Origin of the sequence: Sphingomonas sp. Leaf10 (assembly GCF_001421245.1) — a bacterium.
In the GTDB taxonomy this organism is placed as follows: domain Bacteria; phylum Pseudomonadota; class Alphaproteobacteria; order Sphingomonadales; family Sphingomonadaceae; genus Sphingomonas.
Map to the genome: position 1 here is coordinate 66,532 of NZ_LMKE01000009.1, position 54,665 is coordinate 121,196.

The 54,665-nt window shown below is 65.0% G+C and carries 64 protein-coding genes and 1 tRNA gene (1 of these 65 running past the window's edge); 15 read left to right on the top strand and 50 right to left on the bottom strand.

Going from position 1 to position 54,665, the window contains the following annotated elements; all coding sequences use genetic code 11:
* Nucleotides 1-371: 371 nt before the first annotated feature.
* The 3 genes from ASE59_RS08825 to uvrB form a co-directional block, all read right to left on the bottom strand.
* Entirely contained in the window at nt 372-899 is a 528-nt protein-coding gene (locus tag ASE59_RS08825) for a hypothetical protein (RefSeq protein ID WP_056455206.1), read from the bottom strand.
* Complete coding sequence (locus ASE59_RS08830; protein ID WP_056455208.1) at nt 899-1,417, bottom strand: hypothetical protein; 519 nt, start codon at nt 1,415-1,417, stop codon at nt 899-901. Before ASE59_RS08830 ends, ASE59_RS08825 begins: the two co-directional genes overlap by 1 nt.
* Nucleotides 1,418-1,726: 309 nt before the next feature.
* A complete protein-coding gene (gene uvrB / locus ASE59_RS08835; RefSeq protein ID WP_056455210.1) occupies nt 1,727-3,928 on the bottom strand; it encodes an excinuclease ABC subunit UvrB in 2,202 nt (733 codons plus the stop codon).
* Between uvrB and ASE59_RS19625 the strand changes: the two genes are divergently transcribed.
* Complete coding sequence (locus tag ASE59_RS19625; RefSeq protein ID WP_156359972.1) at nt 3,918-4,145, top strand: hypothetical protein; 228 nt, start codon at nt 3,918-3,920, stop codon at nt 4,143-4,145. The genes uvrB and ASE59_RS19625 overlap by 11 nt on opposite strands.
* A 188-nt stretch (nt 4,146-4,333) precedes the next feature.
* Here the strand turns inward: ASE59_RS19625 and ASE59_RS08840 are convergent, their stop codons facing one another.
* The 42 genes from ASE59_RS08840 to ASE59_RS20050 form a co-directional block, all read right to left on the bottom strand.
* On the bottom strand, nt 4,334-5,263 hold the full coding sequence (locus tag ASE59_RS08840) for an SOS response-associated peptidase (RefSeq protein WP_056455213.1): 930 nt from the start codon (nt 5,261-5,263) through the stop codon (nt 4,334-4,336).
* Nucleotides 5,264-5,346: 83 nt separating this feature from the next.
* Nucleotides 5,347-6,423 (bottom strand): hypothetical protein, encoded by a 1,077-nt coding sequence (locus ASE59_RS08845; RefSeq protein ID WP_056455215.1) that lies wholly within the window; start codon nt 6,421-6,423, stop codon nt 5,347-5,349.
* Between the two features lie 230 nt (nt 6,424-6,653).
* A complete protein-coding gene (locus ASE59_RS08850; protein WP_056455217.1) occupies nt 6,654-7,718 on the bottom strand; it encodes an acyltransferase family protein in 1,065 nt (354 codons plus the stop codon).
* A gap of 78 nt (nt 7,719-7,796) precedes the next feature.
* Nucleotides 7,797-10,733, bottom strand: a complete 2,937-nt coding sequence (locus ASE59_RS08855; RefSeq protein WP_056455219.1) for a putative Ig domain-containing protein — start codon at nt 10,731-10,733, stop codon at nt 7,797-7,799.
* Nucleotides 10,734-10,857: 124 nt separating this feature from the next.
* Complete coding sequence (locus tag ASE59_RS08860) at nt 10,858-11,298, bottom strand: hypothetical protein (protein ID WP_156359973.1); 441 nt, start codon at nt 11,296-11,298, stop codon at nt 10,858-10,860.
* Nucleotides 11,298-11,495, bottom strand: coding sequence for a hypothetical protein (locus ASE59_RS08865; protein WP_156359974.1), 198 nt, complete (start codon nt 11,493-11,495; stop codon nt 11,298-11,300). The genes ASE59_RS08860 and ASE59_RS08865 overlap by 1 nt, the downstream gene beginning before the upstream one ends.
* Complete coding sequence (locus ASE59_RS08870; protein WP_056455225.1) at nt 11,492-11,977, bottom strand: hypothetical protein; 486 nt, start codon at nt 11,975-11,977, stop codon at nt 11,492-11,494. Before ASE59_RS08870 ends, ASE59_RS08865 begins: the two co-directional genes overlap by 4 nt.
* A 40-nt stretch (nt 11,978-12,017) precedes the next feature.
* A complete protein-coding gene (locus tag ASE59_RS08875) occupies nt 12,018-12,425 on the bottom strand; it encodes a hypothetical protein (RefSeq protein WP_056455227.1) in 408 nt (135 codons plus the stop codon).
* A complete protein-coding gene (locus ASE59_RS08880; RefSeq protein ID WP_235515702.1) occupies nt 12,422-12,967 on the bottom strand; it encodes a hypothetical protein in 546 nt (181 codons plus the stop codon). The genes ASE59_RS08875 and ASE59_RS08880 overlap by 4 nt, the downstream gene beginning before the upstream one ends.
* 88 nt (nt 12,968-13,055) lie before the next feature.
* Nucleotides 13,056-14,369 (bottom strand): SGNH/GDSL hydrolase family protein, encoded by a 1,314-nt coding sequence (locus tag ASE59_RS08885; protein ID WP_056455229.1) that lies wholly within the window; start codon nt 14,367-14,369, stop codon nt 13,056-13,058.
* A complete protein-coding gene (locus ASE59_RS08890; RefSeq protein ID WP_056455231.1) occupies nt 14,366-14,788 on the bottom strand; it encodes a hypothetical protein in 423 nt (140 codons plus the stop codon). Before ASE59_RS08890 ends, ASE59_RS08885 begins: the two co-directional genes overlap by 4 nt.
* Nucleotides 14,789-14,816: 28 nt before the next feature.
* Nucleotides 14,817-15,599, bottom strand: a complete 783-nt coding sequence (locus tag ASE59_RS20225) for a hypothetical protein (RefSeq protein ID WP_056455233.1) — start codon at nt 15,597-15,599, stop codon at nt 14,817-14,819.
* Nucleotides 15,596-17,881: a phage tail protein gene (locus ASE59_RS08900; RefSeq protein WP_200913202.1), complete on the bottom strand. Its 2,286-nt coding sequence runs from the start codon at nt 17,879-17,881 to the stop codon at nt 15,596-15,598. The genes ASE59_RS20225 and ASE59_RS08900 overlap by 4 nt, the downstream gene beginning before the upstream one ends.
* A complete protein-coding gene (locus tag ASE59_RS08905) occupies nt 17,878-18,288 on the bottom strand; it encodes a DUF6950 family protein (RefSeq protein WP_056455328.1) in 411 nt (136 codons plus the stop codon). Before ASE59_RS08905 ends, ASE59_RS08900 begins: the two co-directional genes overlap by 4 nt.
* Complete coding sequence (locus tag ASE59_RS08910; RefSeq protein WP_056455235.1) at nt 18,285-18,842, bottom strand: hypothetical protein; 558 nt, start codon at nt 18,840-18,842, stop codon at nt 18,285-18,287. Before ASE59_RS08910 ends, ASE59_RS08905 begins: the two co-directional genes overlap by 4 nt.
* Entirely contained in the window at nt 18,842-19,018 is a 177-nt protein-coding gene (locus ASE59_RS19630; RefSeq protein ID WP_156359975.1) for a hypothetical protein, read from the bottom strand. Before ASE59_RS19630 ends, ASE59_RS08910 begins: the two co-directional genes overlap by 1 nt.
* A complete protein-coding gene (locus ASE59_RS08915; protein ID WP_056455237.1) occupies nt 19,015-19,602 on the bottom strand; it encodes a hypothetical protein in 588 nt (195 codons plus the stop codon). The genes ASE59_RS19630 and ASE59_RS08915 overlap by 4 nt, the downstream gene beginning before the upstream one ends.
* On the bottom strand, nt 19,602-22,871 hold the full coding sequence (locus ASE59_RS08920; RefSeq protein ID WP_056455239.1) for a phage tail tape measure protein: 3,270 nt from the start codon (nt 22,869-22,871) through the stop codon (nt 19,602-19,604). The genes ASE59_RS08915 and ASE59_RS08920 overlap by 1 nt, the downstream gene beginning before the upstream one ends.
* A complete protein-coding gene (locus tag ASE59_RS19635; protein WP_156359976.1) occupies nt 22,872-23,114 on the bottom strand; it encodes a hypothetical protein in 243 nt (80 codons plus the stop codon). It abuts the gene before it with no gap.
* Nucleotides 23,115-23,429: 315 nt separating this feature from the next.
* Nucleotides 23,430-23,666, bottom strand: a complete 237-nt coding sequence (locus ASE59_RS08925) for a hypothetical protein (RefSeq protein ID WP_056455241.1) — start codon at nt 23,664-23,666, stop codon at nt 23,430-23,432.
* A gap of 74 nt (nt 23,667-23,740) precedes the next feature.
* Nucleotides 23,741-24,154 carry a hypothetical protein gene (locus ASE59_RS08930; RefSeq protein WP_056455243.1) on the bottom strand — a complete coding sequence of 138 codons (414 nt, stop codon included), beginning with the start codon at nt 24,152-24,154 and terminating at the stop codon, nt 23,741-23,743.
* Nucleotides 24,154-24,675 carry a phage tail tube protein gene (locus ASE59_RS08935; protein WP_056455245.1) on the bottom strand — a complete coding sequence of 174 codons (522 nt, stop codon included), beginning with the start codon at nt 24,673-24,675 and terminating at the stop codon, nt 24,154-24,156. The genes ASE59_RS08930 and ASE59_RS08935 overlap by 1 nt, the downstream gene beginning before the upstream one ends.
* Nucleotides 24,668-25,084, bottom strand: coding sequence for a tail completion protein gp17 (gp17, locus tag ASE59_RS08940; RefSeq protein ID WP_056455247.1), 417 nt, complete (start codon nt 25,082-25,084; stop codon nt 24,668-24,670). Before gp17 ends, ASE59_RS08935 begins: the two co-directional genes overlap by 8 nt.
* On the bottom strand, nt 25,081-25,497 hold the full coding sequence (locus tag ASE59_RS08945) for an HK97-gp10 family putative phage morphogenesis protein (RefSeq protein WP_056455249.1): 417 nt from the start codon (nt 25,495-25,497) through the stop codon (nt 25,081-25,083). The genes gp17 and ASE59_RS08945 overlap by 4 nt, the downstream gene beginning before the upstream one ends.
* A complete protein-coding gene (locus tag ASE59_RS08950) occupies nt 25,497-25,853 on the bottom strand; it encodes a head-tail adaptor protein (protein ID WP_056455251.1) in 357 nt (118 codons plus the stop codon). The genes ASE59_RS08945 and ASE59_RS08950 overlap by 1 nt, the downstream gene beginning before the upstream one ends.
* On the bottom strand, nt 25,850-26,137 hold the full coding sequence (locus tag ASE59_RS08955) for a head-tail connector protein (protein WP_056455253.1): 288 nt from the start codon (nt 26,135-26,137) through the stop codon (nt 25,850-25,852). The genes ASE59_RS08950 and ASE59_RS08955 overlap by 4 nt, the downstream gene beginning before the upstream one ends.
* 82 nt (nt 26,138-26,219) lie before the next feature.
* Nucleotides 26,220-26,750, bottom strand: a complete 531-nt coding sequence (locus tag ASE59_RS08960) for a hypothetical protein (RefSeq protein ID WP_056455255.1) — start codon at nt 26,748-26,750, stop codon at nt 26,220-26,222.
* A 58-nt stretch (nt 26,751-26,808) separates the two neighbouring features.
* Complete coding sequence (locus ASE59_RS08965) at nt 26,809-28,107, bottom strand: phage major capsid protein (RefSeq protein ID WP_056455257.1); 1,299 nt, start codon at nt 28,105-28,107, stop codon at nt 26,809-26,811.
* Nucleotides 28,108-28,134: 27 nt separating this feature from the next.
* Complete coding sequence (locus tag ASE59_RS08970; protein ID WP_056455259.1) at nt 28,135-28,761, bottom strand: HK97 family phage prohead protease; 627 nt, start codon at nt 28,759-28,761, stop codon at nt 28,135-28,137.
* Nucleotides 28,758-30,041: a phage portal protein gene (locus ASE59_RS08975; RefSeq protein ID WP_056455330.1), complete on the bottom strand. Its 1,284-nt coding sequence runs from the start codon at nt 30,039-30,041 to the stop codon at nt 28,758-28,760. The genes ASE59_RS08970 and ASE59_RS08975 overlap by 4 nt, the downstream gene beginning before the upstream one ends.
* Nucleotides 30,038-31,729, bottom strand: coding sequence for a terminase large subunit (locus tag ASE59_RS08980; protein ID WP_235515703.1), 1,692 nt, complete (start codon nt 31,727-31,729; stop codon nt 30,038-30,040). Before ASE59_RS08980 ends, ASE59_RS08975 begins: the two co-directional genes overlap by 4 nt.
* A gap of 73 nt (nt 31,730-31,802) precedes the next feature.
* On the bottom strand, nt 31,803-32,294 hold the full coding sequence (locus tag ASE59_RS08985; protein WP_056455262.1) for a hypothetical protein: 492 nt from the start codon (nt 32,292-32,294) through the stop codon (nt 31,803-31,805).
* A 79-nt stretch (nt 32,295-32,373) separates the two neighbouring features.
* Nucleotides 32,374-32,727, bottom strand: a complete 354-nt coding sequence (locus ASE59_RS08990; protein ID WP_056455265.1) for an HNH endonuclease — start codon at nt 32,725-32,727, stop codon at nt 32,374-32,376.
* A gap of 165 nt (nt 32,728-32,892) precedes the next feature.
* Nucleotides 32,893-33,420: a hypothetical protein gene (locus ASE59_RS08995; protein ID WP_235515704.1), complete on the bottom strand. Its 528-nt coding sequence runs from the start codon at nt 33,418-33,420 to the stop codon at nt 32,893-32,895.
* A gap of 183 nt (nt 33,421-33,603) precedes the next feature.
* Entirely contained in the window at nt 33,604-36,390 is a 2,787-nt protein-coding gene (locus ASE59_RS09000; RefSeq protein ID WP_156359977.1) for a phage/plasmid primase, P4 family, read from the bottom strand.
* 40 nt (nt 36,391-36,430) lie between these two features.
* Nucleotides 36,431-36,940 (bottom strand): hypothetical protein, encoded by a 510-nt coding sequence (locus ASE59_RS09005; protein ID WP_162235285.1) that lies wholly within the window; start codon nt 36,938-36,940, stop codon nt 36,431-36,433.
* An 80-nt stretch (nt 36,941-37,020) separates the two neighbouring features.
* Nucleotides 37,021-38,160, bottom strand: coding sequence for a DNA polymerase III subunit beta (dnaN, locus tag ASE59_RS09010; RefSeq protein WP_056455271.1), 1,140 nt, complete (start codon nt 38,158-38,160; stop codon nt 37,021-37,023).
* Nucleotides 38,157-38,693, bottom strand: coding sequence for a hypothetical protein (locus tag ASE59_RS09015; protein WP_056455273.1), 537 nt, complete (start codon nt 38,691-38,693; stop codon nt 38,157-38,159). Before ASE59_RS09015 ends, dnaN begins: the two co-directional genes overlap by 4 nt.
* A complete protein-coding gene (locus tag ASE59_RS09020; protein WP_056455275.1) occupies nt 38,690-38,980 on the bottom strand; it encodes a hypothetical protein in 291 nt (96 codons plus the stop codon). Before ASE59_RS09020 ends, ASE59_RS09015 begins: the two co-directional genes overlap by 4 nt.
* Nucleotides 38,977-39,450, bottom strand: a complete 474-nt coding sequence (locus ASE59_RS09025) for a hypothetical protein (RefSeq protein ID WP_156359978.1) — start codon at nt 39,448-39,450, stop codon at nt 38,977-38,979. The genes ASE59_RS09020 and ASE59_RS09025 overlap by 4 nt, the downstream gene beginning before the upstream one ends.
* Nucleotides 39,447-39,641 (bottom strand): hypothetical protein, encoded by a 195-nt coding sequence (locus tag ASE59_RS19640; protein WP_056455279.1) that lies wholly within the window; start codon nt 39,639-39,641, stop codon nt 39,447-39,449. The genes ASE59_RS09025 and ASE59_RS19640 overlap by 4 nt, the downstream gene beginning before the upstream one ends.
* Nucleotides 39,638-39,859: a hypothetical protein gene (locus ASE59_RS20050; protein ID WP_056455281.1), complete on the bottom strand. Its 222-nt coding sequence runs from the start codon at nt 39,857-39,859 to the stop codon at nt 39,638-39,640. The genes ASE59_RS19640 and ASE59_RS20050 overlap by 4 nt, the downstream gene beginning before the upstream one ends.
* 15 nt (nt 39,860-39,874) lie before the next feature.
* Between ASE59_RS20050 and ASE59_RS09040 the strand changes: the two genes are divergently transcribed.
* The 9 genes from ASE59_RS09040 to ASE59_RS20230 all read left to right on the top strand — a co-directional run bounded on the left by ASE59_RS09040 (nt 39,875) and on the right by ASE59_RS20230 (nt 47,503).
* Nucleotides 39,875-40,534: a LexA family protein gene (locus tag ASE59_RS09040; protein ID WP_162235286.1), complete on the top strand. Its 660-nt coding sequence runs from the start codon at nt 39,875-39,877 to the stop codon at nt 40,532-40,534.
* Nucleotides 40,535-40,888: 354 nt separating this feature from the next.
* On the top strand, nt 40,889-41,167 hold the full coding sequence (locus ASE59_RS09050; protein ID WP_056455287.1) for a hypothetical protein: 279 nt from the start codon (nt 40,889-40,891) through the stop codon (nt 41,165-41,167).
* Nucleotides 41,164-41,304, top strand: a complete 141-nt coding sequence (locus ASE59_RS19645; RefSeq protein ID WP_156359980.1) for a hypothetical protein — start codon at nt 41,164-41,166, stop codon at nt 41,302-41,304. Before ASE59_RS09050 ends, ASE59_RS19645 begins: the two co-directional genes overlap by 4 nt.
* Nucleotides 41,301-42,083 carry a 3'-5' exonuclease gene (locus tag ASE59_RS09055; RefSeq protein ID WP_056455288.1) on the top strand — a complete coding sequence of 261 codons (783 nt, stop codon included), beginning with the start codon at nt 41,301-41,303 and terminating at the stop codon, nt 42,081-42,083. Before ASE59_RS19645 ends, ASE59_RS09055 begins: the two co-directional genes overlap by 4 nt.
* 112 nt (nt 42,084-42,195) lie before the next feature.
* Nucleotides 42,196-42,810 carry a hypothetical protein gene (locus tag ASE59_RS09060; protein ID WP_056455290.1) on the top strand — a complete coding sequence of 205 codons (615 nt, stop codon included), beginning with the start codon at nt 42,196-42,198 and terminating at the stop codon, nt 42,808-42,810.
* A complete protein-coding gene (locus tag ASE59_RS09065; RefSeq protein WP_056455292.1) occupies nt 42,807-44,582 on the top strand; it encodes a DNA cytosine methyltransferase in 1,776 nt (591 codons plus the stop codon). Before ASE59_RS09060 ends, ASE59_RS09065 begins: the two co-directional genes overlap by 4 nt.
* Nucleotides 44,579-45,610 (top strand): hypothetical protein, encoded by a 1,032-nt coding sequence (locus tag ASE59_RS09070; RefSeq protein ID WP_056455294.1) that lies wholly within the window; start codon nt 44,579-44,581, stop codon nt 45,608-45,610. The genes ASE59_RS09065 and ASE59_RS09070 overlap by 4 nt, the downstream gene beginning before the upstream one ends.
* A 5-nt stretch (nt 45,611-45,615) precedes the next feature.
* Nucleotides 45,616-46,074, top strand: a complete 459-nt coding sequence (locus tag ASE59_RS09075) for a hypothetical protein (RefSeq protein WP_056455296.1) — start codon at nt 45,616-45,618, stop codon at nt 46,072-46,074.
* 148 nt (nt 46,075-46,222) lie between these two features.
* Nucleotides 46,223-47,503 carry a hypothetical protein gene (locus ASE59_RS20230; protein ID WP_200913204.1) on the top strand — a complete coding sequence of 427 codons (1,281 nt, stop codon included), beginning with the start codon at nt 46,223-46,225 and terminating at the stop codon, nt 47,501-47,503.
* A 26-nt stretch (nt 47,504-47,529) separates the two neighbouring features.
* Here ASE59_RS20230 and ASE59_RS09085 read toward each other — a convergent pair.
* A tRNA-Val gene (locus tag ASE59_RS09085) sits at nt 47,530-47,604 on the bottom strand.
* Between the two features lie 75 nt (nt 47,605-47,679).
* Nucleotides 47,680-48,057: a cell cycle two-component system response regulator CpdR gene (gene cpdR, locus ASE59_RS09090; protein WP_056455298.1), complete on the bottom strand. Its 378-nt coding sequence runs from the start codon at nt 48,055-48,057 to the stop codon at nt 47,680-47,682.
* 77 nt (nt 48,058-48,134) lie between these two features.
* Between cpdR and ASE59_RS09095 the strand changes: the two genes are divergently transcribed.
* Nucleotides 48,135-49,022, top strand: coding sequence for an N-formylglutamate amidohydrolase (locus ASE59_RS09095; RefSeq protein WP_321163219.1), 888 nt, complete (start codon nt 48,135-48,137; stop codon nt 49,020-49,022).
* 185 nt (nt 49,023-49,207) lie between these two features.
* Here the strand turns inward: ASE59_RS09095 and ASE59_RS09100 are convergent, their stop codons facing one another.
* From ASE59_RS09100 to ASE59_RS09110, 3 genes are all read right to left on the bottom strand, one after another.
* Nucleotides 49,208-49,741, bottom strand: coding sequence for a cytochrome b (locus ASE59_RS09100; RefSeq protein WP_056455302.1), 534 nt, complete (start codon nt 49,739-49,741; stop codon nt 49,208-49,210).
* On the bottom strand, nt 49,741-50,526 hold the full coding sequence (locus tag ASE59_RS09105; RefSeq protein ID WP_056455304.1) for a SapC family protein: 786 nt from the start codon (nt 50,524-50,526) through the stop codon (nt 49,741-49,743). Before ASE59_RS09105 ends, ASE59_RS09100 begins: the two co-directional genes overlap by 1 nt.
* 79 nt (nt 50,527-50,605) lie before the next feature.
* Nucleotides 50,606-52,048: an FAD-binding oxidoreductase gene (locus tag ASE59_RS09110; protein ID WP_056455306.1), complete on the bottom strand. Its 1,443-nt coding sequence runs from the start codon at nt 52,046-52,048 to the stop codon at nt 50,606-50,608.
* A 77-nt stretch (nt 52,049-52,125) separates the two neighbouring features.
* Here ASE59_RS09110 and ASE59_RS09115 point away from each other — a divergent pair, with 77 nt between their 5' ends.
* The 4 genes from ASE59_RS09115 to ASE59_RS09130 all read left to right on the top strand — a co-directional run.
* Nucleotides 52,126-52,605 carry a hypothetical protein gene (locus ASE59_RS09115; RefSeq protein ID WP_056455308.1) on the top strand — a complete coding sequence of 160 codons (480 nt, stop codon included), beginning with the start codon at nt 52,126-52,128 and terminating at the stop codon, nt 52,603-52,605.
* Between the two features lie 108 nt (nt 52,606-52,713).
* Complete coding sequence (locus ASE59_RS09120; RefSeq protein ID WP_056455310.1) at nt 52,714-54,093, top strand: DEAD/DEAH box helicase; 1,380 nt, start codon at nt 52,714-52,716, stop codon at nt 54,091-54,093.
* Between the two features lie 4 nt (nt 54,094-54,097).
* The gene (locus ASE59_RS09125; protein WP_235515705.1) at nt 54,098-54,301 is read left to right on the top strand and encodes a DUF1289 domain-containing protein; all 204 of its coding nucleotides are present in this window, start codon (nt 54,098-54,100) and stop codon (nt 54,299-54,301) included.
* A gap of 66 nt (nt 54,302-54,367) precedes the next feature.
* Nucleotides 54,368-54,665 carry the 5' end (the start) of an SDR family oxidoreductase gene (locus ASE59_RS09130; RefSeq protein ID WP_056455314.1) on the top strand. The gene runs 923 nt beyond the window's last position, so only the first 298 of its 1,221 coding nucleotides appear in the window; the start codon lies at nt 54,368-54,370; its stop codon lies beyond the right edge, outside the window.

Below are 54,665 nucleotides of genomic sequence, written 5' to 3' on the forward strand. Positions count from 1 at the left end.
GAGGGGAGAAGAAGCAGCGCATTCCCCAGAAATGAAAGAGGCCGCCGGGGTCTCTCGACGCCCGGCGACCTCAAGCATGGTCAGCGGCCGGAAGCTCCAGCCCGGGAGACCATGCGAGCCGCATGGTTGTTGCCGCAGCGTTGACTGGGGGAGGATACCCCCCGCACGCGGCCTCACGCGTTAGCGGCGCGTCTCCCGAACGAACTGAACCGAACCCACTGCTGAACCATGAGACATCGGATCACCTCCTTTCGCTAGTTAAAGCCGTTACGCACCGATCGGTGCGCACCCCGAATCTGGTGCATCGCGGGGCAACGTACAAGACTTGTATTGCGCAATGTTTCCGCCATACTTCGCGGCCTTGCCCCGAGTCAGCGAAGCCCCGGCCGGCACCCCTGCACCACCGTTCCGATCGCCTTGTCGCCCGGCAACTGCGCGACCGCGCCGTCATCGACCTGCAGGCCGATGGTGTCGGCACGGGCAAGCGCGTCGAGGAAGGTCTGACCAGTGGTGACCGCCGCTTCGGCCGCGCCGTCGACGGTCTGCGTCGGGAAGGTCGCGGCGGCATCGGCGACATACAGGCGGATCGTTCGGCCCTGCCCCGGATGGCCGAAGATTATGCGCCTGGCCTGCGGGTCGCAGCGGACGGTAAAGGAGGCACCGCCGTTCGATTCGTAGCGCACCGCGCTGCCGCTTGCCGATGCCTGATAGCGCCAGTCGCCGGCCAGCGGGGTCGCACCGTCGAGTTCAGGCGTCGGCAGCTCGCCGGGCTTGAGCGCGCGTGGCGACGGGGTCGGGCGTGGGGTCGGCGTCGGGCTGGTGGTCGGTTGCGGCGCTGGCGGCGGTTCGCTCGAACAGCCCGCCAGCAGCACCAGCGACCAGAGCGCGAGCGCGCGCATCAGCCGCGACAATCCTCGGTCACGCGCAGCACTTCGGCCCAGGCCGGCAGGACCAGCCGCCCGATCCCCGCCCCTTCGACCACGAAGCGGCCGCGGCTGAAGCCGATCGCGTCGAGCAGCTTGTCGCTGGCGGGCAGCGCCACGCCGACGCCGCCCGCCATCGGCTGGACGGCCAGGCTGCGCTGGGTGCTGGTTGTGCGGATCGTCACCGTGCCGGCGGCGGGGCGCAGGGTGGCGAACATCATCGTCACTTGGCGGCCGCTGCGGTTGCAGGTCAGCGTCGCGACCGGTGCCGCACCGCGCACGCCGTAGCTTGCCGCCGATCCGGTGCCGAGGCCGCGATATTGCCAGTCGCCGGGGCTGCGCGGCAGATCGCGCCAGTCGCTGACCGGCGCCGGGGTCGGTGTGACCGCGGCGGGTCGGGGCGTCGGCGACGGCACGGTTTCGGGCGCGGGCGGCGCACCGGGCGGCACGCACCCGGCCAGCAGGAGAGCGGGGGCTAGGAACTTGATACGCATCGCCACCTTATGGGCGATGCGGCCGGCGGCCTCAACCGGGAAGGGGCGGCGTGCGCGATCTCCACTCCTGCCGTCATTCCGGCGAAGGCTGGAATCCGTGGATCGGGAAAGGTCGCGATGAAGTCGAGAGCGCCCGACACAATGGATCCCGGCCTATGCCGGGCTGACGAACGTTGGGCCATCGTCATTCCCGCGCAGGCGGGAATCCATAACCGCTGACGTTTCGGCGGGATGCGCAACGACAGCGTGTATGGGCTCCCGCCTGCGCGGGAGCGACGAACGCCCGGTGGACCGACGCAACCAGCGCCGCTACCGCCGCCTTCCCCCGCCGCCGGCCATGCGTATCGCCTTCTGCTTGCCATAGCGGGTCTTGCGCGTGCCGGGCTTGCCCTCGTTCGAACGGCCCATGATCGGCGCCTTGTGCTCGCTGGCCGGCAGGCCGAGTTCCTCGTTCTCCAGCGACCGGATTTCGTCGCGCAGCCGCCCGGCAGTCTCGAATTCGAGGTTCGCCGCCGCCTCGCGCATCTGCTTTTCTAGGCTTTCGATGTACGAACGCAGATTGTGGCCGACCATGTGCGGCCGATCCTCGTCGATCTCGACCGTTACCTGATCGCGCGAGGCAACGTCGGCGATGATGTCGCCGATCTGGCGCTTGATCGTCGTCGGCGTGATGCCGTGCAGTTCGTTATATTCGCGCTGCTTTTCGCGACGTCGGTCGGTTTCGGCGATGGCGCGTTCCATGCTGCCGGTCATCCGGTCGGCATAGAGGATCACGCGCCCCTCGACGTTGCGCGCGGCGCGGCCGATGGTCTGGATCAGCGAGGTTTCGGAGCGGAGGAACCCTTCCTTGTCGGCGTCGAGGATCGCGACCAGCCCGCATTCGGGAATGTCCAACCCCTCGCGCAGCAGGTTGATGCCGACCAGCACGTCATACACCCCCATGCGCAGGTCGCGGATCAGTTCGATACGCTCCAGCGTCTCGACGTCCGAGTGCATGTAGCGGACCTTGAGGCCGGCTTCGTGCATGAACTCGGTCAGATCCTCGGCCATGCGCTTGGTCAGCGTCGTGACGAGCGTGCGATAGCCGAGCTTCGCCGTCTCCTTCGCCTCGTGGATGAGGTCGTCGACCTGTTCCTCGACCGGGCGGATCGTGATCGGCGGATCGATGAGGCCGGTCGGGCGGATCACCTGTTCGCTGAACACGCCGCCGGTCTGCTCCATCTCCCAGCCGCCGGGGGTCGCCGAGACACAGACGGTCTGCGGGCGCATCGCGTCCCATTCGTTGAAACGCAGCGGCCGGTTGTCGATCGCCGAGGGTAGCCGGAAGCCATATTCGGCCAGCGTGATCTTGCGCCGGTGGTCGCCGCGCGACATGCCGTTGATCTGGCCGATCGTCTGGTGGCTTTCGTCGACGAACAGCAGCGCGTTCTCGGGGAGATATTCGAACAATGTGGGCGGCGGTTCGCCGGGCAGGCGCCCGGTCAGGAAACGGCTGTAATTCTCGATCCCCGCGCACGACCCGGTGGCGGCGATCATTTCCAAATCGAAATTGGTGCGCTGTTCCAGCCGCTGTGCCTCCAGCAGCTTGCCCTCCATCACCAATTCCTTCAGCCGCTCGGCCAGCTCATGCTTGATCGCCTCCGCCGCCTGTTTCAGCGTCGGTCCCGGCGTCACATAGTGCGAGTTCGCATAGACGCGGATCGAGTTGAGATTGGCGATCTTCTTGCCGGTCAGCGGGTCGAATTCGGTGATCTCCTCGATATCGTCGCCGAAGAAGGTGATCCGCCACGCGCTGTCTTCATAGTGCGAGGGGAAGAGTTCGAGACTGTCGCCGCGCACGCGGAAATTGCCGCGCTGGAACGCGGCGTCGTTGCGCTTGTATTGCAGCGCGACCAGCTTGCGCACGATCTCGCGCTGGTCGACTACGTCACCCTTCTTCAGGTCGAAGATCATCGCCGAATAGGTTTCGACCGATCCGATACCATAGAGGCACGACACCGACGCGACGATGATGACGTCGTCGCGCTCCAGCAGCGATCGCGTCGCCGAGTGCCGCATCCGGTCGATCGCCTCGTTGGTCGAGCTTTCCTTTTCAATGTACGTGTCGGAGCGCGGGACGTACGCTTCGGGCTGGTAATAGTCGTAATAGCTGACGAAATATTCGACCGCATTGTCGGGAAAGAATGACTTCATCTCCCCGTACAGCTGCGCCGCAAGTATCTTGTTCGGCGCGAGAATCAGCGCCGGCCGCTGCAATTCCTCGATGGTCTTCGCCATGGTAAAGGTTTTGCCCGACCCGGTAACGCCGAGCAGCACCTGATCCTTCTCCCCCGCCCGCGCCGCCGCGACCAGTTCGCGGATCGCGGTCGGTTGATCGCCGGCGGGCTGGTAATCGGACTTGATGACGAAGCGTTTGCCCGCATCCACCTTGTCCGGGCGCGCCGGGCGGTGGGGGATGAAGGTCTGCCCGGTTTCCGGCTCGGACAGGTCGGTGCGGATCATGATCGCCATGCGCGGGAATATGGGCACGGCGGAACGGGACGGCAACATTGGTGGGGACGGATTTGGATTTACGCGAACGCGCAAAGGGAAAGTCGGTTCGCGCCGAGAGAGAAACGCGAGATGCGCCTGCCTGAAATATTCGACGTTCGATTGCGGCCCGAACAAGCAAAAAGCCGCCAACCCGGGGGTCGGCGGCTTTCTAAATGGTGGGCGCGGCAAGGATTGAACTTGCGACCCCTGCGATGTCAACGAAATGCTGTAGCGCCGGAAACGCCAATTTCTGCGGTTTTTCGTGCCGATCGAAGCCGTACGGATCAGGAACAGACTAGCCAGATCACGCTGTTTTACCGCAAGGTTACCGCACGCATTTGGACTGCGTCGGATACTCCAATGAAACGACCGCGCATCACGCTGCTACAGATCGAGGCGACCGTTATCGTCGCCCTCTCCGTCGCCGCCCTCTTGTCCGGCCTGCGCGGCCTGCTTCACTGACATCAACTGCGACGGATAGGGCGCGACCAGATCGATCACGTCCGCGATCGGCGCGGTCAGCCAGCGTTCCTCATCCTCATCGTGCAGGATTACCGGCATGGCTTTCGGATGGATTGGTCGCACGGTTTCGTTCGGCTCGGTCGTCAGGAACGCGAACACCGCTCCGGCCGGCGTCATCCGCCAGATCCCCGCGAACGAAAAGATTGGTCGTGAGGGCACATCGAACCAGAACAGCGGGCGCTGCCCTTTCGGCCCCGGCCCATATTCGCTGAAAGACGTAACCGGCACCAGACAGCGGTTCCGGGCGTCCTCAAGCGACGACCGCCAGAACTGGCTATCGAGATTGCGGACGTTCGTCACATGACTGGTGATGACCTTGCCGCTGGCGCCACGCATCTTGCGGGGGAACCCCCAGTCCGGCATCGACGCGGTGCGGAAACCGCTGGTCCGATTGTGCTCGATCACCACCGCCTTCCGCTTGGGAAAGACATCGGGTGCCGGCAGATCGTCATGGCTCATATAGCCGGGCTGGACGCCGTAGCGTTCCAGCAGCATCGCGCGCGAAGCGGTCATGCGATAATGATTGCACATGCTCCAACCATTGCACGGCACATACTCGCCGGCCACATCATACCCTATGTCGCGCGCCAACCGGACAAGCCGATCGTACATAGGCCCGCGATGCATGTAATTCGTGTCGCGGGGAAACGCTGCGCATTCCCAGAAGGCCGCCAGCGCCTTCGTGCTGACCCCACAATGTCCCAGCACCCGCAGGGCGAGCCGCAGTCCAGCCAAATCCTCCGGCTTCTTCCACGCGGCGTCCCGCAGGATCGCCAGCGCCAGATGCGCCATCGTTGATTCCGGTCCGCCCCACATAAACGGAACATTGGCAGAACAAACGCGTCTGTCCAACCCCTTGAACAGACGCGTTTCGGTTACTTCAACCCCTGCCGGAACGTCACCTCGGTCGACTCACCCGGCGCCAGCAGCACCGCCGGCCACACCAGTTGCAGGGTCAGATCGGCCTTGACGTTGTACCCGACCTCGCGCCGCGTGCCGGTCACCTGTGCCTTGTCATACGGGTTGGTCGAGGCATAGGCCCTGGCATCGGTCGTCTCGATGAAATAGGTCTCGCCAGTCGTCATGCCCGCTTCCCAGCGCCCTTGCGAGACGACCCGGTTCTGGGTCGCGAAGCTGGCGGCGGTGTCGGGGTCTTCCGATCGGAAATACGTCACCGACACCGGCACCGACCGCGCATTGGTCAGCCGCACCCGGTAAGACAGCGTCGTGCCCTCGACCGCAACCCGCTGGACGATCTTGATCCCGTCCGGGGTCGGCACGCTCTTCGTCGTATCGACCGTCTCGCCCACGAAGGTGAAGGGATCGGTGAAGACGCCCCGCATCTGGCGATAGCCGTGCAGCAGGCCGGCAACATAATAGCGGCCGTTGACGATGAGCCCGGCGATATCCTGCGATCGGCCTTGCAGCAGCACGTCGTCGCCCTTGCCGGTATACATCGATAGCCGGAGGAAACCGTTCTTCGCATCGGTCAGGAAAGGCGTGCCGACATTCTGGGTGGTGCCGAGACTGCCGTCCGGACCGAAGGCGACGCTGAAGCTAGGACGCTGGATCGCCACGCCGCCTTCGGGCAGCATCTTGGTGACGATATCGCTCGGGACCGGATCGGGCTGCGGTGCAGGCGGCGTCACGACGGGCGGCTCGATCACGGGTGGCGCGGTAACTTCGGCACACGCCTGCCGCACGCGATAGCTGAAATCCGGCAGGCCGGGGCACGGACCATGGACGGTCGTCTTGCGTGGCAGCTTGGGGCTGACCTTCAGCGCCCACCCGTCGAGTTTGATCACGCCATCCTTATTGCTGTCGGGGATCAGGACGGGACTGGTGACGATGCTGCCCGTTGCAGTTTGGGCAATGGCGCTGACCGGCATGACGCAGGCACAGAGCATCAGCAGCACGGCCGACAGCCGCGCCGAAAAGGCGTTCGTGAGCATTCGCTTTTCTCCAAGCGGAGGGAACGGCGACGCCCGCGCGTCACCGATGCGGCGTCAGCGCGGTAATGCGCCACCGCTGACGGGCATTCTTCGCGTCAAATGGACGCGCAAAAACGCCCGACCACGAAGGGTGGCCGGGCGCTATTTAGAAGCTGCAATCTATCTTAAACGGTCAGGTATTTGCGCGGTGCATTATTCGGACCGGGCCGCGCTGGGTTACCGCTGTTCGATTACGCGGCTGCCTGTTCCGGCCTCGCAGTTTCGAAGCGCGGCAAGCGGTACATCACGCCTGCGCCAAGACGGATCAGCAGGTCGCGCAGGAGCAGCGTCCCCGCCACGACCAGCAGCACGCCGGTCGGCACGATTAGATTGGACACGCCCCGCATGGTTGCGATGCCGGTCACCTCCAGCACCTCAAGGTAGATCACGATCAACGGCACCTGCGCGACGTAGATTGGCAGTGTGTTCAGGCCAAGATAGCGAAGCGCCCTGCTGGTTGGTCCGAAAGCATCAAGGGGGCGGGCGCAGAGGAAAAGGAGGGCAACACCGGAAATCGAGGCCGCGAAGCGCGCGGTCGCGGCGATCGGGGTCGGCGCGATCTTCGTGAGCGCGTAGAACACCGTGAAGCACGCAAGCATGGCGATCACGCCCGGTGCCATCTTCCACGTTCCCAACCGCTTCACGATGTCCGGGAACATCGCCGCACCGTAGAAGAATGCGAAATACCGCAGGGAATTGCGGTGAGCGAGATTCGCAAGCAGCCCATCTTCGCCGGCCTGTGCAGGGGCATCAGCGATCATAAGTGACACGACGGATACGATCACCGCCAAACCCACGGTGAGACGAGCATCGAATTGCCGAAGGGCTTTTGCCACGACGAAGAAGATCGCGAGGCACCAGAGAAACCAGAGGCCGGTCGTGGGCATCAGCAGCGCCCAGCCAATTTCGGACAGATAGGTTCCCTCGTTGGGGTTGTCCGGGTTGGGCAGCACGGCAGCACAGAAGCCCCACCGTACGCACGTCCAGATGACGAACAGCCAGACGAAGAGCGCCACCTTATGGCGTAGCAAATCCGACCACGACTTCCGCAAGGCCGACCCGGCGAAGACGCCCGATGCCGCGAAGAACAGCGGCATTCGGATCGGCGCCAAGAACGCATTTAACTCCACGATACGTCCAACGTTGATCTCGGCCGCCTGCGCAAGCTGGCCGACGTGCAACATCGTGACCATCAAAATCGACATAGCTTTAGCTACGTCGATCCATTCGACGCGCTGCTTGACCGCAGTCTTCATATGCCCCCCGGCGGTAATGAGCCTCCCCGGCTCGACGAGGCCCATTACCACCAAGTATGTTAGGATCGTAAGTTTATTCTAAGCCTCTGTAATCACGTAGGCGGTATACGGTGCGAATGTCATCGACAACAATGGCCCACTGACACTCCCGGCCGATACTGCCGCATCGGTCGCAGTGTAGGTGAACACGTTGTACGTGGCGTTCGACCCAAGCGTCGTCATGAGTGTCGTTGCCGTTGCTGCCCAGTTCACGACCAAGATCCGCCGCTTGCCGCCGACGATCGTACCGACAGCGGCGATACCGCTCACGCCTTGCGGAAGGTCGACTTTGCGGATGACCGAGCCGACCGGGATATTGCCCAGCACAAAGAGCGCCCCGTGCCAGTTCGGCTTGACGAACTTGAAGGCGCCGTAAGGAATCGACGGATCGAAATCCCCGGGAGTCGACGGGTCCTGTCCGTAGGGTGCAGGGAGCCGCATGTGGGCGAGCGGATACCCGATCGCATCATGTGCTGCGTTGTTGACCGGAATGTCTTTCATAGCGTGAATGATCGGAAGGACGATCGGAGCGCGGACCAGATTTAGCTGGTGCAGCTGCCATGTGCAGACGCGGGAGAAGCGCTCCGCATCGGTGTATTCGCCCGGCTTGAACCACATCTCATTGACAACACTTGGCTTGCCGCGTCCTGATGCAATCCAGTCCCACGAACGGGTCCGAATATAATCCGGGTTCTGGTAAATCGAGGGGATCTCGTGAAAGGTTTGGTAGGACATTTCGGCAAGAACAGTTTTGCCGGTCGCGAGCAGGCTAGGGTCGGTGAAGGTGGTACCGGCGTTATCATATCCCTTGTAGCTTTCGCCGGAAAGCATGACAAAGTTCGGCTGCCCGTTGTAAGTCGACAGCACGGCACTGTTCCGAATCTTCGGAATGACCGCGCGAATCAGCGCACGGTACTCGGCAGCAGACATCTGGCAGGTGCCGTAGAAGTTGTCGACATCCGAGATCGGTTCGTTCGGCCCTTCATACCCGCGAACCGGAGCGACGTTTACGTGTAGATATTCAAGGTCGTCGAGTTGCGCGCTGGCTAGCGCCTCGATTTGCGCCGCGAATTGCGTCGGATCAGAAGTCCTAATGCTGTCGAGCGATACGTCTCGGGCATAGGTACCACCAGCCCAGAGGCGCCCGAATCCATACGTGCTCGTCGTCTTCCAGTACGGCGGAGGTGACCAGACACCTGGAATGAGTCCACCACCGAGCGGTGCTACGTTCGAGTGCAAGTCACGAACCGCTTCATTCTGGCCGGAGAAGCGCTCGCCAATGTTCTTTGCGAGTCCAGTAGCCGAATCGATGTTCCGGAAACCACGATATCCGAAGCCGTTCGGAAATCGGGTGAACATGATGATCGGAACCGGTCCGTACATCTCTGCCTTCAGGCGCGCCCGCTCCGCTGTAGTAAGCGAGAACGGAAAGCCCCACGGTAGGCTATTGTCCGTTGGCGGGGCGACCCCCCGATTGTAGCTATCGGCCTGCAACTCGGTCATGCCGCCGAGGAACGCCTGTCGAGGCGCAGCAACCGCCGGAAGTTCGATCCAATCGAGCGTCGAGGTCGTGCCCGCCGGGACCATAGGCGGTGCCGCGCGGTATGGGTGGTTTGCGTCCAGAACTTCGGCTGCAAGGCTGTAGAGATGTGCTAGATAGCCCTGCATCCGCTGCTCATTGGCGCGCCCAACGTTCAACGGAACCAAACCCCAACCGAAAGCATCAAACATGCCGCTGGGCGTGCCGCTGGCTGTGCCGCCTAGGACGAGCCGTTCACCAGTCAGCAAGCCCTTGCCGCTAGCGGTGGTGTTGAACGTTTCTTCCCGTCCTTGAAGGGCGGTAAAGGTCAGGCCTGTGTCCTGAACGTTCTGGGTGAACGAGCGGAAACGCTCTTCCGTGCTGGTCTCGATATCCTGCGACGTGATGAAGGCTCGAACGCCGCCCGCCGTGGCAGACGACGACTGAAGGAGGTTGTAGGCCCCCCCAGGTGCGCCCACGACATATCGCGTACCGCTCACGCCACCCTTGAAACGAAAGATTCCGAAGACCGTATAGCGCAGTAGCTGACTGGGGCGAGCCGCTGTCGGGAGCAACTGCGCACCCCGGAAGGTCAACGGACGTACGCCGTTGGGCGACCGGTCAGCATCTGCGCCCAAGATCGGCTGCGCGGCTGCGGTGCCTTGCGCGGCGGTCCGACCATTGCTGGTCTGGCTCTGCCACGTCGCAACGCCTTCGCCCGGTTGCGCCTGTGTGCCAGCGCTGTTCAGCATCGAGGACGCGACCGAGGCGTCGTAAAGCTCGTCCACGCCAATCATGGCGGGGGTCCACGGGATTAGGGCTTGCGCGGCCTGCACGACCAGATTGACGGTCAGGTTCGCCACGGCGCCCGCCGAATCCGTTGCCCGCAGGACATAGCTGTACGTGCCGGCGGTCGTGTAGGTGCCGGTGACGGTGCGCGCCGAGCCGTTGACTGCGCGCCCGGGCGGGAGCGTGCCGCTAGCCAGCGAGAGGGTGTAGGGTGCAGTGCCGCCGCTGATCGTCGGCGTGAACGCGTCGCTACCACCGACCATGGCCGCTGCAGGCGTGCCGCTGATCGTCAGCGTCGGCGACGGGGTAGGCGTTCCAGTTGCCGCTGCCGTCGTTACGGCGAACGTCCGGGCGCTGCCATCGATCGTCGCAACCACGCTGGCAGTAGCACCGGCAGTCGCCGACGACGTAACGCGAAGCTTCAGCGTGTCGCCGTTCGTAACGGTGGTCGCCGCGCTGGAATAGGCTGCGCCGTTCTTCGAATACTGCCCGCCGTTGATCGTCAGCGCGGGTGATCCGACCAGCCCCGACAACGTGACCGTGTTGCTCTCGATCACCGACGACAGGGCCGCGCCCAGCACCGGCAGGAATCCGCCCAGTGCCGTGAACGCCGCGCGCGACTGCGCCCGCGCCGCAGGGCTACCGAACCGGCGTGGATATCGTGCCATCTACTTCTTCTCCATGTCAGGGGCAGTGGGCCACGCGTCGATCGCGAGGCGGCGTTTGTCGTCGCAGGCGGCCAGATCGAATCGGCCGTCGCGAATGGTGGCGTCGTCGTCGGCCGCCGTGGCGCTACCGTCCGCTTGCCGGTGCTGCGGCGTCGGCCGGCACGGCTCGGTCGCGGCGACCGGGGGCGGCGGCAGCTTCGGCAAGGCGGGTGTCGAGCAGATCGATTGCTTGCACCCGGTCAGCAGCGCGACAGCGCACGCGACCAGCATCAGTCTGGGCATATTCCCTCACGGTGTTCGTGCTTTCGAGGATGATCGGCGCGCGGTTGGCGAGCCGATCGGCGTAGGACATCGCCGCCGCAGCGACGCGATTGGCGGCGTCTCGCTCCGCCTTCAGCTTGGCCTTCTCGGCCTCGGCCCGGTCCTGCGTCCAGACCTGCCGTTCGCGGGCGAGGGTCAGCCGCACGTCGGCAAGCTGGCGATCGGTCCACCACCACCCCGCCGCCAGCGCCGCGATCGGCACCAGCCACCAGACCCGGCGGAACAGGGCGAGTGCGCCCACCATCACCGGCATCCCACGCGCTGCCACAGCGCGATCGTCAGCGAGACGGCGACCATCAGCAGGATCAGCGCCAGCGCCGGTAGCCAGCCCAGCGCGATCACGACGACGGTGCTGCGCGGGGTATCCGCCGACTTATCGTTCAGCAGCCATGCGAAGGCGACCACCGCGACCAGCAGATACAGCGTGACCCAGACCATCATCGGTCCAGTTCGAAATGCGGGCTGTCGGTCTCGCCCCGTTCGCGCGGCTTGCCGTCGCGATCCCAGTCCGCGCCCCAGCGGATCGGCACGCCCTCGATCCTCGCGGCGTCGAGCATCAGCGCGGCGACCCGGTCGAAACGCGCGAGGTCGTTCCAGTCGATCGGGAACGGCGCGAGGTCGACCGCATGGCTATAGCCGTCCGGGCGGGGATAATGCTTTGACGCCAGCGGGTTGCCGAGCCACGTCACCTTGCCGACGCGCGGGGACGCGTAATTCGCCGGTACCTTCGCCGCCTTGCACTCCGCCTCGGTCCGGCCCTTGCCGAAATTGACGAAGCACTGCTCTTTCGTGCGAACCCCTTCCAGCACGGTGAAGTCGTCGCGCGCCTCCGCCATCGCCGCCGCGCGCTCCACGACGCGGACCAGATCGGGATGCACGCGTTCGAGCCGCGACCGCGAACGCGGCCCCAGGGTGATTGCCATTGCTTTGCCTTTCAGGAATGCCGCGCCCGGCGGCGGAAGATCAGTCGGCCTTCGGCCCCGGCGCGAACGGGCCGGTGGCGCGCTGCACCCACGTCAGCGCGATCGAGATGATGCCGGCGCCCAGCGCGCCGATCCCGGTCCCGGTCATCAGCGCCCAAAGCGGCTCCGGCCGCTGCGAGATGACCATGCCGGCGGTGAACAGCAGCGTTAGCGCCGACACAGGCACGTCGACCGTCCAGCGGTGCGCCTTGCGATCGGTTTGGACGACGTAGAAGCGCACCGCGATGCAGGCGCAGATCGCGGCGATCATGCTGCCGGCCTCGAACGGATAGCCGAGAAAATGCCAGACGGTCGGAACCGAAACAGCCACCGTCGCCCCCTTGTCCTGTCCCATCGCCGCCGCCACGGGCACCACCGCGCCCAAGGTTACCCCCGCTTTCCCCATCATCGCGTCGCCACCACGCCCAGCGCCGCGAGCAGGCTCAAGAGGACGATCCACGCTGGCCGCTTCAGCAATGGCAGCGCGGTCCAGAAATCGACCGGGTGCGGCTTGCGGCGAAGCTGCATCACCATGCCCGGCGCGGCCATGTAGGCGAGCGCGAGACCGGACAGGCCGAACGCAACCGCGATCGGGTCCATCAGCCGCTGCAACAGCAACAGCGTACCGGTGCCGGCCGGGTCTTTTGCGTTCCAGCCCCACAGCACCATGGCCGCCCCGCCAGACCGGATCGCGATGCCGGTGGCAAAGCACAGCACCATGCCCCGCCAGACCGTCACGGGATGGCATAGCTTGTCGATGCCCCGCCGCCGCCAGATATGACGGATCAGGTCGACCGCCATCATCGTCGCCAGCACCAGCGCGGCAGTCATCACCGCGAGGTTGATGACGACCAGCCAACCTTGCCCGTCGAAGCTGGGCGGCGCGACCGTGGCGGGGCCATCGGCGACCGCCTGCGCGGCATAGCTTTTGGCATGGGCGACCGAAATCATGCGGACGCGCCCCAGCGCGCCCGTGCGAGCGTCATCATACGATCAGTCCTTTCGAGGTTAGGTCAGGCGGGCCAGACGATCGCGGCGGTCACAGCCCCAATCGCGCCCGCACGCGCGCGGCGATCAGTCGCCCTTGCTTGCGCCTGCCGGACGGATTTGCATCGTTGAATCGTTCACCGGTATGGAGGCCATCCACCAAGTCGCGCCCCCGCGCGCCGCTGACCTCGAAGTCCGAGACGATCCCGGCTTCCGAAAAGGCGTCGATGACAGTGAACCCGTACCGCGCTGCCATGCGCGCGATCAGTGCATTCCACGTCTGCAAGGTCGGGCCGTCCAACTGGGCCTGTTGCAAGGGCAGCGACACGAATTTCACGGCGTCGGGCCACTGCTGTTGAAGGCGATAGAAGCCTGCACGTGCGGCCTCTATCGACACGGTCAAGTCCAACGCATTGTACGCTTTGCCCATGGCGGTGTCGTAGCTGCCGAGCCTGTCCTGTTGCATCCGCAGATCGTTGACACCCAGTGCCACAATCACACAGTCCGGCGTGAAGCCCTGCGCGAAGGCCACGTCAAGCTGGTGGTGAAAGCGCTGCCACGGGACTGCGCTGCTGTAATTTCCGAATGCCGCGCCACCGCGAGCGAAATTGTAGGCGCTGGTCGGCGAAAGCATTGGCAGTGCAAAGTCCGGCCAATTCTTGCTCCACCCCGATCCATAGACATACTGCCCGGCCTCGACATTCTCGGTCGCGGTGATGCTGTCTCCGAAGATCGCGACGACGCCGACCGAGGTATCGGGGCCGGGCGACGGCTCTGATGCCGCTGCGCCGATCGGTCGCCCGTTGAAGCCGATGATCCGCGGAGCATATGGCTGAAACGCGGTCGCCTTGTCTCCTCGCTCGATCTGGACGCCGGCGAAGGAACCGGCACCGGGCTGACGCTGACGCACCGACACCCGCGTCGACTTCGCACCGTTGGGAAGCGTGGCCGTGAAAGGCCCGTTTCCGGGAATTGTCACATAGGAAATCAGGTTCGGTTCTGGCGCGTTGGTGGCAAGCGGTTCGTCGGAATAGAACGCCCAGACCCGGGCGAGCGCCGGGTTTGCTGCCAACCCGCTGATCGTCAGCTTGCTGCCTGCCGGAAGGCGACTTACGTCGATCGCCGCCGATGTGACGCTGTCCCCCGCGACATACAGGCCGCCGTTATACTGCACCTCCGCATCCACACGGACTGCATCCTTGTCGAAGAGGTTGTAGCTGTCGCCGAGGTCCGCCGCCGCGTCGATTGCGGCTGCGCCGGCTGACTGGCCCGCTGCCGCTGCGATCTGGCTGATTTCTGCCGACAACGGCAGCCCTTCGGGCCGAAGAACCACCCTGTCGTCCTGTATCCGCAGCACCGGTGTCATGTGTACGTCGCCCTTTCCAGCACGAGGAAGTCGCCGAAGAGGAGGTAGCCCTTGACCACGCTCACCGACGCGAATTGCAGATCCCAGACAAGCCGCACGTCGTCCCCCGGCTCACCGGTCCGTGGCAGCGCTTTCATGGCAAGCTGATCGATGAAGAGACGGATGGTCGTCGTCGGCACGCCGTTTTCCGTGCGGACGCCCATGATCCTGATCCCGGTATCGTCCGTCGTGACCAGCGGCAGATTCACGACCGGCTCGGTCGGACCGTCATCGGCGACGACCACGCTCTGCGGCGAGCGAATTTGCGCCGCAAAGAAAGGGGCAGCGCCCGGCGCCGTCAGATCGTACCCCTCAAGGTCGAAGCTCTGCACGAAGGGCACGTAGCGGTTGGCACGAAGGTCGTAGCGCACCGGCCTCATGGGTTGATGTCCATCGATATCTCCGAAGTCAGTTGAAGCGTCGCAACCGGCACTGGATCGAATATTTTTGGCCGATCGCGATCAGCGGCGCGGTCAGGCCGACGCTGATCAGGTTGGGCGCGGTCACGGTCACATCATGCGTGGCATAGCCCGATGGGACCGAAACCGGAGCGACGACCAGATCGTCACCGGCTTTCACGCCCCACGATTCCGGCGTCGCGATCGACAGCCGCCGCGTGCCGGCACTGATCGCGACGGTGGTGGCTGTCTCTGTCAGGGTGACGGTGCCGAGCAGCGTCGTAGCGGGTGGCCCGACCAGCGTCGCCAGCCACTGCGTCATCGTGCCGCCATAGCCTGCCTCGCGTGCCAGCTGGTAGGCGGACTTGCCATCGGCGCCGACCAGCGTCGTCAGCCACTGCGTCGCGGTCCCGCCGTAGCCGAGCGCGCGAGCGATCTCGTAGGCCGACTGGCCGTTCGTGCCGTCGCGCGGGACGGGCAGCGTGAAGTCCAGCACCGCCGCGCTCTCGCTGCCGCTGTTCGCGACCTTCGGGGCCGATCCGGCCGGACCAGCACTCACCGTCCCGACCCGAACCGTCGCCGCCGTGCCGCGCAAGGCAGGGTTCTGCGAAGGGTCGCTGACCATCAGCACAGAGAAAGGCTGGCCCATCGGCATGACGCCCCTGGACAGTAGCACCAACAGCGGTTCGTCATAATCCGGCGGCGTCAACGACGCGTGCAGCTTCACATTGCCGTCGCCGGGATAGGAGAAGCGGAGATAGATGCGCTGGATGCGCGGCGTGGTCTCCTTCATGCCTCGGCCGCGTCCGCGCGCTTGTTATGGCTCAACCACCAGCGGCCATCGTCGCCGACCAGCACATAGGTCGCGGCCGTCGACACGGTCAGCGCCACCACCTTGCCGTCACCGGCCGGAGTGCCGATCGTCGCGGACCGGACCCAGCCCCGATCCCACCAAAGGTGCGAGGGCGAGGTCAGCGGGCGACCAGCGACGGCACACAGCGGGCTGGCAAAAGTCCGTGCCATCGTGACCTGATAGGCGCCCCAAGCTGGCGTGCCCGCTTCGCCCTCGCGTTGCGCCCACACCCACATGCCTGCCTCGATCCGGCCGGCCTCGATCGTATCGCCCGGCCCCGTGCGGTCGGCATTCGCCAGCAGGATGCGCGCGGTGACGATCGGGCATCCGCCGCCGCCATAGCCTCCACCGCCATCGCCGCCGGGTGGTGTCGTCGTCGGCGGGAAGGTGCCGTCGGCGTTGGCCGTCGTCCATTCACGGACGATGACGTAGCGGGTGGACGCGACCTCGGCGAGCGCGGGCGAGGAGACGGCGACGAACGCCTCCGCCTCGAAATCCCACAGCACCATATAGGTCGATGCCGGATCGACCCCGCTGATCGTCTGCGCCGGAAAGCTGAGGGTGCGGCCGTCGTCGATCGTCGCGTTGAACGCCTCGATCGTGATCGTCGTATCGTCGCCGTCGACCGGATAGGCGACGGACTGACGGATGATCAGATAGGCCGCGCGCGGCGGCGCGGACGACGGGACCGCTGCGTCATAGGCTTCGGTCCCGCCCAGCGCCGGGGTCGGCGGCGCGGTCCCGGTGCGGCCGAGCGCAAAGGCGTGCTTCGACGGCGTCTCGCCGCGCAGGATCAATTCGACGGTCATGCTGACCGGATCGAACGTCCGCCGCAGCACGACGCATGGTTGCTCTGTCAGGCCATCGTCGGGTAGATCGACGATCAGCAGATCGCCCGGCCCATACCGCCGCAAGCGCGGCTTGCACGTCAGGACAATTTCGCCGAGTTCGCGCGCGTCGAGCAGTTCATAGGCGGCAAGCTGCGCCGCCTGATCGGCGTTATCGACCAACACATATTCGCGCTCATCGCCCTTCTCTTCGCCGTCCTCCTCCACATAGGCTGCGATTGTAACCGGAGTGGAGGGGACCATCTCCCACTTGTGGTCGGGTGACCGATACTTCGGTGTCAGCGTGTTGACCCGCTGTTCCCAGCCCTGCATCGTGCCGGCCTCGACTTCGTCATTCGCGAGGTCCGCTTCGGTGATCGTGTCGAGCGCGACGCGCGGTGCCGACAACTTCAGGCCCAGCAGCCCGCCGACCCAGCACCGCTCGGCACCGCCCGCTTGCAGGATGCGCTTCAGATTGGCGTCGCGGTCGCCCGGCTCGCTGATGACGCCATCGACCGTCCAGCCATTGGCGTCGCAGACATTGGCGAGCGCGACGAAATCAGCGACACGAATGCCGTCGATCGGTATCCCGACCCCGAACGTCTTGAGATAGGCAGCGGCCGGATTGGTTTCGTCGCGCTCCCATGTGCCCAGCGCATAGCGCAGCCCGTGCAGGCCGGGGCAGCGGGTCCACTCCCACGTTGCCTTCGCCGCCGCAAACGCTGCCTTGTCAGACGGATTGGCCCATCGATGCGCGCCGTTTCCGCCGGGATAGGTGCTGTCCTTACGCGGGTCATACGCCTTCACCCCGCGCCATACCGCTCCGGTTGCCGGGATGCCGGCCGAGAAGCGCTTGCCATCCTCATCGAACCGCAGACACCACGATATCGCCGCATAGCTGGACAGGCCGTAATCCGGTCCCCAACCCGGTGCCGTCGTCCAATGGACCGGCAGCGCCTGCGGCTCCGGCGTCTGCCCCGCCTGATGGTACAGGTACAGGTGATTGGCGGCATAGCCGGTAGCGGCATTACCCGACAGGCCGACTTGCACGAAATCGAGATACGGCGCGACGAAGCCTTCGACCGGCCCCGCGCCAGAATAGACATCGACCATCAGCAGATACGGATTCTCGACCCCGCCGACCTTGCCGCCATAGCCGGTCCAGTGCCGGCGGTTGCCGGCATAATAGGTCTCGCCGATCAGGTACGGGCGGGGCTGGTTGGCCCCGATCGTCGTGCGATTGGACTGCCCGGTCTGGGCGGGCGGCTTCTTGGCGGTCAGCTGCGCGCCGACATTGGCCGCGACCGCCACGATCGCCGCGATGGGTTGATGTGGACCGGGGATCAGCGCGGCGACGCCTGCGATCGTGCCAACGACCTTCAAGGCTTGGCTCATAGCCGCCACGCCGCGACGACATCTGTCATCGCATCCTTGACGTTCGCGAGCCATTCCGCACCGGCATGGTACATGAACAGCGTGCCGCCGCCGTCCGCGACGGCCAGCGCGCCCAGCCCATCTTCGCTCGGCACCATTGCCAGATCGCCGACCCACATCTGCGCCGGCACGATGCGCGGCAACATCGTGTCGAGCAGCGACCCGATATCTTCATGCCCTGTCGCCGCCAGTGCGCGCCGCGCGCCGACCGCCGACTGGAAACGGGGGATCGACGGTGGTCGATGCCCCATGGCCCGCATCTGGGCGCGCGCGAGGTGAATGCAGGTGCCGCCGTTCCACCCGAACGGGCGGCGGCGGAACCTGTCGACGACCACTGCCGTAGCGACCGCGCGGTCGTGCAGGTTCATGCGCCCTGCACCCCGCGCGGCGGCGCCTTCACGCCCCACGCCACGTCGATATCCATGCCGACCGCGTTGTCGTGCCCGCGCTCGCCCGGAAACACGCGCTGATGCGCGGCGGTCGACATGGCGTTGCCGTCGTTGCGCACCAGCAGCCGCTGCGACCGCGTAACGCACACCATGTCGAGCGACCGGGTGCCGGTGTTGCGCTTCAGCACCGTCTTGTCTGTCTGCCAGTCGGCCATCAGGTCCGGCGACCCGATCAGCGTTCCCGTCGTCGGGTCCACTTCCCCAATCCACATGCGCAGCCGCGCGCCCTGATACCCCGGCCGCGACAGGTCGATCGCTGCCGAAATGTCGCGGGGCAGGAACGTGACGGTGCCGGCGGGCAGTTCATCGCCGGTCCCTTCGGTCAGCGCCTCGAATCCCGCGACCGTGCCGAACGTGTCGTCGTCGGACTGATAGGTCTCGCCGCCGAACACTACGAAGCCGCCGTCGCACAGCAGCACATCACGGCCCGGCAGTTCGAGCTTCATCAGGCCGACCAGCGTAATCCGCTCCATCAGTCGAACCGCAACTCTTCGCCGTCGACGATAAAGCGTACCGTGAGTTCGGCACCTTCGGTCGTTTGGTGCAGGTCACATAGGACCTGCTTCCCAAGCACTTCGCCGTTGTCCGCACAAAGCATCATTGCCTTGCCGCCCGCGACGATAGGCGCATCCACTATCTTGATGATCATGCCGCCTCCTCGATCGTGAATTGAATTTCGCTGCGATGGTCCACCGCCAGCCCCCAGGCGAATTCGTCGCCGTCAACCAGCCCTTCGATCATCGGCCGCGCCAGATGAACCCGGCACCCGTCCGCGAAAGGCCGACGCAGCATGGTATCCTCGACCGAAAGCACCGCCCGGCCGTTGCCATCAGCGACGACATTCGCGCCGACATTGTGCAGGTAATGCTGACCGTCACTGTCCTCGATCGATAGCCAATACCCTTCCCGGATCGCCACGTTCGGGAAGAGGCCGCGCACCGCCAGCAACGATCCGGACTGTCCCGAACCGTCGACCACCGCCGGCCCGCACAACGACTGGTCGATCGACAGCAGTGGATACGGCATTCGCAATCCCTGCCGCTTCGCCCGGATCAGCCGCGACACAACGACGCGCGCATCGACCTCGAACAGCGGCGGCAGCGTCACCGCCAGCTTGTAATGACTGCCGAGCCGGTCGACACGGATCGCGCTCGCGCCGCGCAGCACGCCGCCGCGATCGACAAGCGCCGGCGTGGCGCCGTTCGGCGCGATATGATCAGGAAGCGTCTGCATTACAGCGCCTGCCGCGCCCGCATCTGCTGGCGCGCGGTCGCCGCGCGCGTGGTGCGGATCGAGACGTTACCGCTGATCGCCTCGACACGCGATTCGAACGTCTTTCCTTCGCCCACGATCAGTTCGACAACGGGCGGCGCACCGCGTCCGCCGCGCAAAGCTCTATTCGGATGGATCGTGCCGGCGCTATCGGGCACGAACGGTTCCGGTCCATGTTCGCCGACCATGTACCAGTTGCCCGGTCCGACCCGGCCGCCCGACGCCTTGCCGCCGCCGAAACCGAGCTTGGAAAACACGTTCCAACCCTTGCCGAACAGCCCGCCCAAGCCGCCAAAATTCGGACCCATATCGATGGATTCCCCGGTTGAGACCAGACTGGCACCGCCGCCCTTGGCACCGCCGAGCAGCCCGCGCAAGAAACCGCCACCAGCATCACCACCGCCGCCCAGCATGTTTGCCAGCGGCTTGATCAACTGTTGCTGCACCACGATGCGCACCAGATCGCGGATGATCGACGATGTCATGTCGCGGAACGACTTCGCCAGATCGTCCGCGCCCATCACCGCATCGGCCATCCAGTCGTTCAGCTTTTCGAACCCAGCGACCTGAATGCTCTCGATCGATTCGTTCACCGCCGCCGCCGACCGGTTCAGATCGCGGCGATAGGCGTCCATCGGACCTTCGTTGTCCCGTTCCGCCTGTTGCTGCCGCTGACCATAGATCGCGTCGAGTTGGTCCTTGCGGGCGCGTGCGTTCGACCATGCTGTGCTGGACGTGGCTTCCGTGGCCATGATCAGATCAAGGTCCGCTTCCTCCTGCCGACGTTGCAGATCAAGCAGTCGCAACGCTGCCGCCCGTCGCGCGGACGCGCTGTCGGCAAGGTCCATTTCGGCCCGGACGGTTTCCTGCGCAGCTTCGTTCGACGCCTTGCCCAGATCGTACCGTTCCTGCGCCAAAGCCGCCGACCGCCGCTGTTCGGCCAACCCCTCTTTCTGCGCCAGTTCGCCTTCCTTGGCCGCGATCAGCGCCGCACGCTTCGCCTCGTTCAGACCATCGTCGAGCGCTACCGACCGCGCATAGGAGGCGCGCTCTTCCTCGATCGCCGCCATCTCCGCATCGTACCGTGCAGTGATTGCGCCGGTCAGGTCGGCGGTCGCTTCCAGCGTTGCCACCCGGATGCGACCCAGTTCATCCTGATACTGGGCCTGCTCGCGCGCACGGTCCTCGGCGGTCTTACCCTTTGGCCCGCTCGAACGGTCGGACTTCGGACTATCGCCGCCGCCGAAGTTGGGATTAGACGTGCCGGTGTCCTGCGCCGTGGCATTGCGGATATCGGCGATGATCCCGCGCACGCCTTCATTGTAGGTCTTTACGACCTCCATCTGGCCGCGCAGATCAGCTTCCGCTTGGGCGATCCGGTCATCGGCGCGCTGACGCATGGACGAACCGACCGCACCCGGCGCGGTGCCGCCCTGCGCTGCGGCGATTGATTCGATCGAGGCGCGCTCCGCTTTTGCACGTGCCAAAGCCGCGCGAGCCTTCACCATATCGGCAGCGGCAGCTTTCAGTGAAGCGACGGCTTGTTGACCATCGGCCTTCGCCTTGGCGATGAGTTCCTTGCGCAACTGACCCGTCGCGGTTGCCAGTTGCAACGACCGTTCGCGGGCTAGGTCCAAGGTCTTGTTCGCGGCATCCTGCGCCTTGCGCACAGCATCCGATGCAGTCGCCGTCCGGAACAGCAGCGGCCACAGCAGTGTCAATAGCGAGATGGCGACCCCGAGCGGCCCGGCAAGCGCGATCAGACGCGTACCGAGCATTCCCACCATGGTTGCGGCACCGGCCTGCAATGCGAGCCTGCCCATCAGGCTGACGACCAATCCCATGGGATTGATGATCGCGGCGAGGGCAACAGGGATGGCGCCCAGACGAAGCGCAAATAACGGCAGCGCCATCTTCGACAGCGTGACCATGGCGATCAGCACCGGGCCGAGTGATGCAGCGAACAGGCCCGCGGCAATCCACGCGTAGTGGAACGCGGCCGGCAGATCGGCCAGCCATTGCAGCCCGGCAGCAGCAGCGTTCTTGACCGCCGCGAACACCGGCAGCAGGACTTGCCCCAGCTTGATTGACAGGTTCTCGATCGCGGTCGCCAGTCGCGCGCTGGCGGCGGCATCCCCTTCGAGCAGAACCGCCATCTTTTGATCAGCGGTCACCTTGTTGATAGCCCCGCGATAGCGCTCGATGCCGGCGGCACCTTGGTTCATCAACGCGATGGCAGTCCGCATCCCGTCCGAGCCGAACATCGTCGTAAGCGCGTCACGGCGTTTCTGGTCTGAAAGTCCGCTCAACTTTTGCCGCAGGATTTCCGCGACCTCGGTCAGCGGCTTTGCCTTGCCGGTGGCGTCGAAAAACTCGATGCCGAGTTGCTTCATCATCCCGGCGGCTTCCTTTGACACCGGGTTCAGGCTGGTCAGGAACGTCTTGAAGCTGGTGCCGGCGTCCGACCCGCTGGCGAAGGTCGACGCGGTTGCTGCCAGCGCAACGTTCAAATCCTCGAACGGTACGCCCAGCCCGCCGGCAACACCGCCGGCCTGACCGATCGCGAGGCGATAATCGTCGAACCCCATCTTCGACACGTCGAGCGCACCAGACACCTTGTTGACGATATCAGGCAGATCGCTGCTCGTTTTCGTGAACTGGGCGAGGATGTCGGTCGTCAGGTCCGACGCGCCCGCCAGTTCCGTCTGCCCGACCACCGCGAGCCGCATTGCTGCCGTCAGGCCGCCGTTCAGGATCGCTGCCGCCGACATGCCGTTCTTGGCCAGCATCTCGATCGCGCCGGCCGCCTCGATCGAACTACGGCCCATCGCCGGCCCCAGCTTCATTGCCGTATCGGATAGCTGCTGTAGCTGGGCTGGCGAGGCGTCGAGCATTGCCGCCTGCACCCGGTTCATTGCGGTCTCGAAATCGGCCGCCGTATCCTTGCTGCGCTTGCCGACCAGTGCCAATGGCACCGTAATGCCGGCGGTCAGCGCCACACCCGCGCGCGTCACTTTCTGACCGACCGACGCAACCGCTTCGCCCGCCTGGATCATGGCGGTATTGATGCGGTCCGCCGCGCGCTCGACCGCATTGCCCATGCTGTCGGTCGAGCGTTCCAGATCCTGTTCGGTCTTTTTGGCACGCGCACTGGCGGCCTTCATGCCGGACTCGAACGCAGCATCCTTCACGCTCATCGAGGTGACAAGCGAGGCGATAAGCTGCTGCATTCAAACCCCCTTCGTGAAAACGAAAAGGGCGCCGCAATCGCGACGCCCTTTCGGTTGGCCAATCTGGCCGTGAGTAGTGATCGGTTTCAGTTGTTCCGGATCATTACCGAACGGGTCGCTTGAGGCAGCTTGTGCTGCCACCACGCTTAATCGTTTCGGCACATTCCAAGGCTCGTTTAGTCGCGGTATCCATGCAAATTTTAAACGAATCCTGAAACTCTTTCGTATCAGGATCGTCAGCATGCGTTACGATGCCATCTCGATATGAGAACCACTGAAAACCAGTGAACCCGCCGAATCCGTTCCGGGCATTGACCCGTCCACATGCGGTTTTTTCGGCAGGATTGATGGTGACATGCTCGAAGCGCGCAGAATCTGGCTCTCGAAGAGATTTTCGAACACTCTGCTCGACAGCCGTTTGGAAAGCGTCGTCCGAAGAGCTCGAAACACTGCACGCGCCTAAGCAAGCAACCAGCAATATGACGATTCGCATTGCGCCCTCGAACGGTTGGTGGCTGCCAACCTAACAACTCAATCCTAACAGCATCAAACTAGAAACTACCGACGCCGCTCGACCTTCCTGATCGTCATCGGCACGCCCGCCGCACGCATCGTCTCGAACACGGCAAGCTGTTCCATCGGGGTCTGCCGGCCTCGCTTTTCGCGACCGAGCATCGCTTCAGCGTAGTGCGAAAAGCCCCGCAGATTATCCACACGGGCGAACCGTTCGGTCGCCCACGCACCGTATAGCACCCGCTCCCGATCGCGGCGGAGCGCGTCAGCCGCACCCCGCATGGCCGCCCCGTACGTCGCCTGACACTGGTCCCAGAACGACGACGGCGGAAACCCCGCCGCCGCCCATGCCCGCTCTAGGGCTTCCCAGTCGGTCGGCGCGTACGGGTCGACGGCTTTTTTGGCGCCAGGCCGCCCTCCTCGACGACCCGATCGGCGGCAGCGGCGATGGCGGTACCGATAATCTCGCCGAACCGCTTGAACCCGAGGTCGTCGATGATGTCGTTGACCTCTGCCATACCGACGCCCGGATGATGCTTGGCGAGACCATGAAGGGCGAACGACCGCAGGGTGCCGATGCGCAGATCGCGTGCCGCTGCCGCCATCTTCGCCTTGTCGTCGACATCACCCAAGCCGACCGACGGCATCGCGTCCTGAAGGATCGCGAAAAACCCCTTGTCGTGCTCTTCCTCCAACGCGCACTGGGCCGCGGTTCCAATGAACAGCGTCCAGCGCGCGCCCATGGCGTCGAACGGGACTTCTCCACGCATTACGCGCCGGCCCCTTCCTCAGCCGGAACGGAGGCGGCAGCGGCAGGCGCGGCATCGCTTAACGCGGGCAATGCGGGACCGGCCGCTTCATCGGTCGCCCCGGTGAAGCGGACGTTGACGGTCTGCGTCATGCGGTCGCCAATCGGGACGGCTCGGCTACGGCTCTTGACGATCAGGAACCCGTCGATGACCCACGATGCATCTTCGCCCGCCGGGACGATCGCCCGATACGGCCGCACCTTGCCGTCATTATGCGCTGCGCGGATCAGCTTGTCCGTGTCGGAGCCGGGAATATAGTTCAGCGTAATCGAACCTTCGCCGGGTTCGATCATGCCGGCCTTGTATTCCTTCCGACGCTTCGGCGATTTGAAGTGGGTTACCTCGACATCGTCCGCCGTTTCCTCGGCGAACGGGATTTCCGTCACTTCGTCGAGTTCCTTCAACGTGCCAGTGGCATCGCCGAGCCAGAATTCGGTACCGTAGCCGATCTGGGCTTCGCTGTTGCCGGTTTCATCAACCATTATTCTGCTCCTGCAATGAATTCGTGTACGTGAACTGGATGTCGATGATCTGGCGGTAGAGGTCGGTGCCGTCGCCTGTTTCCTCGCGTTCGGCGCGGACCGACACGTCCTTCCCACGCTGGAACCGGACCCCATCGATCGCCGCCGCTGGCACGACCGCTGTAATGACAGCGTCGCGAAGCAGCAGCGACGCGGCGAAATCATTGGCCCAGACATCGATCTGGATGCGGGCGACCGTGGGCTGGAAACCCTTCATGTGCTGCCCGCGCCGGTCGGAAATGGTATGGAGCGTGATCGCCGGCAGCGTGGCACCCTGCACCCGCCGCATCCAATCGACCCGCGTTCCCACGGCTGCGCTGACCGGCGCCGCCGACAGCAACCGCTTGGCCAGCGCCGCTTCGAAACTCATTGCGCCGCTTCCCTAACCAATGCCGCCAGCCCGGCGACGACGATTCCGATCGCCTCCGCGCCCTTTGCGTCCACCGCCGGGCGGGCGAACGGTTGCGGTGCCGAATGCGAGGTGCCCCATTCGAGCAGGTGCATCGTCGACCCGGCACCGCCCCGGCGCGGGCCGATGAAGATCGACACGTCGCGTGGCCCCATGCCGTCGAGCACGAACCCCGGCGAGTTGGTCACTGTGATCGTGCGGCGGTGTCGGCCTGTGTCGACCGGGATCAACCGGCGCTGCTCGGTGGCGATGACGTTGGCCGCAACCCGCAACACCCCATCGACCTTGCGGCGCGGCGTCGCATTCGCAAGGCGCGTCAGCTTGCGGTCCAACTGGCGGAAACCAGTCGTCCCGAACGACCCGGCCTTGCCCATCAGCGAACGATCCGAACGACGCCGATGTCGATCGCATCTTGCCGCCCTACCGGCACGACCGAGACGATCTCCCACAACTGTCCGTCGGGGCGCGCGGGGCAGCGAAGGCGGTCCTTTACGCTAAGCCCGCCGACCGCATCCGGGTCTATTTTCGAATCCCAGCGGATTCGGAACAGAGCGGGCATGGCGGCCGCCGTTTCCGCATTCGAATACCGCTCGCGGCCCGGCGAGCCAATGAACTGGGCAGAACGCTTCCAGACCACGATGGGCGGGCCGGGCACGTTCTGCGTACCGTTATGAACCGGCGGGCCTGGCCGCTCGATCTGAATACGCTTATCCAGACGCGACGGCTTCATACCAGCGTCCGCCGATATGGATCGCACACGACCATGGCCGGCGCGAGCGAGGTGGCCGCCTCGCCATCCCGCAACCGGTCGAACGCGCCGGCATACAGCAGCACACCATGTAATAGCGGCGCGGGTACGGTCTCGGGATCAGCCCCGGCGATCGTCCGACCCGTATATTGCTCAACCCACTGCACCCCCGCCTGAAGCGCGAGGTTGAGGGTATCGTCCTGATCTTCGTTGTCCGCATCATAGCGGAGGAAGGCCTTGACCAATTCCAGCGTCAGCGTGGGCATGTCAGGCGCGTCCTACAGTCGATGGGATCGGAGATAGCGGCGGTGATGGGGCGGTCAGCACGAACGCCGCCGCCCCACGGCATCAGTTGCTGGTCCGGGAACGCCGCGTGGTCTGCGTCGGCTCTTCGGCCGCCACCGGTTCCGCCGCCTGCGCGGGTTCCTCCGCCTGCGACTGATCGGCCGCCTGCGACTGGTCGGACGGCTCGGCCGCCGGGGCTTCGGCGAAGCGCTGCGCCAGCGCGGCCACTTCACCGCGCATGGCTTCCAGCCCGTCCGTCAGCGTGCTGACCTGACCCTGAAGGTCCGCGATCGTGGTCGCGGCTTCCTGACCGGCTGCGTCACGCTCCTGCGTCAGCGTGCCGATCTGTTCGCGCATCGCGTCGCGATCGCTGCCCAGCGCCGCAACCTGATCGCGCAAATCTGCGATCGTGACGGCGGCATCGTCGACCGGCGGCGGCGGGGCCTCGTCTGCATCGCCGATTTCCATCAGCGCGCCAAGCCGCACCAGATGATCGACCGCGTTCGGGTCGGCGATGCGGGTGCCGGTTTCGGGATCGCCCGGCTTGTAGAACTTGTCGCCCTGATGGGCTTCCATCACCTGATACTTCTTCATGTTCGGTCCTTCCGAAACGGGTACGGGCGACCGCTGACCGGCCGCCCGCGTTGGTCGATCAGAACGTGCCCTTGATCAGGGCGGCGGGGCGCTTGACCGCGAGCGCGACGCGCTCTTCCGCACGCATGGTCAGCAGGTTCTTTTCGAAGTCGTCCGCGTTCTCGGACGAAATCAGCACCTCGACCGCGAGCCGGTCGTAGAGCGTCGCCGCCATCTTGAAGGCGCCAGCCAGGAAGCTGCCGATTGCCATGCTGTTGGTCGGTACCACCCGCTTGCCCCACAGGGTCGGCCCGGCCATGGCGAGCGGGTTGGCGAAGATATAGCCGCCCGCGCTATCCTTGGTCAGTTCGATCACCGCCCAGTCGGTTTCCGACGTGACGATCGCGTCCGACGGATACAGGCCGAGGCTGGCCTGCAACAGCGCGAGGCGCAGCTTGTCGATCCGGGTCATGTTCGGGATCGTCACGTTTGCCGGCGCGGCATAGGCGGTCGCCTGCAGCATCAGGCCCAGCAGGTTTTCGCCGGTCCCGTCGCCGTTGAGGATCTGTGCATCCTCGGCCAGCGCGAGGCCGTAACGCATTTCGCTGTCGACCTCGCCTTGCAGACGCGGCGCGTCGTCGAGCGCCTGCCGGGTGATCTTGGCGAGGTGCGCGATCGTCTTGACGTTCGCGGTCGCCTTTTCCCATCCGTAGTTGCTGTACGGCTTCTGCGCGCCTTCCGCGACCGGGGCGGCGTTGTTCTGCCGGACGGTCTGCTTGGCATATTCGGCGGTGCCGGTGGTGATCGGCACGACGGTCAGCAGATCGCGCACCACCAGATCGGGGCGCTTCGGCAGGTCGATCGGATCGGTCTCGCGCTGCCGCCAGATCATGCCGCCGGCCGAACCGCTGGCGGTGGTGATCGCCTTCAATTCGATCCGGGCGGACGGGCGTTCCTTGCGCGACAGCGCCTTTACGTCGTCATTGTCGGCCAGCTGCTTGCCCCAGCTATCCATGTCGAGCGAACCGCGACCGGCCGGGCGATCGGCCTTCTGTTCCAGTTCGTCGAGCCGCGACTTGACCTCGGTGATGACGTTCAGTTCGGTCAGCGCCTTGTCGGCGTTGGCCTTCGTTTCGCCGGCGACTTCGCCGAGACGCTTGATCTCGGTATCGGCCTTTTCCGCCAGCTTGCGGACATCGCTCAACGACTTTTCGAAGAACGTCTTGAGTTCGGTGCCGATCTCGCTCGCCGACTTGCCCTCAAGGGACGGAAACGGGTGGCCCTGACCATCACGCATGTAGCGGCCCTTGGCGCGCTCGGCAGCGGTCATCGGTCCGAGCAGCGCCCGCGCGCTGCCCAGCAAAAACGTCTTACGCATATGTGCCCTTTCGGCAGAGAGGAAGGATCAGCCGGCCCAGCTTTTGAAAAGCTCGGCCAGGTCGTCGTTCGCCTTCGCCTCGGGCTCCCCCCGAAGATGCGGCGCTGCCTTGCCCGCGATGGCGGCGGCCAAGGACTTGGAGAAACCGCCGCTATCGCGCAGCCATTCCTCGAACTGGCGAACGGTCGGCATCCCGCCGGCCTCCACCAGAGATTTGATATTGGTCACGATGGCGCGGTCGTTCATCCCGACCGGGACCAACGACACCTCGTGCAGCGCCATTTCAAGCAACTGGCGCGCCTTGCCTTCATACCGGTGCTTGAGCGTCCGATACCCGACCGACAGGCCCGGCAGCGCTCCGGCTTCCGCCAACGCATGCGCCTCGCGGCCGGCTTCCGACTTCATCGCGATCCGGCCCTCGACATGCAGGCCGGTCGACGATTCTTCGAACTTCGACCATCCACCGATCGGACGCTTGTGGTCGTGGAACAGCAGCATCGGCACCGAGGCACGGCCGGCAACGGCCTTGGTCAGCGCGCCCGGCATGATCACGTCGCCACCGAAGTCGACGTTGCCATATCCAGCGGCGATACCCGCGATGTAACCGGCTTCGTCGATCGCCTTGATCTCGAAGCCGAAGCCGAGTTCGCTCATTCTTCGTTCTCCGGTGGGGTGATGTCGGTCGGGCTTTTGCCAAGCGGTTCGTCCTGCATCTGGCGATAGATCTGGTCGCCACCGGCAACCGGCGCCCAGCCTTCCATCGCGCGGACCTGATTGACCGTCATGAACGGCTTCATCAGGTTGTAATACCGCGCGCGACCCTCGCTATCAGCGCGCAGGAAGCCTTCGATATTGAACCGGATTTTCAAGCCGCGCTGCCGATCGGCACGGGTCAGCAACTGCTTTCCCAAGGCGCTCTCGATCCGCTTCAAACGCTTGTGCATCTTGAATTTGACCAGCGAGAGTGTCTGGTCGGAAATGCTGCTGCCGAGCTTCGTATTGCCGGCAGTGATGCCGACCAGATGCGGGTCGACTTCGAAAATCTGGCAAATGATCGTCATGCCCAGTTGGCGACTGGTGACCAGTTCGGCGTCGACCGGGTCGATCGCGATCTTCTCCCACGTCAGCCCGTTATCGAGCAGCATCGGCCGCCCGGCATTCGCGGCGCCGACGAACTTGTCGCCCAGCAACTGCTCGAGCACGCCGCGCTGCTCGCCGGTCAACGGCTTGTCCGTCTTGAGCACGCCGCTCGACCGGACACCATTGGCGAACAGCGCGTCGGCCGACGCCTCGGTCGCCAACGCCTGCCGCAGCGCGCGCCGATACGTGCCGATGGTCGACGCGCCGCCCAGCGCGTCACCGCCGCGACCGCGAATATGCAGCATCTCTTCGACGCCGACCGTGATCGTCCGGCTGTCGATCGTCCATTGGTATTGAAGCTGGCCGGTCGGCAGGCGGGTGACGCGGACGATATCGGGATGCAGCGGCAGCAATGACGTGATCGTGCCGTCGCCGCGCTTGCTGATCCGGGCATAGGCATTGCCGCGCCATTCAAGGCTCTCGACGATGAATTCCCAGAAATCGAACGCCGATTGGTCGTAATTCGGGCTGTCGTGCAGCAGCCAGTAGAGCGGGTGTTCCGGGAACGCCACGTCGACGCCGTCGACCTCGCGCAGCACGTGCAGCGGCAGGCCGGCGATGTTGCCCGCCCAGAACGCGACACACGCGCCGGCCGTCGCCAGCCCTTCGACATTGCCATCGCCGAGCGACTGGCCGTCCCGGAACTGGGCGACCGAGACCCGGTTGATCTCGAAATCGTTGCGGTTGGCGGTCGCGACGGTGTCGCCGACCCAACCGCTGACGATCTCTTTCCGCTCGGTCGCCCAGCGGCGTTCCTGCTCGGCCGCGCGTGCGGACAGCATATAGCCCGTCATGCCGTCGCCCGAAGCGATGCGATCCAATCGTCCACATTGCCTCCCATGGCTTCCGGATTGCGGCTCATCAGCATGGCCGCGTTGAACATGGCCGCCAGCGGATCGATCTTCGCTGACGGCTCGCGCTTGACGATCGCCACGGCGGTCGCGCCGCGCGGCTCCATCTTCGCGTTACCCACACACCAGCGCATCAGCGCCGTGCCTGCGTGCCGCATCGTCCGCGCCGCGAGCTTGCGGGCGGTCGCCTTGACCACGCTCGATAGTTTGAACCCCTGTCCGATAGCGACCATCTGCTCGTCGGTGAATTCCGACGACGCCAGTTCGTCGACCAGCACCGACACGCCGACCGGGTCCAGCCCGATCGCGCCTTCCGCCGGGAACAGCCCGGCGTCGCGGACGCGGACCAGAATGTCCGCCACACCGCGCAAATCCTCGGTCAGTTCAGCGTCGGCATCATCGGCGGCATCCGCAGCGTCGACATCGATCGTTGCGAACTCCGGCAATTCGCACCGGGTGAGCGACCCTTCCTTGACCAGTTCGTCCAGCTTGGTGGCAATGTCCTGCCTCCGCTTCCAGACGATCGACCATGCCCACGCATGGCACCATACCAGCCACCGTTTCGAACCCTTCTCGCGGCCAATCAGGCACAGGCCCAACAGGTCGTCGAGACCGCCGCCGTCGATCCCGGCGACCACCACCTCACAGCGGGCAAGGAACGCGTCGATCATTGCCAGGGCGGTTTCCGCCGCCCCGTCCCAGAACACCGCTCCGGTCCACTGGTCGCGGGCGAGGCGCATCCCGATTTCGACATTCAGGTGCTTGGCAAGGAACACCTGCTTGCTGCCATCCTCGCCCTGCACAGCCTCGGCCAACTTTTCTGCGAGCCAGACCGCATCGACCGACCGGCCAATGTTCGGGTTGGTGACGTAGAAATTTTCCGGATTCAAATAGGCTTCGGCCTCGATCATCGCCGCCGGCCATTCGTACAACACACCCAGCTTGCGGGGGTCGACTATCGTGCCGTCGCGAACGCCACGGAAGATATCGAGCTTGGCTTTGAATATCCCGCGAGGGGCTTCGTCGCTGTGGGTCGTCAGGAACACGACGAACCCTTCTGGCCGGCTGACCATGCCGCCGGTCGCTTCCATCAGCATCGCGTCGGCCTTCGGGTTCTTCCCGAAAATCCACAGTTCCTCGACTAGAATGAAGGCGGCTTTCTTGCCCGACACGATATCCGTGTCGGCCGCGACCACCTTCAATTCCGCCTCGGTCACACGATGCTTGATGACCCGTTGATGCTCGATGACGTGCAGCAATTCCCGCAACTTCGGGTCGTGCCGCACCATCCCCATCGCCGGGGTAAAGACGTTGTTCGCCACCTCCTTTGTGGGCGCCAGCACCAGCAATTCGGCGCTGTGCCGCCAGTTGCGGACCAACGCCGTGACCATGATCCCAGCGGCGATCGTCGATTTGGCGTTCTTCTTGCTGATCAACAGCATGAATTCGGTGATCAGCCGGCGGCCGGTCTCGGCATCGTAGGCCCCAAAGATCGCGGCGACGAAGTCGAACACGAACGGCTCGCACGCCTCGCCAAACGTCGGCATGCCCGGCACGTCGACGATCCGCAGGGACTTGAATACGGCCAGCGCCGCGTCAGCCTCCGCCTGAAACAGCGGTGCGATCGGCACCAGCGAGCGCCGCTCAACGATTCGCGTTTCCCAGTCGGGACACGCGGTTGACCAGATTGGCGGCTTCATCGCGTCAGTTCACCAGTCGCGACGGCGGGCGCGGCGGCGCATAGATGCCGTCCACCTGTGCAGCGGCTTCGATCGCAGCTTCCTTTTTCCCCTTGCGGGGGCGGGGCTGTTGCGACTGGGCCGCCGGTTCAGGCGATGCGACCGTCTGCGATAGAGCGCGGAGCCGCGCCTTTTCGAGCCGCTTGATCAGTTCCTTTTCAGCGGCAACATTGCCGCTTTCAGCGGATCGGTTGAGCCGAGCCAACTGCGTCATCTCCATCCGCAGTTCGGCCGCATCACGCTTTGCGACCTCGGCAAAATAATGTTTGCGCAACGTCGGGACCGAGACCCCGATCGCCGTTGCCGCCTCTTTCACACTACGGCGCATCGCGAACGCGATCAGCACCTTGTTCGAGTTTTCGCGGCTCCACTGATGCTCCGGCCGCCCACGACCTTCCTCGCGCGGCACAACGGGATCGCCGAACAGGTCGACCTCTGGAATTCCCCTGTCCGACAAAAAAATTCTCCGCGTGGCATCGGATGCGGTCTAGGCCACCGGCACCCCTTGGACTTTTCACCCCCCCCGGTCCTGCCGGTCAGCGGTCGCCGCGCCGCTCCTGCCGTTGCTTCCGGCTGTCGTGGCACGGCTTGCACAACGTCTGGAGGTTGCGTTCATCCCAAAACAGCTTCTCATCCCCACGGTGCGCACGCCGATGGTCGGCGACCAGCAACGACGTGTCGGCCTCGACACGACCGCACCCTTGCCACTGGCACGTGAACAGATCGCGGGTCAGCACCGCGTACCGCAATGCCTGCCAGCGTGCCGTCTTGTACCAGCGCCGCCAGTCCTGCCGGTCCCGGTCCGCGTCATATGCCTGCCGCCCCGAAGGCGCGGACAGCTTCGAGCGGAGAGGCGACAGTCTGGGCTTGAGCGTTGTCAGCTTTGCCATGGCACAAACGCGCAGCGCCCCGCCGGACCGAGGCCAGACGGGGCGCTGCGAGGCTCAGGGAGGATTGGGGTTGCTGTGCCGTTCCCGAAGGCCCGTCCCAGCATGACGGGAAATAGGCGAAAAATTAGCGATAGGCGAACAGGTAAAATGTTCGCCGACGCACTTTTACCCCATTGACACGTCGCGCTGTGGATTTCCGCCATTTACCGCGTTGCAGATCGCGGTGATCGCACGCCCGTACCGCATCCGAAGGCCATCCGCACCCTTCGTCAACCCCATGACCGGTAGCAGCTTGCTCCACCGCACCTCGCGAGTGCCACGCGCCAACTGGGCAATGGCAAGCCCAATCAGCTTCCGGTCAACCGGGTCCACACGATCAAGCCAGGCGAACGCCTCTTCCATCTCCGCCACATCCTGCCGGGTCATCGCGGCCGAGCGCAGGGCTACATCGCTGCTACTGCCATCGCCCCCGCGCGCATCGTAATCGCCTGCCAACACATCGCGCGTGATCTCCGGCCATGCCGAACGGATGCGTTGCCATCCGCGCTCGCGGTCCGGGTAGCGCTGGCAGGTGCGCACTGCCTCGACCAGACGGTCTTCCACATCCTCGAACCCCAGTATGGGAGGATAGGATTGACCTTCCCGAACGATGGGAGGGTAATTGGGAGGATAGAATGTAGTGTTATCAGTCATTTAGGTATCTTTCGGGAGGGTGGGAAGGAAAACGCGGGTGATTCTCGCACGCGCGCCCGCATATCTGTGCGCTATGGAACCGGGCTGCATTCTGCCTCCCAAGCTCCCACAACCTCCCAAACCCGCAGAAAACCGCCATTCCCAAGGTATCGCGATCCTCCCATCGGCGGGAGGATGGGAGGATCAGGGCGGAATATCATCTTCATCGAACCCCGAATTGGAGGGTCCGGGGGGCGCATTTCCGCCGGCCTTGCGGCGCGGCGGCGGCAGGTCGTTCTCAACCGGCCGACCATCCCGCACGAAGTCGTCAGCCGCATATAGCGGCCAGATATCGCCCCATACCATCGAACTGGACTTGCGCTTGCGGAAAGATTTTCGCTCCAACTGCGACGCCAGATATTTCGGCGACCATGGCTTGCCGCTCGCCGGCAGCAACTGCGCCCACGTCTGCCATGCTGCGAACAATTCGTGCAGCGCACTCGACCCAATCGTCTCGCCCGGCACGCGCTCGATACAGAGCGACAGGAACTTGCCGAGGATGTCGTTCTCATCGAGATACGCCTCGGTCGCCTCCTTGATCGTCTCGGGCAGCGGCAGGCCGGTCCCAAGATACTGGATCGCACCCCGGACCATCCGGTTCAGGATGCCGCTCGCTTCCTGCACCAGCTTCGCTTTCAGTTGCGGGTCCTGTTCCTCATCCGGGATGATCACGTCCCATGGGACCAACTGCATCCGTCGTCGGATACCGTGATCGGTACCGATGCCGGGCTTGGTGTTGGCGATGATCGTGTTCTTGAACGTGATGATCAGTTCGAATGGCGGCTTCATCAGCTCGCGCACGCCGCCTTTCGGTTCGTCGCTGGTCAATTCTTTGACCAGACCGTCGCTGAACTTGCTCCCATGCTCCGCTTCGTTCGCATAGACCATGCGCCGGCCGGCGAGCGCCGCCAGATCGGGCGAGGCGTCCGAACCTTTGCGCGACCGCTCCGAATCCATGAACGTGTTGATGCTGGCGGCCCAGGCATAGTCGCCGAGGATCGCGCGCTTCGTATTGATCCACACGCCCTTGCCGTTCGCTCCTTCGCCATAGAAGATCGCCATCTTCTGGGCGCTGGCATCGCCGAGCATATTGTACCCGGCCCACACGTCGAGGAACCCGCGCATCTCATCTTTCGGCTGCACGCGAGCGAGGAACGCATCGTAGGACGGACACGTCGCCGTGGGATCGAAAATCGCCGTGCCAGCCTTCGTGATGCGATGCCGGCGTTGCGGTTCGACAAGGCGAACGCTGGCCTTTCGATCACCGTCCGGCCGGGTGAATTCAAGCGTCCCGTTCGCCATGTTGACCAGCAGCGGGTCCGCGTCGAAATCCGCCGGCCGCGCTGACAGGCGCGCCTCTGCCAGCTTCGGCAGGCTCGAGATATGTCCGGCACCTTCAGACGTGCGACCCCATTTGCTGATCGTGCTCGACAGAGTGATGACCGTCCCGTCGCGCAGCACCTTCAACACGCGATCAAGCCGCCGCTGTTGCTGCGCCTCGTGGGCGAGTATCTGGGACGCATCCAGTCCGTCCGGCGCCGGCTCGGGCACGCCGCTTGCCTCGACGAACGCCGCCTCCTCCTGTATCGCGCGCATCGTGTCCTGCACCGCGCGGCCGAGCAGGCTGACCGCCATGTCGCGGTTCCAGCGACGCCCGTCCCATGCCAGCCAGCCCCATTGCTCGACATAGAGGAAATCCCGGCCGTACCTCCGTAGGAACCTTTGCAGGTTGCCAAGGTCGGTTTGCGGCAGGAACGCACATTCCTGCGTCAGTTCATCGTCCCCGGCCCCCTTTCTACCGACATGTACATCCGCGCCTCCCGCTTGGGAGGATGGCTTGCCATCAACCGTCGAACCGGGGGCGGGGGGAGAAGATCGGGAGGATCGAGGTGGCCCGCGTTCCCGGCGGGAACGCGATGATGCCGCGATCTCTGCGAGATCGCGAGGATTTGCTAGTCCGGCTGTCCATCCGCTGTCGATCGTGGCGATCAACTGGCGCTCATCATCACTGCCGGGGTTGGCACGCGCGGCCGCCTCAACGCTGCTACGCGCGACGACTTCGGACAGCGCGCCGGCCGCGACCAGCGTTGCCACCTTGAACGCGCCCTCATTCAACCGCGCATTGCGCTGTCCCGAGGCAGCCGTCTGGATATCCCGGCATTCGCCGTCGAGCGCGGCGAGCGCGTATTTACGAACATCATCGTCAACGTCGCCGACAACCGGCGCAGCCCCCGTAACGCGGCGCTGCGCCGGACGGTCCGCGACGGGCTTTGTCCGATCGCGCAATATACGCACCAAGGAAGCCGGTGCTTCGGCGACCGCATCGATATCTCCCCAGTCGCCCGACAGCCAGCGATAGGCCCCAGGCCCTTTCTTTCCCCCCTGATCCAGATCGCCGGTCCGTTCGGATGGCGGGGCGATGATATATCCGCCTTGCCCACGGACATCGATATGCTTGGGTAGATTGCCACGGTTGCCGATCGGATCGCCCGCTGGCATCCGGAACCAATGATGCTCACCGCCGGACGGCGTAACAGACGTGAGCGTTGCTGGCAGCGCCTCGCCCATCTGGGCGAGCAACGCCGTCTTCAGCCGGTCGACCGTCCATGTGTCGGACAGGACCTCGCCCGTTTCGGGATCGACGGTTTCGTCGACGCGCGGATCGAAATCGAGGTGCAGCAGGCCGCTAATCCCCGAGTGCAGCCCGATCTGGGCGACCGGCCAACGACGCCACCAAGCCTCGATCTGGGCTTCGTCGCACGTCGCCTTGTGCAGGCCGCCGCTATTCTTGATGACATTACCGTCGTCGTCCCGGTCACCACCGACTAAGGGGCGGCCGTTCTGGACGTTGCACGGAAAGACGAACCACCCCCGACGTGCGAAAGCGATCGCCGCCTGCCCCATGGGCGACAGCGTGGAATTGGACGACACGGTATCGGTCCCCTGTTCGCGCAGATGCGCGGGGTTGATGTCAGGCGAGCAGCGCCTTGAACTGGGCGAGTTTCTCTTCGGCCGCCGTTGCGCGGACTTCCGCCGCCTCCGCGCGTTCGATCAGTGCGACCAGTTCCGCCGAATGATCGGCGCGATCGTCAAAAGCCGCGCGCAGGTGATCGAGCAACGCCGGCACGCCGATCGTGCAGAGGTCGACCGTCACCACATTTGATGCGGGCAGCGCGATTTCGCGGTCAATCAATTCGGCCGCAGCCTGACCGATAGAAATGCCTTTGGACTGGGCCAATTCCTCGACCTTCCGAATGGCGTTCTGCGCGGCGGCAGGGAGCTGGATCGATTTTGCGGGCATCGGTGCGGGTTCCTTGCTGATAGCGGGCGCAACCGGCGCCGACGAAGAGTTTGGGGGGACCGGGGGTTCCCAGTCGGCAGGGCGCGGTCGCCCATCGCGGCAATAGGGGCACAGGCCACCGACCAAGCGAGGCATCCACCATTCGCATTCGTCGCACTCGCCAGCGACGCCGACAGCCATCGGTTGCGACGCTTCAGCAATGCCACGGGCGATCCGATCCGCTTCGATCTGCGCGGCAAAATCGACGACATCAGACATGGTCAGACCGCCATCGGCATGATGACGAACGTCGCGGCCGAATTCTCGCGGTCACGCCACAACACCGCCCCCTTGGGATCGGTGAATGTTGCCTCGACCTCGATCGAGGTCAGGTGCGCCAAGATTTCGAGGAGGTACCGGGAATTGAAGCCGATGGTCAGCGGTGCTGCCGACCACTCGCACGGAATTTCTTCATCGCCCGTGCCGTGCTCGGCGCTGGACACCGACAACGCGACTGCGTCGGCGCGGATGCTCATCTTCACCGCGCGGACCTTGTCGCTTGATACCGTCGTCACCCGATTGATCGCAGCGATCAGGGTTTCCCGGTCAACCTTCAGCAAACCATCGTGATGCGTGGGAATAACCCGCGTGTAATCGGGGAACGTACCGTCGATCACCTTCGCCTGAAGCGTCGTTTCCCCTATCTCGAACACGACGGCCGACGAACAGGCACGAACGGTCACTTGCCCTTCGTGGCGCCCGAGCAGGGTCACCAGAACCTTGACGGTTTTCGTCGGTATGATGATGTCCGGTAGCGTTCTAGCCCCATCGGGCAACGCTACGACGCCACGAGCGAGGCGATGCCCGTCGGTCGCCGCGAACCGCAAATCCGCCCCGCCGGCCGTGTGAACAAGCACACCGCCGAGGTAATAGCGCGTCTCATCCGACGACACGGCGAACGCCACGGTCGAGAAAGCCGCCGCCAGATTGAAGGCTGGTATCTCGAACTCCGCGTCCCACACCTTTTCCGGAGCCGCCGGGAAATCGTCCGCCAGCAACGTTGGCAACGTGAAGCGCGACCGGCCGGCACTGACCGTCAGCTTTCCATCCGTCAGCGCCAGGCGCACCGGGTCGCTGACCGTCAGCTTGTCGGCAATCTTGGCCAGCGTGCCGGCATGAACAGTGATCCGCATCGGATCGGCGTCGCCATCGAGCGTGACGTGGCGTTCGGCCCAGCTATCCAGATCGGTCCCGCTCAACACCAACGCCGTGGGCGTTACCGTTATCAGCACGTTCGACAGCAACGGAATCGTCGTGCGCTTCTCTACGATATCGCCAACGTCCTTCAGCCCTGCGCGCAAGCTGGGCGCGTCGATTTCGAACGACCGCGTCACGGTCGCGCCAGATGCCCTCTTCGTCATGCTGCAATTCCCGTGATATGGCCGGTCGCCACGATGATGATGCGGCGCTGCGTTGGCGCCGCCACTTTCTGGACGCGGATCAGATGCGCCGCCGTCATCGAGACCAGCGCGTCCCGCACTTGCTCGACAGTCAGACCCGAACGAACTGCCAATTGTCGATCGGTTGGACAGGGCCGACCGTGATGCGCAAAGCGTGTGAGCACCGGCAGCAGCGCGTCCGTGGTCGCCGCCTCATCCAACGTCAGGTCAACCGGCGCCAGCGCCAGGGTCGCCCGCACCGGACGCGTCAGGGCTGTAGGTGCGGCAGTTCGATGCGCGGTGTAGTTGAAAAAGCTGGCATCCAGCGCCGATCGCTTCTGCGACAGCGTCACCAACCCCCGGTCGGCCAGTTGGCGCATGTGCTTGCCCGCGCGACACCCCGCCGGCAGGAACTGGCGCGACGCATAGACGAACCGATCGCCCGGACGTGCGACTTCAATCCATGCGTCGATACGCGCCGGGTCCGCGACCATTCCGGGGGCTTCGTCGATCACGCTGCTTGCCGCATCGTCCGTGCGGGCACCGGATCACCCCAACGACCGCGAGCTTGCGACGACCAATCGCGCACCAGCACCGCATGGCCAGTGGCGCACGCGATCGCGAAGCGTTCGTCGGCGCCGGGGATCAATTCCCCGGTTATCAGGCGATCAACCCGCCCCGCATCCAGCCCGGCCGCGCCCAGCGCACGGCTTGCGCGTGCGGGCGTCGCACCGGTCAGGAACGCCGCCAGACGCCGCGCCCCTTCGTTCGGCACCTGCGCTGGCAGGTACAGCTTCGTCATGCGTCCTCTCCCACGATCAGCGCCAGTTCGGCGTCCATCTGCATCGCAACCGCGACCAACTGGCGGACCTCTTCGCGCGCCTTGCGCGCTTCCGCCGCGCACAGCCGCCCGTCCGCCAGACCAAGGCACAGCGCGGTCGTCAGTTCGCTGCTCTCGCGCGACTGCGACGCAAGCAGCGTCAGCAGGTCGGCACCCGCCGCAACGGACGCCGGCACCATGACCACTGCCGCGCCGGCCTCGACCGCCAGATGCCGGGTGACGATTGGGTCGCCAACTACCGCTTCGAGGTCGCGGATGACATCGATCGGCGCGAAACGGTCGGCATCGGCAGGCGCCAACGACGCATATTGCGCCAGCGCTGTCTTGCCCGTCCGACAAAAGTCAGCCGCCGCTTCCAACTTGCCAATTCGCTCGATCAATTCGCCGGTACGGATTTTGAGCATCCGTCCACGCACCGCGGGACTGGTCACTTCTCGCTCCCGAAGTCGCTGGAAAAATCAGCGGACGTTCCAGATGCGGAATGATGAGGGGCGCGATACGAAAAGCCATCATGCAGCCCGATCCGATCCGTATTGCACCAGTCACGCCGCTTGCGCCGGGCTTCCATGACGGCAATCGGCGCAGCGACGGCCGCGATCAGCAGTACGACCGCAGCGTTCATGCTGGCACCTGTTCGGCGACGTGGCCGGTCTCGAAGTCGACGGACTTGCCCGCCGCTTCAGCGGCCAACCTCAAATGATCGGCGCGGGAAGGGGTCATACCGATGCGCCGCCAGCTATGGACCGTCGAGGTCGGCAGCTTCAGCAGCTTGGCGACGGCGGTCGTGCCGTCCAAACCCGCGAGCACGCGGCATGTGATCTCAGGGGAAACCGTGTCCATGTCCGCGATAATGCGATGATCGCACTTCTATCGCAAGCGGAATTTTGCGATAATGGCATTTGCGATGTTCGCAACCATCCGCTTCATAGAACGATGGCCAGTATCCACCTTCCGGGCGAACTTCGCGAACTGATGAAGCGTCACGGCAAGCGCAACATCGACCTTGCGAACCTCCTAAACATCGACCCGACAGCAGTCTCGAAGATACTGACCGGGAAGCGCGTGCTGAAGGCGCAGGAGGCGGCTGCAATCCATGACTGGCTCGGAACGGCCGTCTCAATCGATGCGCCCATTGCAACACCGATTCCCATCATCGGGCAGGTAAGCGGCGGGAATTGGCGGGAAGCGATTCAGCAGCCTATTGGTCATCTTCCGTCACCCGACCCTTCTATTCCGAAGGGGGCATTCGCACTCCGGGTGGTCGGCGACTCGATGGATCGGTACGTAGAAGATGGCGGGACTGTAGTCGTTGACCCAAGCGATAGAGCACTGTTCCCAGGCCGCTTCTACGTCGTTTTGAATGACGAAGGCGAGACGACGTTCAAGCAGTTCGCCAACGACCCGGCGCGCCTTGTCCCTTGCTCGAACAACAGGGCGCACGTCGATATCACGATCGGCGACGGCACCGCGTTCTCGATCGTCGGCCGCGTCATCTGGCGCGCCTCGCGCATGTAGCGCTGGCCATAGCGTCGTAATCCCGAAGAACCTGCACATCGCCCGGAACGGTAATAAAGAGCTGACCGCGTTCGTCCCGCGATGCCAGATCGGCAGCCTCTAGATCAAGGCAGGCCTCATTGAACCGCTCCCGCCATGGGCCGACTGGGCGGTCAAAACACCTTGCGCGATACCACGACACGACAAACATCGCCTTCCCCTTCTGTCCCGAAACTGCGCGATAAAACTGGAACAAAAAAAGAACGATATCAATCCGGAAACGGCAATATGCTATCATCGCATTTTCTAGATTGACGCAGACAATGCGATGATCGCATTATAGCTTCCGCCGGATGCACCGGCCGGAGTTGCCGAATGCAAACCCCATTCATCACGGACTTGTACGCCACCGCGCGCACGCTGACCGGCGTCGGCGTCCCCAACGCCGCGCTCGCGATCCGCTACCTCGACCACGACGGCGTGCAGGTCGGCACGTCGATCGTCACCGCCGCTGACCTCGCCGAACAGGCTCGCGCAATGCTGGCCGTGGCGGAGGCCGCCATCCTTTGCGCGGCCGGCGCTGACGGCGCCGCCCCCGTCATCCACCACCACTTCCCGATCATGCGCGACGTTCGCGTGGCGGACGCCGCGTGATCGCGCTTACCTGTCACGCGCTGTTCGTCAGCGCCTTCGTCGTCGCAGTCGGCTCGATCGCCACGACGATCATCCCCCAGGCGAACCGCATCGCTCGCATTCTGCGGCGCGCCCCCGAATGGAGTGCCAACGCATGAGCCATTTTATCATGCTCGACCTCGAAACGCTCGGCACCGTACCCGGCTGCTCAATCGTATCGATCGGCGCAGCCCACGCTTCATACGAAGGGTATATCCTCAACCGCTTTTACACGGTCGTCTCGCGCGATAGCTGCCGCGAGTATCATCTGCACGAAGAGGGCAGCACCCTCGACTGGTGGGCAGCCCAGTCCGAAGCGGCGCGCGCCATACTGTCAACCGAACAGCAGGCCGCTGCGCCTTCACTGGTAGAAGCACTCGACGCGTTCAATGCCTTCGTCCGCTACTGCGGACCGAACGTCGAGGTGTACGGTAACGGCAGCGACTTCGACAATGCGATCCTGAACGCGGCCGCGATGTCAGCCGGAGTGAAGCCGGCATGGCCGCCGTTCGGACATCGCTGCTACCGGACCATGAAGTCGTTGACGCCACACGTCAAAATCGATCGGACCGGAACCCATCACAACGCGCTCGATGATGCGGTTTCGCAGGCCGAACATTTGGGGCGAGTCCGCCGCGCGTTGACTGTAACGACAGATCGGATCGAGGCCATCGACCAGTTCATCAACTGGATGGCCGATCACTACCGCGAGCGCACGTCCCACAAACGCTTCGGCATCCGGTGGCATTCCATGTCGCGGGCTGCGGCGCTGTCCTACGCACACGCGACCTATGACGCCGCGGTGCTGGACGGCTCGCTGGCCCCGTACGCCGAAGAACTGGACCGTGATAACGCGGCGGTGCTGGTCGACGAAGACCTGCACTGTTGGGCGGACTGATGCCCCGCCCCGCCGTCCGACGCCCCAGCCTGTGGCGCATCCTCATCGCGGTCCTGTCGCTGGCGCTGCTCGCCACCCTGACCGCTGCCCTCTCGATCCTGCGAGGCAACCAGTGACCGACACCACCGAAGCGCCCTTGCCGCGCACCCCCGCCCGGTTTTTTTTCGAAACCGGCTATTTCGCTGCCTATGCCGAAGCAAGCATTCGTGCCGGCAACCGCGCCCCGTTCGAACTGACCGACGCGATCGTCGATCGCGCATGGGACATCGCGCCCAACGCGCACCCCGACCACAACGAGTTCGATCGCCACCTGTCGGCCGCCGACAGCGCCGACGCCCGCTTGGCAGAGGCAGAGGCGAACTATCGTGCGCACTGGACCGCCGATCGGGAATCGACCGGCACGCACGAGGAACTGGCGACCTGCGCCGAAAACCTTCGCCGGTTCGGTGCCGAACTGTTCCCGGCGAACCGCAACGGGCAAGGTCACTTCGCTCGCATCATCATGGATACGGTCGCCAACTCGATCGACGCGTACCTTGAACGCAAGGCCGCCAACGCGCTGTTTATCGTCTGGTCGCCGGACGGAGGACCGTCGCCGACTGTCGAACATAAGGCCCACGCGGGAGCGCATCGCGCCGCGCAGCTTCTGGCAAAGCAGCACCCCGGCAAGACGTTCATCGTCATGGCGAAGAGCGGCCGGCGCATCCGCGCGGAGGCGGCAGCATGATGCGCCCCCTCATCATCGACAACTTCGCTGGCGGGGGCGGCGCGTCGACCGGGCTGGAAGCGGCGTTCGGCCGATCGGTCGACGTGGCAGTGAACCACGACGAAGCGGCGGTGGCGGTTCATGCTGCCAACCATCCACACACCAAGCACCTGTGCCAGTCGATCATGTCGATCGATCCGCTCGACGCTACCGGCAGCGCGCCCGTACTGCTTGTTTGGTTCTCCCCCGACTGCAAGCACCACAGCAAGGCGAAGGGCGGGAAGCCGCGCGACAAGAACATCCGCGACCTGGCGCACATCGTGCCGCACTGGATCGACCGCCTGAAGCGCGCGACGCCCGGCGGCAGCGGCGCGCCGATGGTCATCATGTTGGAGAACGTCGAAGAGTTCCGCCAGTGGGGGCCGCTCGACGCCGAAGGCAAGCCGATCAAGGAACGGCAGGGCGAGGAGTTCAAGCTCTGGGTCGCCCGCATCCGGCGGCAGGGGTACAAGGTCGAATGGCGCGAACTGGTCGCCGCCGACTATGACGGCGAAGTTCTGCCGGCCGCGCCGACCAGTCGCAAGCGTCTATTCCTGATCGCCCGCCGCGACGGCCGCCCGATCGTCTGGCCGACCCCGACGCGCGGCAAGGCCGGATCGCCGGACGTGGAAGCGGGCAAGCTGCTACCGCGCCGTACGGCGGCCGAGTGCATCGACTGGTCGATCGAGTGCCCCTCGATCTTCGATCGCACCCGCGACCTGAAACCGGCGACGTGCCGCCGCATCGCGGCAGGCGTGATGCGCTACGTCGTGAACAGCGCGCGCCCGTTCATCGTGCCGGTGACCCATTCGGGCGGCGTTCGCGTCCATCCGGTCGACGAACCGGCGCGGACCATCACCGGGGCGCACCGGGGCGAAATGGCGGTCGCGGTGCCGCACGTCATGACGATGCGCAACGCGGGCAAGCCGTACACCGCGATCGACGAACCGACGCACACCATCACCGCCGGCGGCGCGCATCAGAATCTAGTGGCGGCGAACATGCTTCGCCTGCGTCGGCATTCGGTCGGGGACGACGCCCGGGCACCGCTCGGCACGGTGACGTGCGGCGGTCATCACGGACTGGTCGCGGGCGCGCTGGCGATGCTGGGTCACGGCGAGCGTCGCCCCGGAGAAACTGCGCGCAGCCCGGCGCTGGACGAACCGATCAGCACCGTCATGGCAGGCGGCGGCAAGCACGCCGCCGTCGCCGCCTTCATGGCGCAGCACAACACCGGCATGGTCGGCAACGCTGCCGACAAGCCGCTGTCGACGATCGTCCATCGCGGCACGCAACAGCAGCTTGTGCAGACAGTGCTGGTCGACGCCGACGCGCTGCCCGCAGACATGCTCGATCGCGCGGTTCAGACTGCCGCGTTCCTTGTAAAATACTACGGCAACGAGGCAGAGGGGCAGGCCATCGACCGGCCGCTCGGGACGGTCACGACGCGCGACCGCTTTGCCGTGGTGACGGTGACGATCGACACCGCGACCTATGTGCTGGTCGACATCGGTATGCGGATGCTGACCCCGCGCGAACTGGCAACGGCACAGGGATTCCCGGCCAGCTACATCCTCGATCCGACATGCTGGTACGTCACCGACAACGGCAACCGCCGCTACGGCCCGCTCCCGAAGTCGCACCAGATCGCGAAGATCGGCAACTCGGTCTGCCCGAACATGTCCGAGGTGCTGGCCCGCGCCAACCTTCCCGAACACTGCACCGGCTACGTGCCGGCAACGGAGGCCGCATGACCCCCACGAACGACGCGCCGGTGACGGTGGAGCAACTGGAAATGCAAGCGCATCGGCTCGACCGCATCCGTGAGGACAACGACAAGCCGACCCTTACCGATCAAGCCGTACTGCGCGAGACGGCGGATATGCTTCGCCGCCTTGCCGCCCTCGCCTCCGCGCCTGCCGGGAAGCTGAACCGGGACTTCACCGCCCGCCGGATCAAGGAATTGATGGACGAAGGCGACGGATTCTGGACCGCCTGTTCGGGCTGTCAGGAAAGCTGCGACGGGTACGTTTCCGAGCGCGACTATCCCTTTGACCCAATATTCCGATGCCAGCCCGGCGGCGGGTGCAGCGAATGCGGCGGCATTGGCGTCCTGTGGGATGATGGGCGCGGTTACGACGACATTACCGGCGACGCAGAACCCGCCTCCGCGCCTGCCGGGGATGGGGTGGAGGCCGAATGCGATAAGCGTTTGGTTATAGTGACGGATGACTTCGATCGTGGGTGGAATGCTGCTCTATCCAGCATTCGCGATCATTTTGCTGGATCGACTACAGGACAGGGTGTGGAAGCTATGCGCGCGGCCCTTGAGCGGTCGCGCGAAGGTTGGTCGAATGCTATCGAGTTTGGCATAATCCCGCCGCAGCATCGGAACGCGGCGAAAATACTTGCCGACGAATGCACCGCAGCCCTCGCCCGCCCGCGCGCAGCGGTGGGGTCGGTCAAGGTCGAGCGTGTCGAAACTGTGCCGCTATTGCACCCCTTCGACGACAGCGAAACGCCGCCCATCTGGCGTATCGTCATCGACGGATATTGCGCGGACTTTGAAGTAGAACAGGCGGCGCGCAACTTTGCGGCTGCGATCGAACGGATGAACGGCCCGCGCGCAGCGGTGGGGCAGCGGAATGACCTGATCGAAATCGTAACCGAATCGATCCACCATTACGTGGCAGACGATGCCGGAACCGCGCGGGATTGTGCCGCCCACGCCGTCACCCGCATCCTAGCCCTGCAATCCCCGCCCGCGAAGGTGGAGGGGTGACACCGATGCCGCCCTTGGCTTCGGATTGGCCCGCACTGGCGGTCGCTGCGCGCCGCATCCTCGAACAGCGCCGGACGCTCGACCCGCAACAGGTCGCAAAGGGAAGGCTGACCGAAGCCGATGCCGCCGCCCGCCTACGCGTCGCGACGGCGCTGGTCGCGCAATGGGACAGCATCGCCGCCGGCCAGCCACCCTATGACGCCGAGACGGCATGGATCGTCAGCGGTGGCACCGAAGGCACCTATCCGCACGAACTGCGGACGGACTTGAACGCCGCCGCCGATCGCGCCCGAGCGTTGGCCGATCGCCATGGCGAGGATGCCGAGGCAGCGCACTTCGCCGAAGCCGTCGCCGCGCTCGCATGGCACGCCCGCCCGCCCGACCACATCAGCAACATCCTCGACGTGGCCCACGCCAACGCCGCCTTTCGCCTGCGCCAATCAAGCAATCGAGCCGCCGCATGACGACCCTTCCCGACCTCGACCGCCGCCTGTCCCGTAAAATCGAATCGGGCAAGGGCATGCAGCTTTCGGCCGCCGACCTTGACCTGTTCGTCTCGACAGGAGCCTATGCGACGTTCAGACTCGCCGTTGAAGAATGCCAGAGAGACCAATGCCGGCAACGAAGCGCCCGAAACCGATCTACCAGCGGGGCGAATACAAGCTTATCCGCCGGCCTGACCGAGCCAACCTCGAAATCTGCTGGTACGATGTCGAGCGAAAGCGCGAGCGAAGCGTTAGCGCGGGCACAAGCAGCGACGAGGCCGGGCGGCTTGCGCTCGATCGCCACTACCTCGAACACACCCAGGGCGAAGCAATCTGCCCGACCTGCGGCCAAGTCCGACAAGGCAGCGGCAGCGCAGCGCTGACATCGGCCATCGCCGACTATCTGGTACTGGCCGCTGACAAGCCGTCGATCGAGGCCATCCGCGCCCGCCTCAACCACGTCGTCGCCTACTTGGTCGCGACCGATCAGGTCGCGGTCCGCTGCTCGCAGATCGACGGGCCATGGGTCGAGCGCTTCCGCAAATGGGCACTGGCGCAGCCGATCGTCTCGCCGACCGGAAAGACCCGCGAACGCTCGCTGGCGACGATCGAGAACAGCGTCCTGCAACTGGCGGCCGCGATCAACGAAGCGCACCGACGCGGCGACACGCCGGCCGCCGCCAAATTTCGGGCGACCCCCGTCCGCGAACTGAACCGCACGCCGCAACATCGGTCGAGCGTCGCCCAGATCGCCAGCATGTTCCGCTACGCGCTCGCGCTTGATGAAAAGCCCGACACGACTGCCAAGTGGCTCGCCCGCCACCGGGTCTATCGTAGTCATCTACTGAACTTCCTGCGCGCCGCTGTCGCGACCCTCGCCCGACCCGACGCGATCCTCGATATCTCGACCACGCCAGACCGCCGGCAGTGGAACAGCGACCGGCGCATCCTCGCGCTCAATCCGGCCAACCGGCGGCAGACGAAGAAATACCGGCCGATCATCCCGGTCGCACGCCAGTTCGCGCCGTGGCTCGACGCGACGACCGGGTTCCTGATCCCCATCAACAGCATCCGGTCGGCATGGGACACGATGGCCGAACGCCTCGACCTGCCCGGCGATGGCGAGGCCGGGACGAAGCTGATCCGGCGTTCCATGGCGAAGCTGCTGCGCGACCGGATGGCGAAGGCGGACTGGACCGAAATCGAAATGATGCTGGGCCACGACCGATTCGACAGCGTCAGCGATATCTATGCGCCGTTCGATCCGGACTATCTTTCGGCCGCTCGCCGCGAGATCGAAGCGATCATCGACGAGGTCGAAAAGCTGGCGCCGGGGGCATTTTACCGCAGCTTTACCGCAACCGGCAGCGACGACGGGAAGGTCGTAGGCATAGAAAAAGCCCGCTAAGTCATTGACCTAGCGGGCTTTCTAAATGGTGGGCGCGGCAAGGATTGAACTTGCGACCCCTGCGATGTCAACACAGTGCTCTACCACTGAGCTACGCGCCCGGCGCTCTCTCTGTTTCCAGCGAGAGCGAAACCGGAGTGGCGCTGTTAGCGGCGCGATTGCCGCCTGACAAGCGCTTAATTGCTGGTCGGGACTCTTTCTTCCGCGAACAGCCGATCGACTTCCGCCACCAGTTCGCGCAGGTGGAACGGCTTGGAGAGGATGCGGGCGTGCGGCACCTGCCGCCCGGCCTTCAGCGTGACTGCGGCAAAGCCGGTGATGAACATCACGCGCAGGTCGGGCACCATTTCGCCGGCGCGCTGCGCCAGTTCGATGCCGTCCATTTCGGGCATGACGATGTCGGTCAGCAACAGGTCGAACGATTCGGTCCGCAGCAGCGGGATTGCCGCCGTGCCGCGATCGACCGCACTGACGCCATAGCCGGCACGTTCCAGCGCGCGCGTGAGATACTCACGCATCACCTGGTCGTCTTCGGCCAGCAAAATCCTGTACATCCCAACCCCTTCGACCAGAGCGGCGACATTATGCCCGGCCGGGTTAAGATTTTCCAGCGATATGCTCGACAAGTGCGGTGACCCGTGATCCTGTACGGGACATGGTCCCCGCCTTGCCCACGTCCTTTCGCCGCTTCGGCCCGCCCGATCCGGTGTCGCCGGTGGTGGTGTCGGTGCCGCATGCCGGGCGCGACTATCCACCGGCGATGCTGTCGCTGCTGACCGTACCGGCCGCGCTGCTGACGGCATTGGAGGACCGCCACGTCGATGCGGTCGCGCTGGGTGCGCATGGCGGGGAGACGATGCTGGTCGCGATGCGCGCGCGCGGCTGGATCGACCTGAACCGATCGCCGTTGCGCGATCGCGATCCGCAGGTCGATGCCGGTGCCGAACCGCGCATCGCCGGCCTGTCGCCATCGGACAAGGTGCGCAGCGGCATCGGCCTGATCCCGCGCCGGGGCGGCGGGGCCGAAAATATGTGGCGGCGCAAGCTGACCGACGCCGAAGTGGCCGAGCGGATCACGCACGACCATGCGCCCTATCATGCGGCGCTGGCGGCGGCATTGGCGGCAGCGCACGCCCGGTTCGGCATCGCGATCCTGCTCGACCTGCATTCGATGCCGCCGCTGGTCGGGCTGGCCCCCGCGCGGATCGTGCTGGGCGACCGCTATGGGCGGACCGCCCCCGGACGCATGACCGATATGGTTGCTTCGGTGGTGCGCGATCTGGGGCTACCGCTGGCGATGAACCATCCCTATGCCGGCGGTTACATCCTGTCGGAACATGCCCGGCCGCGCGCGAACGTCCATGCGCTGCAACTGGAGATCGACCGCAGCCTCTATCTCGACGAAGCGCTCGACCTGCCGGGTGCGGGCCTGGACGACACGATCGCGCTGGTGCGCATGGTGATCGACCGGCTGACCGATTTCGCGCTGGACGCCACCCGCCGCATCGCGGCGGAATAGCCCCAAGAAAAAAGCCACCCCGTGCAAAACACGGAGTGGCCAAGGTTCAGGGAGGAGGCGCGTGAAACGCGCCGCACGGTCCAACGAAAGGGGGGACATCGAACCGTGTAGCCAGCATTTAGGAAGCAGGTCGAACGGCTTCAAGAGCCTTTTTGCATTTGACCGTGACTTTATCGCAACGCGTCTCAGCGCGTCCGGCGACCGCTTGGCAATATGCGCGACACGATGCCGTCGCGCAGCAGGAACCGATGCCGCAGCGCCGCGCCGACGTGCAGCGCGACCAGCCCGGCCATCAGCAGGCCGAGCAGCTCGTGCGCCTCATGCCCGACCCCGGCGACGGCGGGCGGGATCGGCAGATAGGGGATCGGGAACAGCCCGAACCAATCGAGCGGGTAGCGCTTCGCCCCCGACACCATCGCCCAGCCGCTGAGCGGCAGGACGATCAGCAACAGGTAGAACAGGCGATGCGTCCACGTCGCCGCCAGCCGCTCCCAGCCCGCGACATAGGCGGGCAGTGGCGGCGGCGGGTTGGCGATACGCCAGACGATGCGCCCGGCGGTCAGCACCAGCACGGTGATGCCGACCGCCTTGTGGACGCCCATCGATCCGCCGACCAGGCCGATCCACAGATTGACCAGCACGAGCAACGCGATCATCCAGTGAAAGAAGATCGCACCGCGCGCATAACGCTGGGCGTGGAACGACCGGGCGCCGCGCATCAGAAGGTCGGAACCGCGACCGGCTGCTGCTGCACCTTGCCCTGACGCATCTGGCGCGCAAACACGTCGCGCATCAGCGACAGCGAGAACAGGTGGGCGAAGATCAGCGGCAACATGCCCGACTGCTGCATCTTGCGCAGCTGGTCGCCGCGCAGTTCGTTCAGCTTCTCTTCCGACACCATCTGGAAGCCGCGATAGACGAAGGGCTGGTCGGCGCCTTCCTGCTGGATCGACACTTCGCCGTCCATCAGCAGGCCCATATCCTTGATCTCCTTCATGAACATGCCGGTCTTCTGGCCGGCCTGCTCGAACTGTTCGTTGAAGGCGAGGATCTGCTTGGTGACTTCGCTCGGCTGGTCGCCGTCGAACAGCGGCTCGCCATCCTCGAACGGGCCGATGACGTCCGACGTCGGGTCGAAGCACAGCGACAGCTCGTCCGAATCGGGACGCAGGCGGGCGAGGAGGTAAGGGTAGCGGCGGATATAGGCCGGGATATAGGTTTCCTGGTCGATCAGCCGGCCTTCGTCGTCGAGGAAGGTGTTGACGCCTTCGTTCAGGCCCATCAGCGCCAGCGGCACGGGATCGTCACCGACCGAGAACACGATCGGCATCCGGCGCTGCACCAGCGGAAATTCCTCGACGGTGACGGGAATCGCATGCTGCCCGGTCAGGAACGGCGCACGATCCGACGAACGGACCTTCCAGTTGCCGTGCGTCTGGCTCGAAAGCGGTTCGAGATTGTTGTAGAACAGCGGAAGCGATTGATTCTGCGGCGCGCTGGCCATTTCAGGGTCTCCAGATACTCAATTCTGCCCGACTATTTGGCCGGACGGCCGCCCCCCCGGGCGTACCTCGTGCCACCGTCTATGGGTTGGTCGCGCGGGGCGCAAGCGATACGAGCTTGCCCGGATTGAACAGCCCGAGCGGGTCCAGCCCGGCCTTGATCCCACGCAGCGCCGCCAGGCGCGCGGGCGGCCCCAGCCGCTCGAGTTCGTCCCGCTTCATCTGGCCGATGCCATGCTCCGCAGAGATCGACCCACCCGCCGCCGTCACCGCGTCATGGACGAAGCGGGTGACGACCCTCGCATCCTCGGCATACCAGCGCGTCGGGTCGGCACCGGCCGGCGCGCGGACGTGAAAATGGACGTTGCCGTCGCCAAGATGGCCGAAGGCGGTGGCATGGGTGCCGGGAAAGCGCGCCTCCGCCGCTGCCGCCGCCTCGACCATGAAGCCCGGCATGGTGTCGACCGGCACCGAGACATCGTGCTGGACCGCCGGTCCGGTCGACTTTTCCGCCGCCGACAACGAATCGCGCAACCGCCAAAAGGCTTCGGCGTGTGCCTCGCTGCTGGCGATCACCGCGTCGCCGATCAGGCCGGCCGCGAATCCGTCGGCGAGCAGCGTTTCGAGCAGTGGCGCAGGCGGCGACTCGCCGGGGGCCGCGACCGCTTCGATCAGCAGATGCCAAGGATGATCGTCCGCCAGCGGTGCGCGCGCGCCCGGCACATGGGCGACGGCCAGTGCCAGCGTGTCGGCGGGGATGATCTCGAAACTCTCGATCCGGTCGGTCACCGCCTGCATCGCTCGTAACAGGTCCAGCCCCGCCTGCGGATCGGCGATCCCGGCCCAGGCGACGGCGCGTTCGGCAATGGCTGGGGCCAGCCGCAGCGTCGCGGCGGTGACGATGCCCAGCGTCCCCTCCGCCCCGACCAGCAATTGCGTCAGGTCGTACCCGCGATTGTCCTTGGGCAGCGCCGCAAGTCCGTCATGGATCGAGCCGTCGGGCAGCACCGCCTCCATGCCCAGCACCAGCCGCCGCATATTGCCCCAGCGCAGCACCTGCGTACCACCGGCATTGGTCGACACCAACCCGCCGATCGTGGCGCTGCCCCGCGCACCCAGTGTCAGCGGGAATCGCTGTCCGGTGTCGGCGGCGGCTTCGTGCAGGTTCTGGAGGATGACGCCGGCTTCGGCGATCGCCTGTCCCGAATCGATACGACGCAGCCGGTCCATCCGTCGCAGCGACAGAAGCACCGCTGCGCCATCGGCAGGCGGGGTGGCCCCACCGACCATCGAGGTATTGCCCCCCTGCGGCACGATCGGCACGGCATGTCTGGCGGCCAGCGCGACCAGTTGCGCCACCTGTTCCGTAGCGGAAGGTTCGAACAGGGCGGCGCTGTTGCCATGGTACCGGCCGCGCCAGTCGGTAAGCCACGGCGCGATCCGATCAGCATCGGTGGTGACGATCCGGTCACCCAGCGCCTCACGCGCATCGGCGACCATCGCGGCGACGGGCGACAACATCATGGATAACGCGGTAGCACCGCGAACCCCCTTGCGACCAGTTCATCTGCGGTTAAATTCCGATCGGAGATGTTGTTAGCGTGACTGCCCTGCCGCTTCCCGCAGCGACCGCGATGTTGCTGATGCTCGCCCTGCCCGGCGCTGCGCAGCGTCGTGTTGCCGATGCTCCCGCGACACCGACGACGGTTCGGACCGAGGTGCGGATCCAGCGGATGATCATCCGTGTCCCTCGTGCGCCCTTCGCCCCCGTCGCGTTCAGCGCGCCGCGCGCGCTGCCGCCGATCCAGTGGGTCGAAAAGCGTACCGACCGTTGCCTGCCGGTCCAGAATGTCGCGGCGGTGACGATCAGCCGTACCGACAGCGTCGACCTGTTGCTGAACGGCGGCGGACGGGTGCGCGCGCGGCTGGCCGACGACTGCCCCTCGCTCGATTTCTATTCGGGCATGTATATCAAGCCCAGCAGCGACGGGCGGATGTGCGCCTCGCGCGACGTCATCCGATCGCGCACCGGCGGCCAGTGCCGCATCGCGCAGTTCCGTGCGCTGGTCCCGGCGCGCTGATTTGCAGGCAACGCATACGCCAAACTTGACTTTTCCGGCATTTTCCGCGACGCGCGGTCCGATTTACCGGAGCGCGGGCCTGTTGCGTTCCCCAGCCATGGAACCGCAATGACCTTCGCCGATCTCGGCCTGTCCGACGAACTGCTGCGTTCCGTCAATGATTCGGGCTATACCGAACCGACCCCGATCCAGGCGGCGGCGATCCCGTCGGTGCTGATGATGCGCGATCTGGTCGCCATCGCCCAGACCGGCACTGGCAAGACGGCATCGTTCGTCCTGCCGATGATCGACATTCTGGCTCAGGGTCGCAGCCGGGCGCGGATGCCGCGCTCGCTAATTCTCGAACCGACGCGCGAACTGGCCGCGCAGGTCGCCGAGAATTTCGAGAAGTACGGCGCCAACCACAAGCTGTCGATGGCGCTGCTGATCGGCGGCGTGTCGATGGGCGATCAGCTGGCCGCGCTCGAAAAGGGCGTCGACGTGCTGATCGCGACGCCGGGCCGGCTGATGGACCTGTTCACCCGCGGCAAGATCCTGCTGACCGGTTGTTCGATGCTGGTCATCGACGAAGCCGACCGGATGCTCGACATGGGGTTCATCCCCGATATCGAGGAAATCTGCACCAAGCTGCCCAAGCAACGGCAGACGCTGTTGTTCTCGGCGACGATGCCGCCGCCGATCAAGAAGCTGGCCGACAAGTTCCTCGACAATCCCAAGACGATCGAGGTGTCGCGCCCGGCATCGACCAACCTGAACATCACCCAGCATGTGGTGCCGGTCGCGGCCGCCAAGAAGCGCGAAGTGCTGCGCACGCTGCTGGCACAGGAGGACGTTCGCACTGCGATCATCTTCTGCAATCGCAAGACGACGGTCCGCGAGCTGAACAAGAGCCTGCAACGCGCCCGTTTCCGCTCGGCCGAAATCCATGGCGACATGGACCAGTCGGCGCGCATCGCCGAACTGGAACGGTTCAAGCAGGGCGACGTGTCGATCCTAGTCGCATCCGACGTCGCCGCGCGCGGGCTGGATGTGAAGGGCGTCAGCCACGTCTTCAATTACGATGCGCCGTGGCATCCCGATGATTATGTCCACCGCATCGGCCGCACCGGGCGCGGTGGTGCGACCGGCGTCGCCTACACGCTGGTCACGCCCGACGATGCCGAAAACATCGCCAATATCGAAAAGCTGACCGGGCAGAAGATTCCGGTGCTGGAGATGGGCGGCGAACCGGTGGAAGCGCCGATCGAGGCCGAAGCGGTCGAGGAAACGCCCCGCCGTGGCCGCCGCACGCGTCCCGCTGCTGCCGCCGAGCCGGAACGAGCGCCGCGTGCCGAGCGCGAGGAACGCCGCCCGCGCCGCGAACGCGAGGAGCGCCCCCCCGAACGCCGCGACGAACGCCCGGCCCGCTATGTTCAGCAGGACGCGGTCGAGGATGGCGGCTGGAACGGCCCCTTCCCCGCCTTCCTGAATGTCCGCATCCCGGTCTGATCGGGTGGACGACCCGTTCGAATCGGTCGCGCCAGTTGCGATCGAAAGTCCGTGCGTGCTGGTCTGTTCGATCGATACCGACACCGGCTGGTGCCTTGGCTGCGGACGGACGCGAGACGAAATTGGACGCTGGACCGCGATCGACAGCGACGCCCGCCGCGCGGTGATGGCGATCCTGCCGGAACGGATGGCGGTTCTCGAACAATAGGATAGCCGGACCCCGGACGGTTGCCGCGCGTTGAGCGCGCCATCCAGACATTCGGAGGTTCCCGTCATGGCCGTCACGCTCAAGCCGCTGTCCGAACAGACCATCGTCATCACCGGTGCATCGTCGGGCATCGGCCTTGCCACCGCCCGCCGCGCCGCGCGCGAAGGGGCCAAGGTGCTGCTGGTCGCGCGCAACGAGGACGCGTTGCGCGAGGCGGTCGAATCGATCCGGCTGCGCGGCGGCAAGGCGGATTTCCTTGCGATCGACATTACCACCGCCGATGCGCCCGAACGGATCGGTGCAAAGGCGCGATCGGTGTTTGGCGGGTTCGACACCTGGGTCAACGATGCCGCCGTCGCGCTCT

Excerpts from the sequence above, each read along its gene's own strand:
- ASE59_RS08825 (WP_056455206.1), bottom strand. The coding sequence starts at position 899 with ATGCGCGCGCTCGCGCTCTGGTCGCTGGTGCTGCTGGCGGGCTGTTCG.
- gp17 (WP_056455247.1), bottom strand. The coding sequence starts at position 25,084 with ATGAGTTTCGAAGCGGCGCTGGCCAAGCGGTTGCTGTCGGCGGCGCCG.
- ASE59_RS20050 (WP_056455281.1), bottom strand. The coding sequence starts at position 39,859 with ATGGACACGGTTTCCCCTGAGATCACATGCCGCGTGCTCGCGGGTTTG.
- ASE59_RS08935 (WP_056455245.1), bottom strand. The coding sequence starts at position 24,675 with ATGGTTGATGAAACCGGCAACAGCGAAGCCCAGATCGGCTACGGTACC.
- ASE59_RS08970 (WP_056455259.1), bottom strand. The coding sequence starts at position 28,761 with ATGAGCGAACTCGGCTTCGGCTTCGAGATCAAGGCGATCGACGAAGCC.
- cpdR (WP_056455298.1), bottom strand. The coding sequence starts at position 48,057 with ATGTACAGGATTTTGCTGGCCGAAGACGACCAGGTGATGCGTGAGTAT.
- uvrB (WP_056455210.1), bottom strand. The coding sequence starts at position 3,928 with ATGGCGATCATGATCCGCACCGACCTGTCCGAGCCGGAAACCGGGCAG.
- ASE59_RS08950 (WP_056455251.1), bottom strand. The coding sequence starts at position 25,853 with ATGAAGCCGTCGCGTCTGGATAAGCGTATTCAGATCGAGCGGCCAGGC.
- ASE59_RS09055 (WP_056455288.1), top strand. The coding sequence starts at position 41,301 with ATGAGCCATTTTATCATGCTCGACCTCGAAACGCTCGGCACCGTACCC.
- ASE59_RS19630 (WP_156359975.1), bottom strand. The coding sequence starts at position 19,018 with ATGATCATCAAGATAGTGGATGCGCCTATCGTCGCGGGCGGCAAGGCA.
- ASE59_RS08880 (WP_235515702.1), bottom strand. The coding sequence starts at position 12,967 with ATGATTTCGGTCGCCCATGCCAAAAGCTATGCCGCGCAGGCGGTCGCC.
- ASE59_RS08900 (WP_200913202.1), bottom strand. The coding sequence starts at position 17,881 with ATGAGCCAAGCCTTGAAGGTCGTTGGCACGATCGCAGGCGTCGCCGCG.
- ASE59_RS09100 (WP_056455302.1), bottom strand. The coding sequence starts at position 49,741 with ATGCGCGGCGCCCGGTCGTTCCACGCCCAGCGTTATGCGCGCGGTGCG.
- ASE59_RS08960 (WP_056455255.1), bottom strand. The coding sequence starts at position 26,750 with ATGAAGAAGTATCAGGTGATGGAAGCCCATCAGGGCGACAAGTTCTAC.
- ASE59_RS08855 (WP_056455219.1), bottom strand. The coding sequence starts at position 10,733 with ATGGCACGATATCCACGCCGGTTCGGTAGCCCTGCGGCGCGGGCGCAG.
- ASE59_RS09075 (WP_056455296.1), top strand. The coding sequence starts at position 45,616 with ATGCCGCCCTTGGCTTCGGATTGGCCCGCACTGGCGGTCGCTGCGCGC.
- ASE59_RS08925 (WP_056455241.1), bottom strand. The coding sequence starts at position 23,666 with ATGCGGGGTGCGGCTGACGCGCTCCGCCGCGATCGGGAGCGGGTGCTA.
- ASE59_RS08840 (WP_056455213.1), bottom strand. The coding sequence starts at position 5,263 with ATGGCGCATCTGGCGCTGGCGATCCTGCGGGACGCCGCGTGGAAGAAG.
- ASE59_RS08875 (WP_056455227.1), bottom strand. The coding sequence starts at position 12,425 with ATGATGGGGAAAGCGGGGGTAACCTTGGGCGCGGTGGTGCCCGTGGCG.
- ASE59_RS08990 (WP_056455265.1), bottom strand. The coding sequence starts at position 32,727 with ATGGCAAAGCTGACAACGCTCAAGCCCAGACTGTCGCCTCTCCGCTCG.
- ASE59_RS09040 (WP_162235286.1), top strand. The coding sequence starts at position 39,875 with ATGATCGCACTTCTATCGCAAGCGGAATTTTGCGATAATGGCATTTGC.
- ASE59_RS09070 (WP_056455294.1), top strand. The coding sequence starts at position 44,579 with ATGACCCCCACGAACGACGCGCCGGTGACGGTGGAGCAACTGGAAATG.
- ASE59_RS08965 (WP_056455257.1), bottom strand. The coding sequence starts at position 28,107 with ATGCGTAAGACGTTTTTGCTGGGCAGCGCGCGGGCGCTGCTCGGACCG.
- ASE59_RS09005 (WP_162235285.1), bottom strand. The coding sequence starts at position 36,940 with ATGGCTGTCGGCGTCGCTGGCGAGTGCGACGAATGCGAATGGTGGATG.
- ASE59_RS08955 (WP_056455253.1), bottom strand. The coding sequence starts at position 26,137 with ATGCCCACGCTGACGCTGGAATTGGTCAAGGCCTTCCTCCGCTATGAT.
- ASE59_RS08885 (WP_056455229.1), bottom strand. The coding sequence starts at position 14,369 with ATGACACCGGTGCTGCGGATACAGGACGACAGGGTGGTTCTTCGGCCC.
- ASE59_RS09110 (WP_056455306.1), bottom strand. The coding sequence starts at position 52,048 with ATGATGTTGTCGCCCGTCGCCGCGATGGTCGCCGATGCGCGTGAGGCG.
- ASE59_RS08845 (WP_056455215.1), bottom strand. The coding sequence starts at position 6,423 with ATGCTCACGAACGCCTTTTCGGCGCGGCTGTCGGCCGTGCTGCTGATG.
- ASE59_RS08995 (WP_235515704.1), bottom strand. The coding sequence starts at position 33,420 with ATGACTGATAACACTACATTCTATCCTCCCAATTACCCTCCCATCGTT.
- ASE59_RS08920 (WP_056455239.1), bottom strand. The coding sequence starts at position 22,871 with ATGCAGCAGCTTATCGCCTCGCTTGTCACCTCGATGAGCGTGAAGGAT.
- ASE59_RS08945 (WP_056455249.1), bottom strand. The coding sequence starts at position 25,497 with ATGGGCAAGGCCGGGTCGTTCGGGACGACTGGTTTCCGCCAGTTGGAC.
- ASE59_RS19625 (WP_156359972.1), top strand. The coding sequence starts at position 3,918 with ATGATCGCCATGCGCGGGAATATGGGCACGGCGGAACGGGACGGCAAC.
- ASE59_RS08890 (WP_056455231.1), bottom strand. The coding sequence starts at position 14,788 with ATGAGGCCGGTGCGCTACGACCTTCGTGCCAACCGCTACGTGCCCTTC.
- ASE59_RS08850 (WP_056455217.1), bottom strand. The coding sequence starts at position 7,718 with ATGAAGACTGCGGTCAAGCAGCGCGTCGAATGGATCGACGTAGCTAAA.
- ASE59_RS09020 (WP_056455275.1), bottom strand. The coding sequence starts at position 38,980 with ATGACGAAGCTGTACCTGCCAGCGCAGGTGCCGAACGAAGGGGCGCGG.
- ASE59_RS08975 (WP_056455330.1), bottom strand. The coding sequence starts at position 30,041 with ATGACGGGCTATATGCTGTCCGCACGCGCGGCCGAGCAGGAACGCCGC.
- ASE59_RS09105 (WP_056455304.1), bottom strand. The coding sequence starts at position 50,526 with ATGGCCAGCGCGCCGCAGAATCAATCGCTTCCGCTGTTCTACAACAAT.
- ASE59_RS09065 (WP_056455292.1), top strand. The coding sequence starts at position 42,807 with ATGATGCGCCCCCTCATCATCGACAACTTCGCTGGCGGGGGCGGCGCG.
- ASE59_RS08930 (WP_056455243.1), bottom strand. The coding sequence starts at position 24,154 with ATGCGTGGAGAAGTCCCGTTCGACGCCATGGGCGCGCGCTGGACGCTG.
- ASE59_RS08905 (WP_056455328.1), bottom strand. The coding sequence starts at position 18,288 with ATGAACCTGCACGACCGCGCGGTCGCTACGGCAGTGGTCGTCGACAGG.
- ASE59_RS08860 (WP_156359973.1), bottom strand. The coding sequence starts at position 11,298 with ATGGTGGGCGCACTCGCCCTGTTCCGCCGGGTCTGGTGGCTGGTGCCG.
- ASE59_RS08910 (WP_056455235.1), bottom strand. The coding sequence starts at position 18,842 with ATGGAGCGGATTACGCTGGTCGGCCTGATGAAGCTCGAACTGCCGGGC.
- ASE59_RS19640 (WP_056455279.1), bottom strand. The coding sequence starts at position 39,641 with ATGAACGCTGCGGTCGTACTGCTGATCGCGGCCGTCGCTGCGCCGATT.
- ASE59_RS08870 (WP_056455225.1), bottom strand. The coding sequence starts at position 11,977 with ATGGCAATCACCCTGGGGCCGCGTTCGCGGTCGCGGCTCGAACGCGTG.
- ASE59_RS09120 (WP_056455310.1), top strand. The coding sequence starts at position 52,714 with ATGACCTTCGCCGATCTCGGCCTGTCCGACGAACTGCTGCGTTCCGTC.
- ASE59_RS20230 (WP_200913204.1), top strand. The coding sequence starts at position 46,223 with ATGCCGGCAACGAAGCGCCCGAAACCGATCTACCAGCGGGGCGAATAC.
- ASE59_RS19635 (WP_156359976.1), bottom strand. The coding sequence starts at position 23,114 with ATGCTGACGATCCTGATACGAAAGAGTTTCAGGATTCGTTTAAAATTT.
- dnaN (WP_056455271.1), bottom strand. The coding sequence starts at position 38,160 with ATGACGAAGAGGGCATCTGGCGCGACCGTGACGCGGTCGTTCGAAATC.
- ASE59_RS08865 (WP_156359974.1), bottom strand. The coding sequence starts at position 11,495 with ATGATGGTCTGGGTCACGCTGTATCTGCTGGTCGCGGTGGTCGCCTTC.
- ASE59_RS20225 (WP_056455233.1), bottom strand. The coding sequence starts at position 15,599 with ATGAAGGAGACCACGCCGCGCATCCAGCGCATCTATCTCCGCTTCTCC.
- ASE59_RS08830 (WP_056455208.1), bottom strand. The coding sequence starts at position 1,417 with ATGCGTATCAAGTTCCTAGCCCCCGCTCTCCTGCTGGCCGGGTGCGTG.
- ASE59_RS08915 (WP_056455237.1), bottom strand. The coding sequence starts at position 19,602 with ATGCAGACGCTTCCTGATCATATCGCGCCGAACGGCGCCACGCCGGCG.
- ASE59_RS09050 (WP_056455287.1), top strand. The coding sequence starts at position 40,889 with ATGCAAACCCCATTCATCACGGACTTGTACGCCACCGCGCGCACGCTG.